Origin of the sequence: Mycobacterium sp. E2479 (assembly GCF_001667925.1) — a bacterium.
Taxonomy (GTDB): Bacteria; Actinomycetota; Actinomycetes; order Mycobacteriales; family Mycobacteriaceae; genus Mycobacterium.
This window is the reverse complement of record NZ_LZJR01000071.1, coordinates 57672-115342: the sequence shown is the minus strand read 5'-3', so window position 1 is coordinate 115342 and position 57671 is coordinate 57672. Positions and strand designations below refer to the sequence as shown.

Here is a 57671-nt window from a genome sequence, read left to right as displayed (position 1 = left end):
CGTTTGACCACCAAGAATTCACTACCGCTTAACAATGGCGCCAAGCGCAATGCCAATGAAATACCATCGCGGGGCCCGTGTAAGTTGACGGGGGCGTTCTCATTGGGAACACTCGTATAAGCGATCGGAAGCCGCCGTTGAGCGAGCGGCGGCACCCGAGGCGGTTCGTAGACTACGAACAACGAAGCCGAACTCGTTGCAGTCCGCGTCCGCCAGCTCTCGGATCGGCACGCAGCCAAGCCCGTTGGCATGTCACGAAACCGAGAGCTGTCGTTGCCAAACCCCTCGCAGCGCAGGGGTCAGAGCTGTGTCAGGCATCACCTTCGCTAGCACCAGGAACTTTGCCGAAACACCGGACAGGCCAGGTGGCCTCCAGTACCGTTTTCAAAGGAGTTTCGCCCACGTTGACTAGAGGTATGGAGAATCGTGAGTGTCAATCCGTTCGACGACGAAAGTGGCAGCTTTTTCGTCTTGGTTAACGACGAGGAGCAGCACAGCTTGTGGCCAACCTTCGCCGACGTCCCCGCCGGCTGGCGGGTGGTGTACGGCGAGGCCGACCGCGCTGCGTGTCTGGACTACATCGAACAGAACTGGCCCGATATACGGCCCAAGAGTCTGCGCGACAGGCTGGCGGCGGACCGGGCCTCTGACAACTAGACCGTGGGTTTTGGGGGAGTCGTATGGGACCTGATGACCAGTCACTTCCGCTGACAAGGGGTCAGCTGGACATCTGGCTTGCCGAGGAGACAGGTCGCTTCGGCGCCAGGTGGCAACTGGGTGTGTTTGTGCGGATCGCGGGTCCGATCGACACCGATTTGTTTGAGTCGGCGATTCGTCGTGTGGTGCGTGAGGCCGAGCCACTGCGAGCCGCCTTTTTCCAGGTCGATGGCCAGGTTATTCAGACGATCGTTCCTGACCCGCACGTTGAGCTCGCACGCTATGACCTCATGGGATCGCCGAATCCCGAACAGGACGCTTATCGGCTCGCATCGTCGATTCAGCGAACGGCGATGCCGCTCAGTGGCCCGCTGTTTAAATTCGCCTTATTGCAGACACGCGTAGATGAATTTTATTTCTTTGTGTGCTGCCATCACATAGTCACCGATGGAATTGGCCTCGCTCTAGTCCTCCACCGAATAGCTACCACCTATAGCGCTATTGCTTCTGGTGAGGCTATTGCTCCCACTTACTTCGGGTCGCTGCGTGATCTGATTGATTGCGAGTTGGAATACGAAGCGTCCCCCGATTACCTTGACGATCAGGAGTACTGGACCAGGAACCTGCCGCGGCAAGGTGAACCGCGCTATCGGCTCGCGGACACCGCGAATGGAAATCAGGGCGATGGATCGTCCGTGCCTGTTCAGTTGGACTCCCTCGCCGTCGCCGGGATCGACAAGTTGGCGAAGACGCTTGGCATGCGTCGATCGTCGGTGATCACGGCGGCGTGCGCGTTGCTGGTCGGTGGGTGTGACGTCGAGAGTTCGGAAGTCGTATTCGATTTTCCGGTGAGCAGGCGTGTGCGTCAGGAGTCAAAGACGGTGCCCGGGATGACTTCCGGGGTGGTGCCATTGGTGTTGAAAGCGGCGCCGGGTTCGACGGTCGCCAGCTTTTGTGAGCACGTCGACACGCGAATCCGGGAAGCGTTGCAACATCAGCGATTCCCGGTGCACTCTCTCGAGAATTCGGCCCATTTGCGCGGCTCCGGCGAGGGGCCGGACCGGGTCGCGGTCAACTTCATTCCCACAACGCACCTGGCGGATCTTGCTGGTTCTGCGGTGACGGCGACCCTCACCCATGATGGTCTCGGGGATCAGTTCAGGCTAACTTTCTTCCGCGACGATGATCACCTGTTCCTCAGCACTCCTGGTGCGGGGCAATTGCTTCCGAACTGCGATTTGCGCGATCTGGCGAAGCGGTTGGAGCGGGTGTTCGTGGCGATGGCTGCTGACGCGGGTCGGCTGCTGTCGTCAGTGGATCTGGTCGACGAGGTCGAACGGGCTCGCTTGGGCGCGTGGGGTAACGAGGCGGTCTTGACCGAGCCGGCGGTACCCGCGGTGTCGATTCCCGCGGTGTTCGGCGCGCAGGTGGCCCACGCGCCCGACGCGGTGGCGTTGGTCTGTGGGCAGCGATCATGGACCTACCACGAACTCGATGAAGCGGCTAATCGATTGGCCCATCTGCTCACCGCTCAGGGAGCAGGTCCGGGGCAGTGCGTGGCGTTGCTGTTTTTCCGCTCGGCCGAGGCAATCATCGCGATGTTGGCGGTGCTGAAGACAGGGGCGGCGTACCTGCCGATTGATCCGGCGCATCCGAGGTCCCGGGTGGAGTTCATGCTCGGCGACGCTGCACCGATCGCCGCGGTCACCACCACAGAGCTGGCCGATCGACTGAATGGGTGTGACCTCGCGGTCATCGATGTCAACGAAACCGCCGCGGACACCCACCCCTTGACCGCGTTGCCTGGGCCGACCGCGGATGATCTTGCCTACATCATCTTCACCTCGGGCACCACGGGTGTGCCCAAAGGGGTGGCCATTACTCATCGCAACGTCACCCAGTTGGCCTTCTCGCTCGATGACGCGGGCCTGCCGCCCGGGCCCGAGCGGGTGTGGTCGCAGTGGCATTCGTATAGCTTCGACATTTCGGGCTGGGAGATCTTCGGCGCGCTCCTGCGCGGCGGGCGGCTGGTGGTGGTACCTGAGGCGGTGGCCGCCTCGCCGGAGGATTTTCACGACTTGCTGGTGGCTGAGCGGGTCAACGTACTTAGCCAAACCCCGTCAGCGGTCGGGGCGCTGTCGCCCGAGGGTTTGGAGTCGGTGGCCCTGCTGGTCGGCGGCGAGGCGTGCCCTGCCGAGGTGATGGATCGGTGGGCGCCGCGGCGGGTGATGATCAATGAATATGGCCCGACCGAGACGACGATGTGGGTGGCTATCAGTGCGCCCTTGACACCCGGGTCGGGCGTGGTGCCGATCGGGTCCCCGTTGCCGACGGCGGCGTTGTTTGTGCTAGATGGGTGGCTGCGGCCGGTGCCGACCGGGGTCGTCGGCGAACTCTACGTTGCCGGTGCCGGGGTGGGCTGTGGCTACTGGCGTCGGGGCGGGTTGACCGCATCGCGGTTTGTCGCAAGCCCTTTCGGTGGCTCAGGTGCGCGGATGTATCGCACGGGAGATCTGGTGTGTTGGCGCCCCGACGGGCAGCTGCAATACCTCGGGCGCGCCGACGAGCAGGTCAAGATTCGTGGACATCGCATCGAGCTCGGTGAGGTGCAGGCAGCTCTTGCCGCGGTGGAGGGGGTCCAGCAGGCGGTGGTGATCGCCCGCGAGGACCGTCCCGGCGACAAGCGCCTGGTGGGCTACCTCACCGGCGCAGCGGACCCTGGTGCGGCGCGCGCCGTATTGGCTCAACGGCTGCCCGCGTATATGGTCCCGGCGGCTCTAGTCGCGGTGGAATCGCTGCCATTGACCGTCAACGGCAAACTCGATAAACGGGCGTTGCCCGCGCCCGAGTACCAAGACACCGGTGGGTACCGCGCTCCCGACAACCACACCGAAGAGATTCTGGCCGCTGTCTACGCTCAGACACTCGGTGTCGAGCGCATCGGCGTTGACGACTCGTTCTTCGACCTGGGTGGGGATTCGCTGCTGGCGATGAAGGTAGTGGCCCGGGCCCGTGCCGCTGGCGTCTTGTGCCGGCCGCGAGACATCTTCGTGGAGCAGACGGTGGCCCGGCTAGCTCGAGTTGCCGTGGTGGCCGTGGGCAGCGAGGACGGCGTAGCGGATGACGGCGTAGGCCCGGTATTGGCCACCCCGATCATGCGCTGGTTGCAGGACATTGATGGTCCAGTCGAGCAGTTCAATCAGACGATGGTGGTGCAGGCTCCCGCGCGAGTCACCGAAACCGACGTAGTGGTGGTGTTGCAAGCCCTGCTGGATAGCCATCCGATGTTGCGGCTGCGTGTCGACGACGATGGTTCCGGCGGCTGGTCTTTACAGGTGCCTGAGCCTGGGTCCGTGGATGCCGGCGAATGCGTGCAATCGGTGGATGTGCTGTCCCACGAGGCTATGGTGAAGGCGCGGTCGCGGCTGAATCCAGCCGCCGGGGCGATGCTCAGTGCGGTGTGGGAAGCGTCAACAGGTCAGTTGGCATTGATCATTCACCATCTCGCGGTCGACGCGGTGTCTTGGCGGATACTGCTGGAGGATCTCAATACCGCATGGGCGCAGCTTCACGGCGGCCAGCCGGTGGCGTTGCCGGCCGGAGGCACGTCGTTTGCGCGGTGGGCGTCGGTGCTGGTTGAGTATGCCGGCGCCGCGGAGGTATTGAATCAGGCCGAGGCGTGGCGTGAGGTGGCGGCCGTTTCAGCGGCGTTGCCGGCAGTGCAGCCTGGGGTGGATACGTTTGCCACCGCAGGCCACCTATCGATGGAGCTGGACGTTGACACGACCCGGACGTTGCTCGCCGAGGTGCCTGCGGCATTTCGCGCCGAGGTGGACGAAATTTTGTTGATCGCGTTCGGGTTGGCGTTGACGGAATTTTTGGGCACCCATGGCGCCCCTGTGGGCATCGACGTCGAGGGGCACGGGCGACATGGAGAGCTGGCCGCCGACGTTGACCTTTCCCGCACTGTGGGGTGGTTCACGGCGAAATACCCGGTGTCGTTGACGATCGGTGAGGTGAGCTGGGCGCAGGTGCGAGCCGGCGAAAACGCCCTCGGAGAGGCGATCAAAGCCGCCAAAGAACAGCTGCGCGCCCTCCCTGATCCGCTGACTTACGGCGTGCTGCGCTATCTGAATGCCGATGTTGACCTGACCGGGTTCGATTCTCCGATTGGGTTCAACTATTTGGGACGGCTGGGCGGGCCTGCTTTATCTTCGTCATCAGGCGATGTGTGGCGCATCAGCGAAGAAGGTTTGTCGTTGACCGCCGCATCCGCCGGGGTGCCGATGCCACTGCTGCACACTGTGGAGCTCAACGCGGGCACCGTGGACACCGATACCGGCCCGCATCTGCACGCCAGCTGGACCTGGGCGTCCTCGGCGCTGGAACGCGCGCAGGTCAGCCGGCTAAGCCGTTTGTGGTTCGACGCCTTGACCGGCATTTGTGCGCATGTCCGGCGGGGCGGGGGCGGGTTGACGCCCTCGGATATCGCTCTTGCCGGTCTCAGCCAGCAGCAGATCGACGAGCTCCAGCGACAATATGCGGATTGCTGACGTCCTGCCGCTGACACCGCTGCAGGAGGGGCTGCTTTTTCACACCAGCACAGCGGTGGGCAGCGACGACCTTTACGCGGTGCAGCTGGATATCACGGTGGTCGGGCCGCTTGATCGGCAACGCCTGTGCGACGCGGTGCACGTAATGCTGAACCGGCATCCCAATTTGATGGCCCGCTTCTCCGACCAGTTCGACAAGCCGATGCAGATCATTCCGGCGGACCCCGCAGTGCCCTGGCGGTATGTCGAACTGTCGGGCGACATCAACGTTGATGTCGAAGACCAGGCTCAGAAAGTCTGCCTTGCAGAGCGCGCCGCCGTCTGCGACCTCGCCAACCAGCCCGCCTTCCGGGCGGCCCTGATACGCGTCGCCGAAGATCGGCATCGGATTGTGTTGACAATCCACCACATCGTGGTGGACGGCTGGTCCCTCCCGATCCTGGTCGGGGAAATATTCGCGAGCTACTACGGGCAGTTTCTCCCCGCGGCGACCCCTTATCGAAGTTTTGTCAGCTGGCTGGCCGATCGGGACCTCGAGGCCGCCCGGGCAGCCTGGCATCAGGTTCTCGCAGGGTTCGAGCACCCGACGTTGGTCGGCCCGCCCGACCGATTGAAGGTTGGCGAGCGAGACGTCGCGTCGTTTCGGCTTTCCGCGGACACCACCCGGGCGCTCGGCGAACTCGCGCGCTCTTGCCATACCACGGTCAACACCGTGTTACAGGGCGCTTGGTCGCAGTTGCTGTGCTTGCTGACCGGCCAGGGAGATGTGGTGTTCGGCGTCACGGTCTCAGGTCGGCCTGCCGAGGTCGTCGGCGTGGACTCGATGGTGGGGTTGTTGATCAACACCGTCCCCGCACGGGCTCGCATCACGCCGACAACCACCACGGCGGACCTGCTCGATCAACTGCAAAGCGATCACCTCAACACGCTGGAGCACCAGCATTTGGCGCTGCGCGAGATTCACCGCATCACCGGCCACGACCAGTTGTTCGACACGCTGTTCGCATTCGAGAACTATCCGATCGACACCACCGCGTTGTCGGGCGCCGACGGGTTGGCCATCACCGAGTTCAGCAATCGCGAATACAACCACTATCCGCTGGCGATCCAAGTCCTGCCAGGGGCCGAGTTAGGCCTGCGGCTCGAATTCGACACAAATGTGTTTGACGCGGCCAGCATTGAGGTGTTGATCGAGCGGTTGCAGCGGATATTAGCTGCGATGGCCACCGATCCGGGTCGGCGGCTTTCATCGCTGGATGTGCTGGATGCCGGTGAGCTTGTCCGATTGGAGGGCTGGGGCAACCGGGCGGCGCTGAGGCGGCGCGCGGTGTCGGAGGTTTCGATTCCGGCGTTGTTTGCTGCGCAGGTGGCGCGGGCTCCGGAGGCGGTGGCGGTTAGTTTTGAGGGCCGATCGCTGACATACCGCGAGCTGGATGAGGCCGCGAACCGGTTGGCGCACCTGTTGGCCGGTCATGGTGCGGGGCCGGGTCAGCGGGTGGCGTTGTTGTTGTCACGGTCGGCCGAGTCGATCATGGCGATCCTGGCCGTGCTCAAGACCGGGGCGGCGTACGTGCCGATCGACCCGGCGGTGCCGCCGGCGCGGGCTGAGTTCGTGCTCGGTGATGCGAAGCCGATCGCTGCGGTCACGAGCAATGCACTTCTCGACCGGCTGGATGGGCATGACGTGCTGGTCATCGACGTCGACGATCCACGCATCGAGACGCAACCGAGCACCGCGCTGCCGGCGCCGGCCGCCGATGACGTCGCCTACCTGATCTACACCTCGGGCACCACCGGTGTGCCCAAGGGCGTGGCGATCAACCACCACAATGTCATCCAACTGCTGGACGCGGCGGGCAAAGATATGGAGCTCGCCGGTCAGGTGTGGTCCCAGTGGCATTCTCTGGCCTTCGACGTCTCGGTGTGGGAGATGTGGGGCGCGCTGCTGCATGGTGGGCGGCTGGTGGTAGTGCCTGAGTCGTTGGCGCGCTCGCCGGAGGAATTCCATGCGTTGCTGGTGCGTGAACAGGTCAGCGTGCTCAGCCAAACGCCCTCGGCGTTTTATGCGCTGCAATCCGTCGACGCTCAATCACGGGAACCCGAGCGAGGGCTCGCGCTGCAGAGTGTGGTATTCGCCGGTGAAGCGCTCGACCCCCAACGTGTTGGGAAGTGGCTGCAGCAACACCCGGGATTACCGCGACTGATCAATATGTACGGCACCACCGAGACGACGGTGCATGCCTCGTTTCGCGAGATCGTCGACAGCGACACCGTGAAAAGTGCGAGCCCGGTCGGGGCGCCGTTGGCGCACCTTTCCTTCTTCGTGCTGGACGGCTGGCTGCGTCCGGTGCCGCCCGGTGTGGTCGGCGAGTTGTATGTGGCCGGTTCGGGGGCGGGGTACGGCTACGTGCGCCGGGCCGGTTTGACGGCATCGCGGTTTGTGGCGTGTCCGTTCGGCGGCGCCGAGGCGCCCGGAGCACGGATGTATCGCACCGGGGATCTGGTGCGGTGGAGCGCTGACGGACAGCTGGAGTATCTGGGCCGCGCCGATGACCAGGTCAAGATCCGCGGCTATCGCATCGAGCTCGGTGAAGTCCAAGCCGCACTGTCCGGTTTGGACGGGGTGCAGCAGGCGGTAGTGATCGCGCGCGAGGATCGCCCCGGCGACAAACGTCTGGTGGGTTATGTGACCGGGACTATCGACCCAAGCACCGCGCGGACCGCACTGGCTCAGCAGCTGCCGCCGTATATGGTGCCCAGCGCGGTGGTCGTGTTGGAAGCCTTGCCCTTGACCGTCAACGGCAAGCTTGACAAGCGAAGCCTTCCGGCGCCGGAGTACCAGGATGGGGCTGGCTATCGGGCTCCGAGCACCCCCACCGAAGAGATCGTGGCCAGCATTTATGCGCAGGTGCTCGGTTTGGAGCGGGTGGGCGTCGAGGAGTCCTTCTTCGACCTCGGTGGAGATTCGTTGTTGGCGATGCGGGCGGTCGCCTCGATCAACAAGTCGCTGCGCGCCGGGGTTTCGGTCCGTGCTTTGTTCGAGGCGCCGACGGTCGCTCAATTGGTGCCCCATATCGGCGGAGGCGGGAACGGGCTGGAGCCGTTGGTGGCCGGCGAGCGGCCGGCGGTGGTTCCGCTGTCGTTTGCCCAATCCAGGTTGTGGTTCTTGGATCAGTTGCAGGGGCCGTCGGCCGTTTACAACATGGCGATGGCATTGCGGCTCGATGGGCCCTTGAATCCTGAGGCGTTGGGCTCGGCACTGGCCGATGTGGTGGCCCGCCATGAAAGTCTGCGGACGCTGTTTGTGGCGGCAGACGGCATCGCCCAGCAGGTCATACTGCCGGCTGAGCGGAGCGATTTCGGTTGGCAGGTCATTGATGCCAGCGGCTGGTCTACAGACCGGCTACGCGAGGCCGTCGGCGCCGTGGCCCGCCACAAGTTTGACTTGGCGACCGAAATCCCTTTGCAGGCAAGGCTTTTCCGAGTTGCCGACGACGAGCATGTGCTGGCGGCCGCGGTGCACCACATCGCCGCTGACGGCTGGTCGGTGGCCCCGCTGGTACGCCAGCTTGGTGTGGCGTATGCCAGCCGCAGCGTCGGGCAGGCTCCTGATTGGTCGCCATTGCCGGTCCAGTACGTCGACTACACGCTGTGGCAACGCGCGCAGCTAGGTGAGCTAGAAGACGTGGACAGCCGCGTCAGCATCCAGCTGGCCTACTGGAAAGACGCCCTGGCCGGAATGCCAGAACAGCTGCAGCTTCCCACCGACCGGCCCTACCCCCCGGTTGGGGGTTACAACGGCGCCACAGTGGCGGTGAACTGGCCCGCCGAGCTGCAATCGAGGGTGCGGGAATTGGCGCGTGAGCACAACGCGACCAGCTTCATGGTGGTCCAGGCCGGCCTGGCGGTGTTGCTGTCCACGCTCGCCGCCAGCACCGATGTAGCGGTCGGATTTCCCATTGCGGGACGCCGCGATGCCGCACTGGATGAGCTGGTCGGGTCTTTCGTCAACACCTTGGTCCTGCGGGTTGACCTGGCCGGTGATCCCACTGTTGCCGACTTGCTGGCCCAGGTGCGAGGGCGCAGTCTCGCCGCCTATGAGCATCAAGATGTGCCCTTCGAGGTGCTGGTGGAGCGCCTCAACCCGGCCCGGAGCCGCGCCCATCACCCACTGGTCCAGGTGTTGTTGGCCTGGCAGAACCAGCAGCCCGCGAAATTGAAACTGGGCGATTTGCAGGTCACTCCGCTGCCGGCGGAGACCCGCACTGCTCGCATGGATCTCGCGTTTTCGCTCGCCGAACGGTGGACCGATGCGGGTGAGCCGGCCGGGATCGGCGGGGAGGTGGAGTTCCGCACCGATATTTTCGATGCAGCGAGCATCGAGAGGCTGATCGAGCGGTTGCGGCGGGTGCTCGTCGCACTGACCACCGACTCGAAACGGCGATTGTCCTCGATCGATCTGCTCGATTTTGCCGAAGAGGCTCAGCTGTTTGACCTAGGCAATCGGGACGCGTTAGACCGGCCGGCAACGTCGCCGGTGTCGATCCCGGGGGCGTTTGCCGCGCAGGTTGCGCGCACCCCGGATGCGGTGGCGCTCACGTTCGACGGCCGCTCCATGACCTATCGCGAGCTCGATGAGGCCGCTAACCGGTTGGCGCATTTGCTGGCGGCTCAGGGTGCTGGACCCGATGAGTCGGTGGCCCTGCTGTTTTCCCGGTCGGCCGAGGCGATCGTTTCCATTGCCGCGGTGCTCAAGACCGGGGCGGCCTATGTGCCGATCGACCCTGGGCATCCCGACGAGCGGATCAGTTTCATGCTGGCCGATGCTGGCCCTGTCGTCGCCGTTACCGGCGCCGACCTACGCTCCCGGCTCGAGCGGCACGGGCTGCCGGTCATCGATGTGAACGACCCCGTCGTCGATGCTCAACCCAGCACGGCGTTGCCCGAGCCCGCTGTGGATGACATCGCCTACGTTATTTACACCTCGGGTACTACCGGCCTGCCCAAAGGGGTGGCCGTCACCCATGGCAACGTGACCCAGCTCCTGACTGAGACGGACGCTTATGTGCCGCCGGGGACCTGGACCCAGTGCAATTCCTATGGTTTTGACACCTCGGTCTGGGAGGTGTGGGGTCCGCTACTGCACGGCGGGCGGGTGCTGGTGGTGCCAGAATCGGTGGCGGCGGCCCCCGAAGACTTCCACTCCTTGTTGGTCGAGGAACGAACCAGTTTTCTTGCGTGGACCCCGTCTGCGGTGGCGACGTTGTCGCCGCAGGGTTTGGATCAGATGACATTGGCTGTCGCCGGTGAGGCGTGTCCGGCCGAGGTGGTGGACCGCTGGGCTCCGGGACGGGTGATGCTCAATGCCTACGGTCCTACCGAGACGACGATGGTTTTGACGTTCAGTGCCCCGTTGAGGGCGGGGTCGGGAGTGCCGCCGATTGGTTCGCCGGTGCCCGGGGCGGCCTTGTTTGTTTTGGACCAATGGTTGCGTCCGGTGCCCGTCGGTGTGGTCGGTGAGTTGTATGCGGCAGGTCGCGGCGTGAGCTATGGCTATGTGCGTCGGGCGGGGTTGACGGCGTCGCGGTTTGTGGCATGTCCGTTCGGCGGCGTCGGTGTGCGGATGTATCGCACCGGGGACTTGGTGCGCTGGAGCGCAGACGGGCAGTTGCAGTATCTGGGTCGCGCCGATGAGCAGGTCAAGATCCGCGGGTATCGCATCGAGCTTGGTGATGTGCGGACGGCGCTGGCCGGGCTGGACGGGGTGGATGACGCGGCGGTGATTGCGCGCGAGGACCGTCCCGGCGACAAGCGTCTGGTGGGTTACATCACCGGGACCGCGGACCCGAGCATGCTGCGCGAACAACTTTCGGATCGGTTACCGCCGTATATGGTGCCCGCCGCGGTGTTGACGATCGACGCTTTGCCGTTGACCGCCAATGGCAAACTCGACGTCCGTGCCTTGCCGGCGCCTGACTATCAGGACGGCCAGCACTACCGCGCGCCATCCGGCGCAGTCGAAGAAATTCTGGCCGGCATTTATGCCCAAGTGTTGGGGCTCGATCGGGTGGGCGTCGACGACTCATTCTTTGATCTGGGTGGGGACTCGCTGTCGGCCATGCGGGTCATCGCCGCAGCCAACAAGGCCTTGCGCGCCGGCCTGGCGGTACGCACCCTGTTCGAGGCGCCCACGGTCGCCCAATTGGCGCTCCGCGTCGGTGCTGGTGGTGGTGGGCTGGAGCCGTTGGTGGCCGGCGAGCGGCCGGCGGTAATTCCGCTGTCGTTTGCCCAGAACCGGTTGTGGTTCCTGGATCAGCTGCATGGCCCGTCACCGGTCTACAACATGGCGGTGGCGTTGCGGCTGCGCGGACCGCTGGACGCCGAGGCGTTGGGTTCAGCGCTGGCCGATGTGGTGGATCGACACGAGAGCCTGCGCACCCTGTTCGCCGCCTTGGAGGGAACGGCTCAGCAGGTAGTCATTCCGACTGACCGGGCCGATTTCGGTTGGCAGGTTGTGGATGCCGTCGGTTGGTCGGTTGACCGGTTGGAGGAGGCGATCGGCGCCGCGGCGCGTTATGCGTTCGATCTGGCCAGTGAGATCCCATTGCAAGCGCAGCTTTTCAGGCTTGCCGAGGACGAACACGTGCTGGTGGCAGTGGTGCACCACATCGCTGCCGATGGCGCCTCGGTAGGCCCGCTGATGCGGGATTTGGGCGTGGCGTATGCCGGCCGGTCGGTGGGGCAGGCTCCTGATTGGGCGCCGTTGGCGGTGCAGTATGTCGACTACACGCTGTGGCAGCGCGCGCAGTTCGGCGAGCTCGACGACAGCGACAGCCGTATCGCTGGGCAGTTGGCCTATTGGGAAGATGTGTTGGCCGGGATGCCCGAGCGGGTGCAGTTGCCGACCGATCGGCCCTATCCGCCGGTGGCGGATTATCGCGGCGCCACGGTGGCCGTGGAGTGGCCGGCTGAGTTGCAGGCTCGCGTGCGTCAGGTGGCCGGTGAGCACAATGCGACCAGTTTCATGGTGGTGCAGGCCGCGTTGGCGGTGTTGTTGTCGAAGCTCAGTAGCAGCGTTGATGTGGCGGTTGGATTCCCGATAGCTGGGCGGCGTGATCCTGCGCTGGATGAGTTGGTGGGATTTTTCGTCAACACGTTGGTGTTGCGGGTGGATTTGGCCGCCGATCCGACCGTTGCGGACTTGCTGGCTCAGGTGCGTCAGCGCAGTCTGGCTGCCTACGAGCATCAGGATGTGCCGTTTGAGGTGCTGGTGGAGCGGCTTAATCCGGCGCGGTCGTTGACGCATCATCCGTTGGTTCAGGTGATGTTGGCGTGGCAGAACTGGCAGGACGCCGATGCCGCCGGGACGATGTTGGGCGACATGCAAGTCACGCCGATGCGGGCCGATACCCACACTGCGCGTATGGATTTGACGTGGTCGTTGGCTGAGCGTTGGACCGATGCCGGTGAGCCCGCCGGGATTGGTGGGGAGGTGGAGTTTCGCACCGATGTGTTCGATGCGGCCACCATTGAGGTGTTGATCGAGCGGTTGCAGCGGCTGGTGCTGGCGATGACCGTCGATCCGGCGCGGCGGCTGTCCTCGGTCGATGTGTTGGGCGCTGGTGAACTTGCCCAGTTGGAGGGTTGGGGGAATCGGGCGGCGTTGGCTCATCCCGCGCCCTTGGGGCTGTCGATTCCGGCGGTGTTCGCCGCGCAGGTGGCCCGGGCGCCGGATGCGGTGGCGCTGACGTTCGACGGCGGCTCGATGAGTTATCGCGAGCTCGATGCGGCCGCCAACCGGTTGGCGCATCTGTTGGCCGGCCATGGTGCGGGACCGGGTCAGCGGGTGGCGTTGCTGTTGTCTCGCTCGACCGAGGCGATCGTGGCCATCCTCGCGGTGCTCAAGACCGGGGCGGCGTACGTGCCGATCGACCCGGCGGTACCGGCAGCGCGGGCTGAGTTCGTGCTCGGTGATGCGAAGCCGATCGCTGCGGTCACCACCAGTGCACTGGTCGACCGGCTGAATAGTCATGGCCTCCTGGTCATCGATGTCGACGACCCGCGGATCGAAAGCCAACCCAGCATTGCCTCGCCCGGACCGGCCGCCGACGATGTTGCCTACCTGATCTACACCTCGGGCACCACCGGCATCCCCAAGGGCGTCGCGATCACCCACCACAACGTGATCCAGCTGTTGGAGTCCATGGACGACAGCCTGGAGCTAGCCGGGCAGGTATGGTCCCAGTGGCATTCCCTGGCCTTCGACGTCTCGGTGTGTGAGATCTGGGGCGCGCTGCTGCATGGTGGGCGACTGGTGATAGTGCCCGAGTCGTTGGCTCGCTCGTCCGAAGATTTCCACGCGCTGCTGGTACGTGAACAGGTCAGCATGTTGAGCCAGACCCCCTCGGCGTTCTATGCGCTGCAAGCCGCCGACGTGCACGCACCTGAGTTGGGGGATCAGCTCAAGCTCGAGACCGTGATATTCGCTGGTGAAGCCCTGGAACCACAACGCCTTGCGCCGTGGCTGGACCGCCACCCGGGAGTACCCCGGTTGATCAATATGTACGGCACCACCGAGACGACGGTGCACGCCTCGTTTCGCGAGATCGTCGACAGCGACACCGTTAAGAGTGCGAGCCCGGTCGGGGCGCCGTTGGCGCACCTTTCCTTCTTCGTGCTGGACCGCTGGCTGCGTCCGGTACCGCCCGGTGTGGTCGGCGAGTTGTATGTGGCCGGTTCGGGGGCGGGGTACGGCTACGTGCGCCGGGCCGGTTTGACGGCATCGCGGTTTGTGGCGTGTCCGTTCGGCGGCCCCGGGGTGCCCGGAGCACGGATGTATCGCACCGGGGATCTCGTGTCATGGGGCCCCGACGGGCAGTTGCAGTACGTTGGGCGTTCCGATGACCAGGTTAAGATCCGCGGCTATCGCATCGAGCTCGGTGAAGTCCAAGCCGCGCTGACCGATTTGGACGGGGTGCAGCAGGCGGTAGTCATCGCGCGCGAGGATCGACCCGGCGACAAGCGGCTGGTGGGCTACGTCACCGGTACAGCAGACCCCGCCGGGCTACGGGTGCAGCTGGCGGAGCGGCTTCCGGCCTACATGGTCCCGGCCGCGATAGTCGCGGTCGACGCAATACCGCTGACGGTCAACGGCAAGCTCGACAAGCGGGCCCTGCCGGAACCGGAATATCAAGATGCGGGAGGTTATCGGGCCCCCGCCAGCGCTGTCGAGGACATTCTTGCGGGTATCTTTGCTCAGGTGCTCGGGTTGGAGCGCGTCGGCGTCGACGAATCGTTCTTCGACCTGGGTGGTGATTCGTTGTTGGCGATGCGGGTGATCGCCTCGGTGAACCAGTCGTTGGATGCCGGCGTCTCGGTGCGCGCGTTGTTCGAGGCGCCCACGGTCGCCCAGCTGGCACCCCGTATTGGTAGCGATGACGATGGGCTGGAGCCGTTGGTAGCCGGTGAGCGGCCCGCGGTGGTGCCGCTGTCGTTTGCCCAATCCCGGTTGTGGTTCCTGGAGCAGTTGCAGGGGCCGTCGCCGATCTACAACATGGCGGTGGCGTTGCGGCTCGGTGGGCGATTGGAAGCCGAGGCGTTGGGTGAGGCACTGGCCGACGTGGTGGGCCGTCACGAGAGTCTGCGGACGCTGTTTGTGGCGGCCGACGGGATCCCTCAGCAGGTGATACTGCCGGTTGAGCGGATCGATTTCGGTTGGCAGATCATAGATGCCAGCGAATGGTCGGCGGCGCGGCTTGAGGAGGCCGTCGGCGCGGCAGCCCGTCACACCTTTGATCTGACGACCGAAATCCCGTTGCGGGCAACCCTTTTCCGGGTCACCGACGATGAACATGTGCTGGTGGCCGTGCTGCACCATATCGCCTCCGACGGGTGGTCGGTGAACGTGCTGGTGCGTGATCTGGGTGTGGCCTACGCCGATCGGTGTGTGGATAGGGCTCCTGATTGGTCGCCGTTGCCGGTTCAGTACGTCGATTACACGCTGTGGCAGCGCGCGCGGCTGGGCGATCTGGCCGATAGGAACAGTCGCATCGCCGCACAGCTGAGCTACTGGCAGGATGCCCTGGCCGGGATGCCCGAGCAGCTGCAGCTACCCACCGATCGGCCCTACCCGGCGGTCGCCGATCAGCGGGGCGCCACTGTGCTCGTGGACTGGCCCGCCGACCTGCAGGCGCGGGTGCGCAGGGTGGCCCGAGAGCATAAGGCGACCAGTTTCATGGTTGTCCAGGCGGCCTTGGCGGTGCTGCTGTCCAGGATGAGCGGGAGTAGCGATGTGGCGATAGGTTTCCCCATCGCCGGACGCCCCGATCCCGCCCTCAACGAACTGGTCGGGTTCTTCGTCAATACCTTGGTGCTGCGGGTTGACGTCGCCGGTGACCCCACTGTCGCCGAGTTGCTCGACCAGGTGCGAGAGCGCAGCCTGGCCGCCTACGAGCATCAGGATGTGCCTTTCGATGTGCTTGTTGAGCGGCTCAATCCGTCGCGAAACCTCGCCCATCACCCGTTGGTACAAGTGGCGTTGACTTGGCAGAATCTCGTCGGGCAGGACAATAACCTCGCCGCCGCATTGACCCTGGGTGATCTGCGGGTCACCCATATGCCCCTCGAAACCCACACCGCCCGTATGGATCTGGTTTTCTCGCTCATTGAGCGCTGGACCGATGCTGGTGAGCCCGCCGGGATCGGCGGGGAAGTGGAATTTCGGACCGACATCTTCGACACGGAAACCGTGGAGGCGCTGACCGAGCGGTTGCGCCGGGTAGTGGTGGCAATTACGGCCGATCTGGAAGAGGAGTCGTGACCGGCCGTCCGAAGCAGCGATTGTCGTCAATCGATCTGCTCGACGAAGATGAGCAAGCTCAGTTGGCCCGGTGGGGCAACCGCTCGGTGCTCAGCCAACCCCCGACCGCCGCGTCGTCTATCCCGGAAATGTTTGCCGCACATGTGGACAGCGCCCCGGAGTCAGTCGCGCTGTCATTCCAGGGTGGGTCCATGACCTACCGCGAGCTTGACGAGGCCACTAACCGGTTGGCACATCTGCTGCTGGGTTTCGGCGTGGGTCCGGGACAGAATGTGGCGCTGCTGTTTTCCCGGTCGGCTGAAGCGGTCGTTTCGATTCTGGCGGTTTTGAAGACCGGCGCGGCGTATGTGCCCATTGACCCGATGGTGCCGGCGGCACGGGTTGAGTTCGTCATTCAAGACGCTGCTCCGATCGCCGCCATCACCACGACCGACCTACGGTCACGGCTGGACGGATTCGGCCTGCCGGTCATCGACATAAACGACGCACCGGCCGATCTTCAACCCAGCACCGCATTACCGGCGCCGGCGCCAGACGACATCGCTTACCTGATCTACACCTCGGGTACTACCGGTATCCCGAAAGGCGTCGCCATCACCCACCAGAACGTGACCAGCCTGCTGAGTTCTCTGGACGCGGGCCTGCCGGCGCAGGGGGTTTGGCCGTTGTGTCATTCGCTGGCGTTCGATGTTTCGGCGTGGGAGATATTGGGTGCGTTACTGCGCGGCGGGCGCTCAGTGGTGGTGCCTGAGTCTGTAGTGAGTTCACCGGAAGACTTTCAGGAGTTGTTGGCTGCGGAGCAGGTCAGCGTGTTCACGCAGACTCCGTCGGCCGTAGGAACGCTCTCCCCGGAGAGATTGAAGTCAACGGCGTTGGTGATGGCCGGCGAGGCATGTCCGCCCGAGGTGGTGGAGCGGTGGGCGCCGGGACGGGTGCTGATCAACGCTTACGGCCCGACCGAGACCACGATGTGTGTGGCGATCAGCGCCCCGCTGACTCCGGGGCCGGGAGTGGTGCCGATCGGCTCGCCGGTACCCGGGGCCGCGTTGTTCGTGCTTGATGGGTCGCTGCGGCCGGCGCCGATCGGCGTTGTCGGGGAGCTCTATGTGGCCGGTGCCGGTGTCGGATGTGGTTATGTCGGCCGGTCGGCTCTGACGGCGTCCCGGTTTGTGGCGTGTCCGTTCGGCGGAGCGGCAGCGCCGGGTATACGCATGTATCGCACCGGGGATCGAGTGCGGTGGCGCTCTGATGGGCAATTGCAGTATCTCGGTCGTGTCGATGAGCAGGTCAAGATCCGCGGGTATCGCATCGAAGTCGGGGAAGTGCGCGCGGCGCTGGCCGGGCTGGACGGCGTGCGCCAGGCGGCGGTGATCGCACGCGAAGACCGCCCGGGTGACAAGCGCCTGGTCGGTTATGTCACTGGAACCGCAGATTCGGACGAGATTCGCGCTGCGCTGGCAGAGCGCCTGCCCGCCTACATGGTCCCGGCCGCGGTGATCGTGATCGACGCGTTGCCGTTGACTTCCAACGGCAAGCTCGATACACGCGCCCTGCCGGCACCGGCTTACCAGGACTCGGATCACTACCGCGCCCCATCCAGCCCCGTCGAGGACATCCTGGCCGGCATCTATGCCCAAGTGCTCGGACTCGAGCGGGTTGGCGCGGATGAATCGTTCTTCGATCTGGGTGGGGATTCGTTAACGGCGATGCGCGTCATCGCCGCGGTCAACACCGCTTTGGATTCCGAACTCGCGGTGCGCGCTTTGTTCGAGGCGCCCACGGTCGCACGGTTGGCGACCCGTATCGGTGCTGGTGGTGGGGGGTTGGAGCCGTTGGTGGCCGGTGAGCGGCCGGCGGTGGTTCCACTCTCCTTTGCCCAGAACCGGTTGTGGTTCCTGGATCAGCTGCATGGGCCGTCACCGGTCTACAACATGGCGGTGGCGTTGCGGCTGCGCGGATCGCTGGACGACGAGGCGTTGGGTGCGGCACTGGCTGACGTGGTGGACCGCCATGAAAGCCTGCGCACCCTGTTCGTCGCGCTCGATGGCATTCCCCAACAGCTGGTGGTTACGGACCCTGAGCGAATCGATTTCGGTTGGCAGGTTGTGGATGCCACCGGCTGGTCGGCCGCCCGGTTGGAGGGGGCGATCGGCGCCGCGGCGTGCTATGCGTTCGATCTGGCCAGTGAGATCCCATTGCGGGCGCAGCTTTTCCGGGTTGCCGAGGATGAGCATGTGCTGGTGACTGTGGTGCACCATATCGCTGCGGATGGGTTGTCGGTGACTCCGCTGGTGCGGGATTTGGGTGTGGCGTATGCCGGCCGGTCGATGGGGCAGGCTCCTGACTGGGCGCCGTTGGCGGTGCAGTATGTCGATTACACGCTGTGGCAGCGTGCGCAGTTCGGCGAGCTCGACGACAGCGGCAGCCGCATCGGCGCACAGCTGGCCTACTGGGAAGACGTGCTGGCTGGGATGCCCGAGCGGCTGCAGTTGCCTACCGATCGGCCGTATCCGCCGGTCGCCGACTACCGCGGGGTCACCATGGCGGTGGAGTGGCCCGCGGAATTGCAGCATTTGATCCGCCAGATGGCCGGTGAGCACAATGCGACCAGTTTCATGGTGGTGCAGGCCGCGTTGGCGGTGTTGTTGGCGAAACTCAGCGCGAGCGCTGACGTGGCGGTGGGTTTCCCGATCGCTGGGCGGCGTGATGCCGCGCTAGACGAGTTGGTGGGTTTTTTCGTCAATACCTTGGTGCTGCGGGTCGATGTTGCGGGGGATCCCCCCGTTGCTGAGGTGCTGGCTCAGGTGCGTCAGCGCAGTCTGGCTGCCTACGAGCATCAGGATGTGCCGTTTGAGGTGCTGGTGGAGCGCCTGAATCCGGCGCGATCGTTGACGCATCATCCGCTGGTTCAGGTGATGTTGGCCTGGCAGAACTGGCAGGACCGCGATCCGGCCGGCGGGGTGACCTTGGGAGATTTGGCGGTTACGCCGTTAGCGGCGGATACCCACACCGCGCGTATGGATTTGACGTTGTCGTTGGCCGAGCGTTGGACCGAGGCCGGTGATCCTGCCGGGATCAGCGGGCAGGTGGAGTTTCGCACCGACGTGTTCGATGCGGCCAGCATTGAGGTGTTGATCAAGCGGTTGCAGCGGGTTGTGCTGGCAATGACCGCCGACCCGACCCGGCGACTTTCGACGGTGGATGTGCTCGATGCCGGTGAGCTTGCCCAACTGGCAGGGTGGGGTAATCGGGCTGCGCTGGGCCGGCGCGCGGTTTCGGCGGTGTCGATTCCGGCGTTGTTTGCTGCGCAGGTCGCGCGGGCTCCAGAGGCGGTGGCGGTTAGTTTTGAGGGCCAGTCGCTGACATACCGCGAGCTGGATGAGGCCGCGAACCGGTTGGCGCACCTGTTAGCCGGTCATGGTGCCGGGCCGGGTCAGCGGGTGGCGTTGCTGTTTTCCCGGTCGGCCGAGGCGATCGTGGCGATCTTGGCGGTGCTCAAGACCGGAGCGGCCTACCTACCGATCGATGCGGCGATGCCGAACACCAGAGCCGAGTTCATGCTCGGAGATGCGAAGCCGGTCGTGGCGGTCACCACCAGCGGGTTGGCCGAGCGGCTGCACAAACATGACCTGCCGGTCATCGACGTTAATGACGCGCGGATCGATACCCAGCCCAGCACCGCGTTGCCGGCGCCGGCCGCCGATGATGTTGCCTACCTGATCTACACCTCGGGCACAACCGGCGTCCCCAAAGGGGTGGCGGTCACCCATCGGAACGTGACTCAACTATTGGAGTCGCTGAACGCTGACCTCGAATTGACCGGGCAGGTGTGGTCCCAGTGCCATTCATTGGCCTTCGATTTCTCGGTGTGGGAGATGTGGGGTGCGCTACTGCATGGTGGCCGGCTGGTGATAGTGCCCGAATCCGTCGTCCGGTCCTCGGAGGAGTTGCACGCGTTGCTGGTCCGTGAACAGGTCAGCGTGTTAAGCCAGACGCCTTCGGCGTTTTATGCGCTGCAAGCGGCCGACGCGCACGCACCGGAGTTGGGGGATCAGCTCAAGCTCGAGACGGTGGTATTCGGCGGTGAGGCGCTGGAACCCCCGCGGCTTGGGCCCTGGTTGGACCGCCATCCGGGATCGCCCCGCCTGATCAACATGTACGGCATAACCGAGACGACGGTGCATGCGTCATTTCGGGAGATCGTCGACACCGACGCGGCCAGCGCCGCCAGTCCTATCGGAATACCGCTGGCCCACCTCGGTTTTTTTGTGTTAGACGATTGGCTGCGACCGGTGCCGGCCGGTGTGGTCGGCGAGTTGTATGTTGCCGGCGCGGGGCTCGCCCAGGGGTACGTCGGCCGGGCGGGACTGACCGCGTCGCGATTCGTGGCGTGTCCGTTCGGCGGCGCGGGAGCGCCCGGAATCCGGATGTACCGCACCGGGGATGTCGTGTCGTGGGGGACCGACGGCCAGTTGCGATACCTGGGGCGTTCCGATGATCAGGTCAAGATCCGCGGCTATCGCATCGAGTTGGGTGACATAACGGCGGCAATGTCCGGGCTGGACGGCGTGCAGCAGGCGGTAGTCATCGCGCGCGAGGATCGACCCGGCGACAAGCGGCTGGTGGGCTACGCCACCGGTACCGTAGATCCCGCCGGGCTGCGCGCACAGCTGGCCGAGCGGCTCCCGGCGTACATGGTCCCGGCCGCGGTAGTCGCGGTCGACGCCCTACCTTTGACTTCGAACGGCAAACTGGATATCCGGGCCCTCCCAGAGCCGGAGTACCAAGATGGGGACCATTACCGGGCGCCGGCGACCGCCATAGAAGAAATCCTGGCCGACATCTACGCCGAAATCCTGGGGCTGGAACGGGTCGGCGTCGACGACTCGTTCTTCGGGCTGGGCGGAGACAGCATTTTGTCGATGCAGGTGGTGGCGCGGGCCCGGGCAGCCGGTGTGTTGTGCCGACCGCGCGACATTTTCGTCGAGCAGACCGTGGCTGGTCTGGCGCGGGTGGCCACGGTGGTCGACGACGTTGACAGGACGGTCGATGAGGGCCTCGGGCCCGTGATAGCCACCCCGATCATGCACTGGCTGCAGCGACTGGACGGCGCTGTCGATCAGTTCAACCAGACCGTGGTGGTGCAGGCTCCATCGCGTGTGACCGAAGCCGACGTGTTGGTGGTGTTGCAGGCCTTGCTCGATAGGCACGCCATGTTGCGGCTGCGTGTCGACGACGGCGCAGGCGTATGGTCGCAAAAGGTGCCCGACCCCAGTTCGGTCGATGCCCGTAGGTGCCTGCAATCAGTGGACGAGTTGTCGGAGGAGGCGTTGCTCGCGGCGCGCTCCCGGTTGGACCCCGGAGCCGGAGCGATGCTCAGCGCGCTATGGGCGACGCGCACCGGCCAGCTGGCGTTGATCATTCACCATTTGGCCGTCGATGGGGTGTCGTGGCGGATATTGCTGGAGGACCTCAATATCGCTTGGGCACAGCATCACAGCGGGCAGCCGATAGATCTCCCGGCGACCGGGACGTCGTTTGCCCGGTGGTCGGCAATGCTCGCCGCGCACTCGCGCCACCCTCGCACAGTCGACGCGGCCGGGGCGTGGCAGCAAGTATTGGCGACCCCGGCCGCGTTGCCGTCTTCCCAACCTACGGTCGATACCTTCGTCACCGCTGGACACCTATCGATGGAACTCGATGTACAGACTTCCGGCATGCTGCTTGGCGAAGTGCCCAAGGCATTTCATGCCGGGGTGCAAGACATTTTGTTGATTGCGTTCGCGTTGGCATTGGCGGAGTTTGTGGGAACCCGAGCCGCGCCGATCGGCATCGACGTGGAAGGCCACGGTCGTCACGAAGAACTGATGCCGGATGTGGACCTGTCGCGGACCGTCGGGTGGTTCACGGCCATCTACCCGGTGTCCCTCGCAGTCGACGACTTGTCGTGGGCGCAGGTGGTGGCGGGCGAGGCTGCACTGGGAGCGGTGATCAAGAGTGCCAAGGAACAGTTGCGCGCCCTCCCCGACCCCCTGAGCTACGGGCTGCTGCGTTACCTGAACACCGATGTCGGCCTGGTCGGGTCCGACCCGCCGATCGGCTTCAATTATCTGGGGCGCCTAGGCGGTGCCGTGGGTGGGGATTCGACTGATCTGTGGCAAATCAGTCACGACGGTCTGTCATTGACTCGGGCGGCTGTGGCGGTGCCCATGGCGTTGCCGCACGCGCTGGAGCTCAATGCCGCCACCGAAGAAACCGACGTTGGCCCGCGCCTGCACGCGAATTGGACGTGGGCACCCTCCGCATTGGATCGCGAACAAATCAGCCGCCTCGGCCAGTTGTGGTTCGACGCTTTGACCGGTATCTGCGCCCATGTGAGCCGCGGCGGGGGCGGGCTGACACCTTCCGACATCCCGTCTGCCCGACTGACTCAGCAGCAGATCGACACGCTGCAGGCGCAATACCGTATCGCTGACGTTCTGCCCCTGACGCCGCTGCAACGCGGACTGCTCTTTCATGCCAGAGCGGCTCAGGACAGCGACGACGATGTGTACGCAGTGCAACTCGACGTCTCGGTGACCGGCCCGCTCGACCGCAGCCGGTTACGCCAGGCGGTACACGCGGTCGTCACCCGGCATCCGAACCTAGCGGCCCGATTCAGCGAACAGTTCGACCAACCCGTCCAGATCATCCCGGCTGATCCCGTCGTGCCGTGGCGCTACGTCGAGCTCGAGGGCGATGCCGACGTCGATGAGCACGTCCAGCGAGTGTGTGCGACCGAGCGCGCCGCGGTATGCGACTTGGCTGACCAGCCGGCCGTGCGCGCCGCTCTGGTCCGCACCGGGGCAGACCAACACCGGTTTGTGCTGACCAACCACCACATCGTGCTGGATGGCTGGTCGATGCCGATCCTGCTGGGAGAGATCTTCGCCAGCTATCACGGCCAGCGCCTACCGGCGCCGGTTGCGTTTAGCAGGTTTTGTACGTGGCTGGCCGATCGGGACAGTGCCGCCGCGCAGGAGGCCTGGCGTGAGGTCCTCGCCGGTTTCAAGGAACCCACACTTGTGGGCCCGCCCGATCGATTGGGTTTGGGACCGCGAGGCGTTGCGTCGTTCAAGGTCCCCGAGGAGACCACGCAGGCGCTCAACGAGCTCGCGCGTTCGCACCACACAACTGTCGGCTCGTTGCTGCAAGGCGCGTGGGCGCAGCTGCTGATGTGGATGACCGGCCAGCGCGACGTGGTGTTCGGCACGGTGGTTTCGGGTCGTCCGGCGGAAGTGGCCGGCGCGGAGTCGATAGTGGGCCTGTTGGTCAACACGGTGCCGGTGCGGGTCCACATCACGGCGGAGACCACCACCGCAAACCTGCTGGATCAGCTGCAGAGCGCGCACAACAACACCCTCGATCACCAGCACCTGGGGCTTAGCGACATTCACCGGATCACCGGTCACCAACAACTCTTCGACACCGTTTTCGTGTACGAGAACTACCCGAACGCCACCACGGCATCATGGGGCGAGCAGCAGTTGACCGTCGCCGATTTCCGCGATTACTATCACTATCCGCTGACGGTCCAGGCCGGCCCGGGCCGCGAACTGGACCTGCGCGTTCAATTCCGCAGCGACGTGTTCGGCATTGCCGGCATCGAGGCGCTAATCGAACGACTGCAGCGAATTCTGGTGGCCATGGCCTCCGATCCGGTGCGGCCGTTGGTGTCGACGGGTCTACTGGAGGACGGCCGGGGCCACCATGTAGCGGGTGCCCGGTCGGCGAGCGCGACGGTGGCCGAACCCGACAGGCGCGACAACGGTGATGGTCATCGCGCGCCGGCGACCGTGGTCGAGCAGATGCTGGCCGACATTTACACCGCGGTGCTGCGGGTAGACGGCTTCGGGGCCGACGAGTCGTTCTTCGACCTGGGTGGTGATTCGCTGTCGGCTTTGAAGGTGGTTGCTGCAATCAACGCGGTATTCGACGGCGGCGTTTCGCTGCGTACCTTGTTCGAGGCGCCGTCGGTGCGAGCTTTGAGCCGGCGCTTGGGCAGTCATGCCGGTTCGGTAAACGAAGTCCGCGACGGTAGCCATACTGGCGACCGCTAAGACGTCGGCCCAATCTGGCCCCGGACGGCGGCTACCACATGAGTGGCACTACGCGATAGCGAACTTTCTGCCTGTACTCGCGGTATCCATCCAACTGTTCCTCGAGAAGTCTTTCCTCGTCGCGGATTCGCACGGCGAGCACGATCAGGTGCGGTATGACGAAGATGAGGCCCCAGTAGGAACCGAGCGCGAGGGGGACGCCGACCATCATGATCACATTGCCGGTGTACATCGGATGGCGCACGAGCCCATACAGACCAGTCGAGGTGAGCTTCTGGCCTTCTTCCACTCGCACGGTCGCGGCCGCATAGCTGTTTTGAATCACCACCAACATCACCACGCCAAGTCCGGCGGCGACCAGCACATCACCGACCAAGCAGACCGCCGTGGGTACCGCCGACCACCCAAAGCGATGGTCGAGGGCGCTGACCACAAGCGTCGCCGTCAGCGACATCCATATGCCACCCATCACGAACTTCTGGACCGTTCGCGACTCCGCTGCTGGCCCCCCACGCATTCGCCGCTGCAGCGCAACGGGATTCGTTCGCAACACGTAGATGCTGGGAATCCATGCCGAAACGGCATACACCGCGAGAAACACCCACGCTTGCCAGTAATGCAGCGTGAATGCCGACAAAAAGAGGATCAAGCCAAACATGCCCGGCTCAATCAGGCCGAATACCAACATCTTAGGAATGGTCTTCAAAAATTTTCCCTACCCTCCGTCCGGTGCACCACGCTAACAGCGCGCACACCGCGGCGCCGAAAAGCCGCCGCTCCCAGCGCACCGCCGATTGTCAGCGGCCACAACAACAGCGCAGGGCTGACACTACAGTCGGCTATCCAAAGGTTGTGCGCGATTGGGCAAAGGGTGAGTGGCCGGGCCAAGCCGCAAAGCCGTCTCGTCCGGCTTCGCGATTGGCCCGCCAGTTGCCTGGCCTCACCAGCAAAGGCGTTGAGCGCGGCGATTTACCGAACGGTGTCTGCGCGTTGCGCGTTTGCTGTACCCTAGCCCGCTATGGCGGGGGGTTCCCATCGGCCCAGAGCCGGCACGATCTCGCTAGACGACATAACTCGCAGGATCAGCGGCCTCGACGCCGCCCATAGTTGCCACGCTATTGCGCAGGAAGCGTATCCGCCGGCCGGACTGTCTCGGGGACGATTCATCGCCGCGATCATCGCGCTCGGCAGCGCGGAGCTGATGGCGTCGATAGAGCTCACGATCGGGATTGTGGCGCTGCCCAGGATCCAGAATGAGCTGAACCTGTCGAGCGCTGGGCGAAATTGGGTAGTGTTCGCCACCCTGTTGGCCTGCAACGGATTGATATTGGTGGGCGGTCGTCTCGGTGACACGATCGGCCGCAAACGCGCCTTCGTCATCGGCACGGTGCTCTCCACCGTCGCGTCGGTGATGTCCGCGATCGCCTGGGATGAAGGCAGCCTCGTTGTGGCGCGGATGCTCAAAGGCGTATCTATCGCGATCCTCGCGCCGACGTGTTTGGCCCTGGTAGCGACGACATTCCCGAAGGGCCGCCTACGCAATGGCGCGATGGCGGTATTCACCGCGATGGGGAGCGTCGGCTCGGTGCTGGGCCTGGTAGTGGGCGGAATAATCACCGAAGTGTCTTGGCGGCTGGCGGTTTTCGTGACCGCTCCGATCGGGCTGCTGGCGCTCTACCTGGCCCACATTGCGCTTCGGGAAACCCAGAAGGAGCGGATGAAGCTCGACGCCACCGGGGCTGTGCTGGCCACGTTGGGCGTCACCGCGGTGGTCCTCGGCTTCTCGATGCAGTCGGGTGAGGGAGTGCTGTCGGGCTCCACCATCGGGGCAGGTGTGGTGGCTCTGGCGGCTTTCACCGCATTCGTCGTGGTCGAGCGCAGGGCGGAGAACCCGGTCCTGCCATTCAGCTTGTTCGCCGACCGCAATCGGCTGGCGACGTTCGCTGCCTTGTTTTTGACCGGTGGGGTGATCATGTCGCTGATGCTCGTGGTCACCGTGTACGTGCAGGACATCATGGGCTACAGCACGCTTCAATCCGGCCTGGCCTTCATCCCGTTCGTCGTGGCGGCGGCCGTCGGGCTGGGTGCGGCCTCGCGGCTGGTGGCGTCGTTCCCGCCGCGGCTGGTGGTGATCGCCGGGAGCATCTTGATGTTCGGCAGCGCGGTGTACGCGTCGAAGCTGCACCGCGGCGTCCCATACTTTCCCGACCTGGCGCTGCCGATCGTCGTCGCCGGTGTGGGCGTCGCCCTGATCGTCGTGCCGCTTTCGCTATCGGTGATAGCCAGCGTAGGCGCCGACCGCATCGGGCCCACCTCGGCGATCGCTGTGGTGTTGCAGGGCCTGGGCGGTCCGGTGGTGCTGTCCGTGATCCAGGCCGCCATCACCTCCCACACGCTGTCCCTGGGCGGCGTCAGCGGCCCGGCGAAGTCCATGACCGCCGCCCAGCTGTATGCGCTCGACCGTGGCTATACCTATGGCTTGCTGTGGCTTGCCGGGGTGGTCGTCCTGCTGGCCGCGGTGGCGCTGCTCATCGGTTACAACGCGCAGGAGGTGGCGCGCGCGCAAGAAGCGAAAATGGCCGCTGAGCTCTAGCTGCCGCTGCGCATCGCCTATGCCTGCGAACCCGAGCGGGTGGCGGGTGAGCCACAGCTAACCCAATCTGCCCTATTCGAACATCCAGCGGCGAGGGCCCCGGTAATCTCAGGCACGTGTTTGAGACGTCCATTCCGGATGTGCTGCGTGAGCGTGCAAGTTTGCAGCCCAACGACCCAGCGTTCACGTTCATCGATTACGAGCAGGATTGGGCCGGAGTCCCCGAAACCCTGACCTGGTCGCAGCTGTATCGCAGAACTTCGAATGTCGCACACGAACTCAGCCGCAGCGCATCCAGCGGTGACCGGGCGGTGATCTTGGCACCCCAGGGGCTCGACTACATCGCCGCATTTATCGGCGCATTACAGGCCGGGCTCATCGCTGTGCCGCTTTCGGCTCCCACGGGCGGCGTCCACGACGAACGGGTCGACTCGGTCCTGCAGGACACGTCGCCGTCGGTCATCCTCACCACGTCCTCCGTCGTCGGCAATGTCGGCGAGTATGTCCAGTCGCGCAACGGTGATTCCCGTCCGTCGGTCATCGAGATCGACGCCCTGGACCTGGACTCGCACGCAGCCTCGGACGGCGGCAGCGCTCGGTCCGATACCGCCTACCTGCAATACACGTCCGGATCGACGCGCCGGCCCGCCGGCGTCATGATCTCGTATGAAAACGTGCTGGCCAACTTCCAACAGTGGGTGCAGGCCTACTTCGCCGATACCGGCATGGACATGACCGTCGTGTCGTGGCTGCCGTTCTATCACGACATGGGCCTGATGGCCGGAATCTGCAAGCCGATCCTCGGCGGGGTGCACGCCGTTCTCATGAGCCCGGTGGCTTTCCTCCAACGCCCCGCACGCTGGATGCAACTGATGGCAACCCATAGGCGCGCCGCCACGGCAGGACCGAACTTTGCCTACGAACTGGCGGTACGAAAAACCACGGACGACGACATGGCCGGGCTTGATCTCGGCGACGTTCTGGCGTTCATCAGTGGCAGCGAACGCATCCATGCGGCGACGGTGCGGCGTTTCACCGAGCGGTTCGCCGAGTTCAATCTGGACCACAGGGCCATTCGTCCCTCGTATGGGCTGGCCGAGGCAACCGTGTACGTGGCGACCAGCGCGTCGGGTCAGCCCCCACGGATCGCTCGCTTTGACTCCGATGCGTTGTCCGCCGGCCGTGCGGAGCGTTGTGCCAGCGCCGGCACCCCGCTGGTCGGCTATGAGCTGCCGCAGTCGCCGACGGTGCGGATCGTCGATCCCGAGACCAGCACCGAGTGCTCGGACGGAACGACCGGGGAGATCTGGGTGCACGGCGACAACGTCGCGACTGGTTACTGGGGCAAACCCGATGAAACGCAGAAAACGTTCCGCGCGAAACTTGTCAGTCCATCGGTGGGCACCCCCGAGGGGCCGTGGCTGCGGACCGGTGATCTGGGTTTCATTTCGGATGGCGAGATGTTCGTCATGGGCCGCATCAAGGATCTTTTGATCGTCTACGGGCGCAACCACTCTCCCGACGACATCGAGGCGACCATCCAGGAGATCACGCGGGGCCGCTGCGTGGCGATCGCGGTCCCCGACAAGGAGACCGAAAAGCTCGTCGCGATAATCGAGTTCAAGAAGAACGGCGATAGCGCAGAGGTCGCGGCGGAAAAGCTGTTGGCCGTCAAACGCGAAGTCGCCTCGGCGATCTCCAATTCACATGGTTTGGGTGTGGCCGACCTCGTTGTGGTAGCTCCCGGTTCGATCCCCATCACCACCAGCGGCAAGGTCAGGCGAGCGGCCTGCGTCGAGCAGTACCGGCAGAATCAGTTCGCCCGCTTAGACGCTTAGGCATCGGCCCAGCGTCTGGGAGCGTCGGCGGCGTTTGCGCCGAACGCGTGGGATGCTCAGACCATGACCACAGCCCGTGTCCCGGGACTGCCGCCCGGTGAGGCCAAAGCCGCCGCCGACGAAGCTGCCGTGCCCAACTACATGGCCGAACTCCATATCTTCCAAGTGCTTCTCAACCATCCGCCGCTGGCGCGCGCGATCAACGATCTGCTCGCCACCATGCTGTGGCACGGTGCGCTCGACCCGCGGTTGCGCGAGTTGGTGATCATGCGAATCGGCTGGCTCACCGCGTGCGACTACGAATGGACACAGCACTGGCGGGTCGCGTCGGGGCTGGGCGTGGCCCCCGCCGACCTGCTCGGGGTCCGCGACTGGCAAACCCACGCCGGGTTCGGTCCCACCGAGCGCGCTGTGCTGGCCGCGACCGACGACGTGGTGCGCGACGGTGCGGTGAGCGCCGAGAGCTGGGCGGCCTGCGAGCGTGAATTGGAGGGCGACACAACGGTTCTCATCGAGCTCGTCACCGCCATCGGCGCGTGGCGAATGGTTGCGTCGATTTTGGATAGCCTCCGGGTCCCGCTCGAAGAGGGCGTGTCCAGTTGGCCGCCGGACGGTCGACAGCCCGCGTAGGCGCAATCGATTGACAGATCAATCCGTAGCTCCTTAGCGTCGGGCAATGAGAACCAGGGTCGCCGAGATGCTCGGAGTGGAATTCCCGATCTGTGCCTTCAGCCACTGCCGCGACGTGGTGGCGGCTGTGACCAACGCCGGCGGCTTCGGGGTCCTGGGCGCGACCGCGCACAGTCCCCGACGGCTGCAGAGCGAGCTGACCTGGATCGAGGAACAGACCGGGGGCAAACCCTATGGGGTCGACCTACTGCTGCCGCCCAAATACGTCGGTGCCGAGCAGGGCGGCATCGACACCACAAAGGCCCGCACCCTGCTGCCCGACGAGCATCGCGCGTTCGTCGAGGACCTCCTGGCCCGCTACGGCGTCACGGCGACCGCCGAGGAGCCGCGCGGCTCCTTGGGCGGTCTGAGCGTCTCGCCCAAGGCGTACGAGCCGCTGCTCGACGTGGCCTTCTCCCACAACATCCGGCTGATCGCCAGCGCGCTCGGGCCGCCCCCGGCGGACCTCGTCCGTCGGGCGCACGACCAGAACGTGGTGGTGGCCGCGCTGGCCGGTACCACCCGGCACGCGCAACGCCACGCCGCCGCCGGCGTCGACCTGATCGTCGCGCAGGGCACCGAGGCGGGCGGTCATACCGGCGAGGTGGCAACCATGGTTTTGGTGCCCGAGGTCGTCGATGCCGTGGCGCCGGTGCCCGTCCTCGCCGCCGGCGGCATCGCCCGCGGCCGCCAGATCGCCGCGGCGTTGGCTCTGGGCGCCGAGGGCGTGTGGTGCGGCTCGGTGTGGCTGACCACCGAAGAGGCCGAGACGGTGCCCGTGGTCAAGGAGAAGTTCCTGGCCGCCACCTCGTCGGACACTGTGCGGTCGCGCTCGATGACGGGCAAGCCGGCGCGGATGCTGCGCACGGCCTGGACCGACGAGTGGGAGCGGCCGGAAAACCCGGATCCGCTGGGCATGCCGTTGCAGACCGCGCTGATCACCGAGCCGCAGGTGCGCATCAACCAAGCCGCCGCCCATCAGGGCGCCAAGGCGCGTGAGCTGGCTACCTACTTTGTCGGACAGGTGGTGGGCTCGCTGGATCGGGTCCGCCCGACGCGCTCTGTCGTGCTCGACATGGTCGACGAGTTCATCGACACCATCGGCCGCCTCGACGGCCTGGTCGAGACGTGATGCCCCGCGGACCAGCCGCGCCGCACTGACGTTTCCCTGCCCACTGGTACGGCAAACGCCCAGGTCAACCCGGTGGGCCTGGCCGAATGCTGTGGGCACCCCTGGCGAATGCGTACAGATCTTCCGACACGCTATCGGGGGATTTGACCGCGTCATACCCGTCGTGCATTATCGGTCCGGTAAGCACCTCGTTAGGTGAGGCGTCTACACGAATACAGGCCACTGACCCCGAACGTCGAAAGACGCCCCGGGTCAGGACAGCTCCTCCCGGCTTAAGGGTTGAGCCCAGGTGGCTTCCGGCTCGGATTGTGTTTCTGGGCCAGGACACGTCGTGTGGTGCCGAAGCTCTGACGAGAGGGGTGCGGATCTCCGACGGTCGTCGGATTCTGTTCCTCTGCTGCGCATAGATTGCATGCGACCCGCGCATGCGTCGTGACCGCGAGGAGGTGAGGGACACATGAGTTCTAGCGATAGTCCGGACCGAAGTCCGAACGGTGTCTCGTCCCGATCCGGTCTCCGGCGCGACCTTCTCGGTTGAGTCGTTCGCAACGCTGAGTCGTTCTCGGCCAAGCGTTTTGAGATCGGAACCGCCACGGGACGGGACACATACGTCTGTCCAATGAGTCCCCGTCGGATCTCCCTCTAGGAGCGAAAATGACCGCAGCTTTCTACGACGAAGTAACGACCGTAGCGCCCGCCCGCATGCTGACCGTGGTGCGCGACACCGATACGTTTCCGGCTCCCGCTCCGGTGGCCAAGGACCGCCGCCGTGGCGACACCCCCCGATTCGGCGCCGGTGGCGACCCGCTGGTGGACGGCGCGGCTCGCCTGCTGAGCGTTCCGCTGCGTCACGTGTACGCCGCGCTGTGGCGAGCTGGTGTCCTCGAAGTGCGGGCCTGACGGCCCAACCGTGAGAGGCGTCGAGAAACGTATTTGCGGGTCTTCGTAGAATCGTCTTACTGGCGTCGATCCGGCCATCACCGGGGAGCCTTCGGAAGAACAGCCGTCGGCGGCTCAGTAGAACCGAACGGGTAGGCCCGTCACAGCCGCGATCGAGTGGCCACGCGAGAGCGCGGCAAGCGGGGTGGTACCGCGGCGCTCGCGCAGCCAGCGCGTCGTCGTCCCCGGTTTGCACCGTGGCACAGGAGACAACGCGCACAGTGACCGATACATCCGGCCCCGAAGCCGACCTAAAGGCTCAGCTCGCGGATTCCGTCCAGGCGTACCCGAAGCCAGGGGCGCCCGACTTCCCGGCGCTCGAGCTCCAGGTGCTGGACTATTGGGCTCGCGACGACACCTTCCGCGCCAGCATCGCGCGTCGTGACAGCGCACCGGAATACGTGTTCTACGACGGGCCGCCGTTCGCCAACGGGCTGCCGCACTACGGGCACCTGCTCACCGGCTACGTCAAGGACATCGTCCCGCGCTACCGCACCATGCGCGGCTACAAGGTGGAGCGCCGCTTCGGCTGGGACACCCACGGCCTGCCGGCCGAACTCGAGGTCGAGCGCCAACTGGGCATCACCGACAAATCGCAGATCGACGACATGGGCATCGCCGCGTTCAACGAGGCTTGCCGCGCCTCGGTGCTGCGCTACACCGACGAGTGGCAGGCCTACGTCACCCGCCAGGCGCGCTGGGTCGACTTCGACAATGACTACAAGACGCTGGATTTGCCCTACATGGAGTCGGTGATCTGGGCGTTCAAACAGCTGTGGGACAAGGGGCTGGTCTACGAGGGCTACCGGGTGCTGCCGTACTGCTGGCGCGACGAAACGCCGTTGTCCAACCACGAATTGCGGATGGACGACGACGTGTACCAGAGCCGGCAGGACCCCGCCCTTACGGTGGGGTTCAAGGTGGTCGGCGGACCGTTGGACGGGGCCCACCTGCTGGTGTGGACGACGACACCGTGGACCCTGCCGTCCAACCTCGCCGTCGCCGTCAACCCCGACGTGACCTACGTCGAGGTAAAAGCCGACGGGCGTCGTTTCGTCCTCGCGCAACCGAGGCTGGCCGCTTACGCCCGGGAGTTGGGTGAAGAACCGGAGATCCTCGCCAGTTATCTCGGCGCGGACCTGCTCGGCACCCGCTACCTCCCGCCGTTCGCGTATTTCATGGATACGGCGAACGCATTTCAGGTGCTGCCCGGCGACTTCGTCACCACCGAGGACGGCACCGGCATCGTGCACATGGCGCCGGCCTACGGCGAGGACGACATGGCAACCACCGACAAGGCCGGCATCGCCCCGGTCACGCCGGTCGATTCCAAGGGCCGGTTTGACGCAGCGGTCCCGGATTACCAGGGACAGCACGTTTTCGACGCCAACCCGCACATCATCCGCGACCTGAAAAACGGTAGCGGTCCCGTCGCGGCCAACGGTGCGGTACTGCTTCGCCACGAAACCTACGAGCACCCCTACCCGCATTGCTGGCGCTGCCGCAATCCGCTGATCTATCGGGCGGTGTCGTCGTGGTTCGTCGCGGTCACCGAATTCCGGGACCGCATGGTCGAACTCAACCAGCAGATCACCTGGTACCCCGAGCATGTCAAGGACGGTCAGTTCGGCAAATGGCTGCAGGGCGCCCGCGACTGGTCGATCTCACGAAACCGCTACTGGGGCAGCCCGATTCCGGTATGGAAGTCCGACGACCCCGCATACCCGCGGATCGACGTCTACGGCAGCCTCGACGAACTCGAACGCGACTTCGGGGTGCGGCCCACCAACCTGCACCGGCCCTTCGTCGACGAGCTGACCCGGCCCAACCCCGACGATCCGACGGGTGCCAGCACGATGCGGCGCATCCCCGACGTGCTCGATGTCTGGTTCGACTCGGGGTCCATGCCGTACGCCCAGGTGCACTTCCCGTTCGAGAACGAGGAGTGGTTCGACGGTCATTACCCGGGCGACTTCATCGTCGAGTACATCGGGCAGACCCGCGGCTGGTTTTACACGCTGCACGTGCTGGCCACCGCGCTGTTCGACCGTCCCGCCTTCAAAACCTGCGTGGCACACGGCATTGTGCTGGGCTCTGATGGCCAGAAGATGAGCAAGTCGCTGCGCAACTATCCCGATGTCAGCGAGGTGTTCGACCGCGACGGATCCGACGCCATGCGCTGGTTCCTGATGGCCTCGCCGATTCTGCGCGGGGGCAATCTCATCGTCACCGAGCAGGGCATCCGCGAGGGCGTGCGCCAGGTGCTCCTGCCGTTCTGGAACGCCTATAGCTTCCTGGCCCTCTATGCGCCCAAAGTCGGTACCTGGCGCACCGATTCGACGCAGGTGCTGGACCGCTACATCCTGGCCAAGCTCGCCGAACTGCGCGACGACCTGACCCACGAGATGGACACCTGCGATATCTCGCGGGCCTGCGAGCAGCTGCGCCAGTTCACCGAGGCGCTGACGAACTGGTATGTGCGACGGTCGCGTTCGCGGTTTTGGGAGGAGGATGTCGACGCCATCGACACCCTGCACACGGTGCTGGAGGTGACCGCGCGGCTGGCCGCGCCGCTGCTTCCCTCGGTGACCGAGATCGTCTGGCGCGGCCTGACCGGGGGACGGTCGGTGCACCTGACCGATTGGCCGCACGCCGGCGAGCTGCCCGCCGACCCCGACCTGGTCGCTGCGATGGATCAGGTGCGCGAGGTCTGCTCGGCGGCGTCCTCGTTGCGGAAGGCCAAGAAGCTGCGGGTGCGGCTGCCGCTGCCGAAACTGACGGTGGCGGTGGATAATCCAGGGCGCCTCGAGCCGTTCGTCGACCTCATCGCCGACGAACTCAACGTCAAGAGCGTCGAGCTGACCGATGCGATCGACGCCTACGGGCGCTTCGAGCTCACCGTCAACGCTCGGGTGGCCGGGCCGCGGCTGGGCAAGGATGTGCAGGCGGCTATCAAGGCCGTCAAGGCGGGACAGGGCGTCGTCAATCCGGACGGCACCCTGACCGCCGGACCCGCGGTGCTGCAACCCGAGGAATACAGCTCACGGCTGGTCGCGGCCGACCCGGAATTCACCGCGGCACTACCCGACGGGGCGGGCTTGGTGGTGCTGGACGGTACGGTGACCCCCGAGCTCGAGGCCGAGGGCTGGGCCAAGGACCGGATCCGCGAGCTGCAGGAGCTGCGCAAATCGACGGGTCTGGATGTCTCCGACCGGATTTCGGTGGTGATGGCGGTGCCCGGGGAGCGCGCCGACTGGGCGCGCGCCCACCGCGACCTCATCGCGGGTGAAATCCTGGCCACCAGTTTCGAGTTCGGCGATCCGGTCGACGGTGCCGAGATCGGTGACGGCGTGCGGGTGAGCATCGCCAAGGCCTAACTACCCGCGAAACTGTATTCCACGACGTATTTCCCAAGTGGAGCTGTCGGCAGTTGCAGTCTCGTGACATGTCAGGGGCGTCTGGCACCCTGCTGTCGTGAGCGCAGAACCCTTCATCGGTACCGAGGCCGTCCGCGCAGGAGCGTATACGGAACGTGAGCTTCGTGGCTCGTGCACCCGCATCTACCGGAACGTGTACCAACTGCGCGGCAGGGAGCTGACTGCCCGGGATCGCGCGATCGCCGCGTGGCTATGGTCCGGGAAAGAAGCCGTCGTGGCAGGTTGCTCCGCAGCAGCGCTTCTCGGCGCTGAGTGGATCGATCCCCACACACCTGCTGAATTGGTATGTGACCGCACCCGTCCGCCGTCGTTGATCATCACCCGCAACGAAACTTTGACCGAGGGTGAGATTGTAGCGGTCAACGGCGTGCCGGTCACCTCGCCCGCCCGTACGGCGTTTGACCTTGGGCGGCGGCCAGGCTTGACGGTCGCGGTGATCCGGATCGATGCCCTGGCACGAGCCACCGGAGTTACCGCCAAAGACGTGTACCCACTGGTGCACTCCCGCCGTGGCGCCCGCGGCATGAAGCAGTTGCGGCGCGTGCTGCCCTTGATCGACGCGGGTGCCGAATCGCCGCAGGAGACGAGGACCAGGCTCGTCCTGATGCGCGGCGGCCTGCCCAGGCCGCAGACCCAAATCGAGGTGCGCAACGTCTGGGGCGCGGTGTTGGCGAGGATCGACATGGGCTGGAAGGAGTGGCTCGTCGGGGTGGAATACGACGGCGCGCAGCATTGGATGGATCCGCGCATTCGCGCCGACGATATCGATCGCACCGCCGAACTGGAGCGACGGGGATGGCGCTTGGTCCGGGTCAGCGCCGACCTACTACGCCATCGGCCCCAGGTCGTCGTGGACCGGACGCGACGTGCTTTGGCCGCCGCCGGCTGTCCAGTGTGACAGCGAGATTGCAACTGGCGACACGTTTCTCGAGAAGACCGGTCGCCACTTACAGTGTCGCGGAGGAATTCCGAGACCGCAGCGCCCGGTGGGCATGCGGCCAGAACGGCATGCCCGCCACCACCGTCGCCCCGGTGGCGATCAGCCCTACCGCCACATCGACGCTCTTACGACCATCCGATGCCCAGTAGACGTCCTTGAGGTCTAATAGCAGCGCCAGTTCGTCGACGATCATGGCGTTCGCGGCGCCATACGCCACCGCCGCTGCGGGATGCCGCCGTTGCTTCTCGCTTCCACGCAGCCCCACACCGGCCACCGTCGCCAGCATTCCGATGCCGATGTTGTAGTGGTGGAAGTGCGTGCCGCCCAAGGATATACCACCACCCGAGGGTCCATGGCCGGCGCGAATCCAGTGGGTGAGGCCGCGCAGGCCGGCGAAGGTGAGGGTGAACGACGCCCACGCCAGCACCGTCGTTTGCTCCCCGGGTTGCAGTCGCTCGTCCCATTGATGACGCAGCCGCGCCCGTCGCGTCGAGGGCGGCGAACCCCCGGGCGGGACGGCCGCGTCGCCGGGCTCGGCGCCCATCATTTGACCGCGCGCCAGCGCAGCCGACCTCCACGAACGTCCACCTCGACGCGATCAAACCCGGCCGCGCGCAATCGATCCGGCAGGGTATCCGGGGACACCGTGTTGCAGGTGTCACGGAAATGCAGGATCCGGAACCGCAGCGAGTTCACGCTGTCGCTGCCGGCGAACACGCCGCCGGGGCGAAGGACCCGGAACGCCTCGGCGAACAACCGGTCCTGCAGCTCGGCGGTCGGGACGTGATGCAGCATGGTGAACGACACCACCGAGCTGAACTCGTCGGCCGGCAAGCCGGTGGCGGTGGCGTCGCCGTTGATGATGCGCGCCCGGTCGCCGTAGCGGCGCTGCAGTCGTTCGGCCATCGGCGTGTCGATCTCCACCGAGGTAAGCCGTGGCGTCTTGTCGACCAAGACCCGCAGGATCGCGCCGTAACCGGGCCCGATCTCGAGCGTGTTGTCGCCCAGGTCCACATCGGCGAGCGCCCACGGGAGCAGATTCTTTTCGACAGCCTTCGCCCAGCGCTTCGAGCTGCAGATCCGGCGGTGCGCCAGGTTCATGGCCACGGCGAAAACGTTAGTCCAACTGGCCCGTCATGTGAGCCCTAGCATCGAGCCTGTGGAGTCGCGGTGGGTGCTGCACCTGGACATGGATGCGTTCTTCGCCTCCGTCGAGCAACTCACCCGCCCGACGTTGCGCGGGCGCCCGGTGCTCGTCGGCGGTGTGGGCGGGCGCGGGGTGGTGGCCGGGGCCAGCTACGAGGCGCGCGTGTTCGGGGCTCGCTCTGCCATGCCCATGCATCAGGCAAGACGGCTCGTCGGTGTCAGCGCGGTGGTGCTGCCGCCGCGTGGCGTGGTGTACGGGCTGGCCAGCCGGCGCGTTTTCGACACCATTCGCGCCGTGGTGCCCGTCGTCGAGCAGTTGTCCTTCGACGAGGGTTTCGCCGAGCCCGCCCAACTCGCCGGTGCCCCCGTCGAGGACGTGGCGGCGTTCTGCGAAGGCCTGCGGCGACGGGTCCGCGACGACACCGGCCTGATCGCCTCGGTGGGCGCCGGTTCGGGCAAGCAGATCGCCAAGATCGCCTCCGGACTGGCCAAGCCGGATGGGATCCGGGTGGTGCGCCGTGACGAAGAACGACCGCTGCTGGGCGGGTTGCCGGTGCGCCGGTTGTGGGGGATCGGCCCGGTCGCCGAGGAGAGGCTGCATCGTCTCGGCATCGAGACCATCGGCGAGCTGGCCGCGCTGACCGAGCCCGAGGCGGCCAACATTCTGGGCGCCACGATCGGGCCGGCGCTGCACCGGCTGGCCCGCGGTATCGACGACCGCCCGGTTGCCGAGCGTGCCGAGGCCAAACAGATCAGCTCGGAATCGACCTTCGCCGTAGACCTGACCAGTCTGGAGCAGTTGCGTGAGGCCATCGAGCCGATCGCCGAGCACGCCCATCACCGGTTGATGCGCGACGGCCGCGGCGCGCGCACCGTCACCGTCAAGCTGAAGAAATCCGACATGAGCACGCTGACCCGGTCCGCGACGCTGCCCTATGCCACCACCGAGGTCGCCACGCTGGCGGGCATGGCCCGCCGGCTGCTGCTGGATCCACGCGAGATCGGGCCCATTCGCCTTCTCGGCGTGGGCTTTTCGGGGCTGAGCGACGTGCGTCAGGAATCGCTGTTTCCGGACCTGGAACTGCCGGAGCCGCAACCGGATTCATCGTCGGTCGAAACCGCGACCGAGGCAATGTTTGGACCCGGCGCCCAGGCCGGAGAGGACGCCGGCTGGCGGATCGGCGACGACGTGGCCCACCGCGAGCTCGGGCACGGCTGGGTCCAGGGAGCGGGCCACGGTGTGGTCACCGCGCGGTTCGAGACCCGCAGCTCCGGTCCCGGCCCGGCCCGGACGTTTCCCGCCGACGGCGGCGACCTGGTGCGCGCCAACCCGGTGGATTCACTGGATTGGCCCGATTACACCGGCGGGCTGCAGGCCGAGGCGCTGTCAGCCCCACCGGGCGACGACGTCGGCGACCGGTAGCTCCGCGGCCAGCGCGGCGATCAGCAAGACGCGCGCCTGAGCCGGTCGCAGCCGCGGCACCATCACCGCCCCGGCGGCGGCCATGTCGTGCCCGGGGCCGTAGCTGGCGCCGACCCGCCCGCCGGGGACGCGGGTGGACACCGCGACGACGATGCCGTCGCCGCAGTGCCGGCGCACCCCGTCGACCACGGCGGGCCCGGCGTTTCCCGAGCCCAACGCCTCGAGCACCACGCCCCGCGCCCCGGCGGCCACGCACGCATCGAGGGCCACCGTGTCGCTGCCCAGGTACGCCGCGACGATGTCGACGCGCGGCGCGGCGGCGGCCCGCAGGTCGCCGACGTACGGGCGTGTCTTCGGGCTGGTCAGCGCCACGCCGTCGGCCACGGTGCCGAGCAGCTGACCGGTGAAGCCACTCAGGTCCTCGGTGGCCACCTTGCTCATGCCCAGCGGTTGCAGCACCCGTCCGGCGAAGCACAGCACCACGCCCAGGTCCCTGGCGGCGGGACTGGCCGCCACCGCCATGGCGTCGCGCACATTCGCCGGACCGTCCGCGTCGGGGGAGTCGGCGCTGCGCATCGCGCCGGTCAGCACGACCGGGGCCCGGCCCGCATAGGTGAGATCGAGCCACAGGACGCTCTCCTCCATGGTGTCGGTGCCATGAAGCACCACCACACCGTCGGCGCCGCCGTCGACCGCGGCCCTCACCGCATCGCCGATGCGGTCCCAGTCGGCCAGCGTCAGCTCCGAACTGTCGACCGCCAGCAGGTCAACGACGTCCACCTCGTGCTGGTCACGGAAGGACGCCGTCAGATCCGCCCCGCTGTAGGACGGCCGGTGCACGCCGTCGGGGCCGGTGCCGGTCGATATCGTGCCTCCGGTGGCGATCACGGTGAGGCGGGCCATGCTGGCATCATTGCGCATCGGCGCTGCGCGAACATGGCTAGCCTGCGTGGGCAGTAGGGGATGATGGGGAAGTGCCTGAAGAACCAACGAAGTCGACTGAGCCGGTGACCTCAGCCCAAGAGGCTGGTGCGGCCGCCCCGGTCGAGCGGGACGCGGTGCCGGAAACCGACGCGGCACCCGAACGTGCGCCACGGCGGTTGCGGCTGCTGCTGTCGATCGCGGCGATAGTCCTGATCCTCGACGTCGTCACCAAGGTCCTCGCCGTCAAACTGCTGCCGCCCGGCCAGCCGGTGCCGATCATCGGCGACACGGTGACCTGGACCCTGGTGCGCAATTCGGGCGCGGCCTTCTCGATGGCTACCGGCTACACCTGGGTGCTCACGCTGATCGCGACCGGTGTGGTGGTCGGCATCTTCTGGATGGGGCGGCGGCTGGTGTCGCCCTGGTGGGCGGTGGGCCTGGGCATGATCCTCGGCGGCGCGATGGGCAATCTGGTCGATCGCTTCTTCCGCGCCCCCGGACCGCTACGCGGGCATGTCGTGGATTTCCTGTCGGTCGGCTGGTGGCCGGTGTTCAACGTCGCCGACCCCTCGGTGGTCGGCGGCGCCATCCTGCTGGTGGTGCTCTCGATCTTCGGGTTCGACTTCGACTCCGTTGGCCGGCGCAAGGGCGACGGCGGAGACCGCGCGGGTGAGTGACCGCTCGATGCCCGTCCCGGAGGGGTTGGCGGGCATGCGCGTGGACGCCGGGCTGGCGCGGCTGTTGGGGTTGTCGCGGAGCGCGGCGGCCGCCTTGGCAGAAGACGGCGGCGTGGAACTCGACGGCGTGCAGGCCGGCAAGTCCGACCGGCTGACCGGCGGCGCCTGGCTGCAGGTGCGCCTGCCCGAGCCGCCCGCGCCGCTGCAGAACACGCCCGTTGACATCGAGGGCATGACGATCCTGTACTCCGACGACGACCTCGTCGCGGTGGACAAGCCGGCGGCGGTCGCCGCGCACGCCTCGGTGGGGTGGACCGGGCCCACGGTGCTCGGTGGCCTGGCCGCCGCCGGTTACCGGATCACCACCTCGGGGGTGCCCGAGCGGCAGGGGATTGTGCATCGGCTCGACGTCGGCACGTCCGGGGTGATGGTGGTGGCGCTGTCCGAACGGGCTTACACCGTGCTCAAGCGGGCGTTCAAACAACGCACCGTCGACAAGCGCTATCACGCGCTGGTGCAAGGACATCCGGATCCGTCCAGCGGGACCATCGACGCCCCGATCGGACGTCACCGCGACGGCCAGTGGAAGTTCGCGGTCACCAAGGACGGCCGGCACAGCCTCACCCACTACGACACCGTGGAGGCGTTCGTCGCCGCCAGTCTGCTCGACGTGCACCTGGAAACCGGTCGCACCCACCAAATCCGGGTGCACTTCTCCGCACTGCACCACCCGTGCTGCGGTGACCTCGTCTACGGCGCCGATCCCAAGCTCGCGAAAAGGCTTGGGCTGGAACGCCAATGGCTGCATGCCCGCTCGCTGTCATTCGCCCATCCGGCCGACGGCAGGCGGATCGAGATCGTCAGCCCCTACCCGCCCGACCTGCAACACGCGCTGGACGTGTTGCGCGAGGAGGGCTGACTCACCCGGGCTTGCGGGCCTCGACGAGCAGCCGCACGGAGTGGGCGACGAACGGACCGCCGGATTCGATGCGCTCGTGCAGTTCGGCCAGCCGCTCGCGGTAGCGCTGCACGGTGAAATCGGGCACCGTCCAGATCACCTTGCGCAGGAAGTACACGACGGCGCCGACGTCGAAGAACTCGGCCCGCATCCGCTCCATCCGCAGATCCACGATCTGCAGGCCGGCCGCCTCGGCCTGTGCGCGCACGGCATCCGGATGAAACTCGGCCCATTTCTGTGGCTGTGGTCCGATGAAGTACTCGACCAGCTCGCCCATGGTGGCCGGTCCGATGTGCTGTGCGAAGTACGTGCCGCCCGGCCGGAGCACCCGCAGGATCTCGGTCCACCAGACGGAGATCGGATGGCGCGTGGTCACCAGGTCGAAGGCGGCATCGGCGAACGGCAGCGGCGGTTCGTCGCGCGTTGCGACGACCACCACGCCGAGCGGATGCAGGCGCTGGGTGGCCAGCGCGGCGTTCGGCGGCCACGTCTCGACCGCCGCCATGGTGGGCGGGAACGGCGCCGCGCCGGACAACACCTCCCCACCGCCGGTGTGGATGTCCAGCGCGGCCGACACCGTCGCCAACCGGCTCTTGAGCAGGCGCTGGTAACCCCACGACGGGCGTTCCTCGGTGGCCCGCCCGTCCAGCCAGGAAAACTCCCAGCCATCGACCGGGGCGGCCTGCGCCTCGGCGATCAGGTCGTCGAATGTGCGCCGCATGTCAGGCATGCTAGGCACTGTTGCACGCCCGTAGGCCGCGATTGCCGCCATGGCCGTCGCCGGCGCGCCGACGCCGGTGCGATGGCGATCCGGGCGGACCCGTTTAGACCTTGACCTTGCCGGCGTCGGCGGTCGCGATCTCGGGGGCCAACGGTGCGATCGCGCCGAGTATCTCGGACACCGTCTCGGACGGCACCCCGGCGGCGGCCAGCGCGTCGGCCAAATGCCCGGCCACCAAACTGAAGTGGTGCATGGTGATGCCGCGGCCTTGGTGCACCTGCTTCATCGGGGCGCCCGTGTAGGGCTCCGGGCCGCCCAGGGCGGCGGCGAAGAACTCGACCTGTTTGCCCTTGAGGCGGTTCATATTCGTGCCGGTGAAGAAGCCGGACAGCTGTTCGTCGGCAAGCACCCGGACGTAGAAGTCCTCGACCACGACTTCGATCGCCTCGTGTCCACCGATCCGGTCATAGATGGGAGCCGGTGCCGACTTGCGGAAGCGAGCCAGAATTTTCATGAGCACGATTGGAACATCTCGACGTTGCTCGTCAGTAAGTGCGCGATCACACTCGAATTGCCCTGTGTAACAAGCAGATTGCCCACAGGTGGCAATTGTTCTCGGCGAGCTGTGAGAGCGGGCGTCCTGTCACATGACGGCAATTTGCATCGAGGTGAGCCGCTGATGCCCTAGGTTGGCTTAATGATGCACGTCACATCACTCGCCCGGCCCAGTGTCATGGTCTACGGGCAGGCCAGTTGGGTTCGGGGGGCTCTGATCATCAGGAGCGAAAGCCGATGAATCTTGGTGACTTAACGAACTTGGTGGAGAACTCGATCGGGAACCTGGTGGAAAAGCCACTGGCTGCGGTGTCTCAGATCGTCAACACCCCGAACTCGGCCGGACGGTATCGGCCGTTCTATCTGAGGAATCTGCTCGACGCGGTGCAGGGCCGCACGCTCGCGGAGGCCGTCAAGGGCAAGACCATCCTGATTACCGGCGGATCCTCGGGCATCGGTGAGGCCGCGGCGAAGAAGATCGCGGAGGCCGGCGGCGCGGTGGCGTTGGTGGCTCGCACCCGAGAAAACCTCGAGAAGGTCGCCGACGAGATCCGCGGCGACGGCGGCACCGCCAACGTGTACCCCTGCGACCTGTCCGACATGGACGCGATCGCCGCGATGGCCGATCAGGTGCTCAGCGACCTCGGCGGCGTCGACATCCTGATCAACAACGCCGGGAGGTCGATCCGGCGCTCGCTGGAGCTGTCCTACGACCGGATCCACGACTACCAGCGCACCATGCAGCTCAACTATCTGGGCGCGGTCCAGCTCATCCTCAAATTCATCCCCGGGATGCGGGAACGCGGCTTCGGCCACATCGTCAACGTCTCCTCGGTGGGCGTGCAGACCCGCGCGCCGCGGTTCGGGGCCTACATCGCCAGCAAGGCCGCGCTGGACAGCCTGTGTGACTCGCTGCAGGCCGAGACCGTGAACGACAACGTGCGGTTCACCACGGTGCACATGGCGCTGGTCCGCACCCCGATGATCAGCCCGACCACGCTCTACGACAAGTTCCCGGCACTGACGCCGGACCAGGCGGCCGGCGTGATCGCGGACGCGATCGTGCACCGCCCCCGCCGCGCCAGCTCCCCGTTCGGACAGTTCGCCGCCGTCGCCGATGCGGTCAACCCGGCGGTGATGGATCGGGTACGCAACCGGGCGTTCGCCATGTTCGGCGACTCCAGCGCCGCAAAGGGCGGTGAAACTTCAACCGACACAACAGAATTCGATAAACGCAGCGAGAACTTCGTGCGGGCGACCCGAGGGATACATTGGTGACACCATGAGCCTGCCAAAACCTGACATCCAGACCACCGTTGTCATCACCGGCGCCTCGTCCGGCATCGGGGCCGAACTGGCTCGCGGGCTGGCCCGTCGCGGCTTCCCGCTGTTGCTGGTCGCGCGTCGTCGCGAGCGCCTCGACGAGTTGGCCAACGAGGTGGGCCGGGAGTACTCGGTCGCCGTCGAGGTGCTGCCGCTGGATCTCGGCGACAGCAAGGCCCGCGCCCAACTGGCTGATCGGCTGCGCAGCGAGTCGATCGCCGGCCTGTGCAACAGCGCCGGTTTCGGGACCAGCGGCGTGTTTCACGAGCTGCCGCTGGACCGCGAGAGTGAAGAGGTCACCCTCAACGCGCTGGCATTGATGGAGCTGACCCACGCGACGTTGCCCGGCATGGTCGAGCGCGGTGCCGGCGCGGTGATGAACATCGCGTCGATCGCGGGGTTTCAGCCGGTTCCCTTCATGGCGGTGTATTCGGCCACCAAGGCTTTCGTGCAGACGTTCTCCGAAGCGGTGCACGAGGAGTTGCACGGCACGGGGGTGTCGGTCACCTGCCTGTGCCCTGGACCGGTGCCAACGGAGTGGGCCGAGATCGCCAACGCCGAGCGGTTCAGCATTCCCATCGCGCAGGTCTCGCCGCGCGACGTGGCCGAGGCGGCGATCGGCGGCATGCTGTCCGGCCGGCGCACGGTGGTGCCCGGCGTGGTACCCAAGGTGGTCAGCACCGGCGGCCGCTTCGCGCCGCGCAGCCTGCTGCTGCCCGGCATCCGGATCGGCAATCGATTCCGCGGCGGCCCCAAGAACTGACGGTGCTACGGGGAGCCGCTCGACTCGCGATAATCGCGCCGCGCAGAATCGTGGCCGCGGCTTTCCTGGTCATGGTCGCAGCCGGAATTTTCGGGTTCGCCGCCCTCGAAGTGCTGTCGGCGGGGGGCTATCAGGATCCGTCATCGCAGTCGTCACAAGCTCAGCGGGTGCTCGCGGAGAAGTTTGACCTCGGCGACCAACAGATGGTTTTCGAGGTGACCACCGCGGCGGGCGCCCAAAGCGACTTCGCCCGAAACGTGGCAACCGACATCGTCGCGCAGCTTGAATCGTCGCCGGATGTTGCCCAAGTCAGCTCGGCCTGGACCCTTCCGCCCCCGGCCGCGGCCGGCCTGATCAGCAAAGACGGTAAGACCGGACTGATCGTCGCCGGCGTTCGCGGTGGCGAAACCGGCGCCCAGAAGAACGCCGCGGCATTGGCGAAGAAACTCGCGCACGATCGTGACGGCGTCACGGTGCAGGCGGGGGGCGAGGCCCTGACGTACGCACAGATCAACAAGCAAAGCGAAAAGGACCTGTTGGTCATGGAATCCATCGCGTTTCCATTGAGCTTCGTTGTCTTGGTCTGGGTGTTCGGCGGAATGCTCGCCGCGGCGATTCCGATGGCGGTCGGCGGCTTCGCCATCGTTTCCACCTTGGCGACGCTGCGAGCGATCACACTCTTCGCCGACGTCTCGATATTCGCGCTCAACCTGACGGTGGCCATGGGTTTGGCGTTGGCGATCGACTACACCCTGTTGATCGTCAGCCGATACCGCGACGAGCTCGCCGCCGGCATGCAGCGCGACGATGCACTGGTTCGCACCATGTGCACGGCCGGGCGAACCGTGCTGTTCTCGGCGACGACCGTCGCACTGTCCATGGTCACGATGGTGCTGTTCCCGATGTACTTCCTGAAGTCGTTCGCCTACGCGGGCGTCGCGGTGGTCGCTTTGGCGGCCGTCGCTGCGGTGGTGATCACTCCTGCCCTGATCGTGCTGCTCGGCGACCGGTTGGACTCGTTCAACGTGCGGCGGCTGATTCGCCGAGTGACCGGGCGTCCAGAGCCGGTGTCAGGCCCGATCCACGAGACCTTCTTGTACCGCTCGACGAAAGCCGTGATGCGACGGCCTATTTCGATCGGCGTAGCCGTCATCACGTTCTTGTTGGTGCTGGGGGCGCCCTTTCTGGGGGCGAATTGGGGCTTCTCCGACGAACGAGTGCTGCCGAGATCGGCATCGGCGCGTCAGGTCGGCGACGACATGCGCTCAGATTTCATGGTCGACACTGGTAGGGACGTGACCGTCGTGATCCCTGATGCGACCGGATTGGCGCCCGGCGAAATCGAGCGCTATGCCGTCCAACTCTCGCAGGTATCCGACGTCGTGTCGGTGTCAGCGCCTGGTGGGACCTTCCAGAACGGCGGGCCGATCGGGCCGCCGTCCGCACCCACCGGCGCGAAAGACGGCAGTGCCTTCCTCACCGTGCGCAGTGCGGCCGCGTTGTACTCCGTCGCATCCGAAAGACAACTGGATCGTCTGCGAGCCATCGCCGGACCTGGCGGCCGAGACGTGAAATTCACCGGCAGAGCGGGGATTAACCGCGACAGCGCGGGGGCCGTGACGTCGCGGCTGCCACTTGTCTTGTCGGTCATCGCAGTGATCACCTTCGCGCTGTTGTTCTTGTTGACCGGCAGTGTGGTGATGCCGCTGAAAGCTTTGGTGCTCAACGTCTTATCGCTGACCGCTGCATTCGGCGCGCTGGTATGGATCTTCCAGGAAGGCCATCTGCATGGCCTGGGCACCACCGCCAACGGCACCCTGATGGTCCACATGCCGGTGCTGCTGTTCTGCATCGCGTTTGGTCTTTCCATGGATTACGAGGTCTTTTTGGTGTCCCGGATCCGCGAGCACTGGTTGGCGTCGGACAGAACGCCGGAGGATAACGACGAGGCCGTCGCGCAAGGCGTGGCTCGCTCCGGTCGGGTCGTGACAGCAGCGGCGCTCTTGATGGCGATCTCGTTCGCCGCGTTGATAGCCGCGCGGGTGTCGTTCATGAGGATGTTCGGCCTGGGACTCACTCTGGCGGTGGTGGTCGATGCGACGCTCGTTCGGATGCTGCTGCTTCCGGCGTTCATGCGCTTGATGGGCCGCGCCAACTGGTGGGCGCCTAAACCGTTGGTCAAGCTGCACGAGCGCATCGGCATCAACGAGGAAGTAGGCGACGTTCGGCCTCGGGCCCTCAGCCCCGAACAGTGATGTTGCGCGGTTGCCCGATTCGAGCAACACAGCGATGCGTGCGCGCCGGAGCACACCCGTCGCAGCCGTCTTAGAGCGGCGTGTGTGGTGAATTGCCCGCCTTGAAGCGACAACTGGGCTGGCGTGGGTGGCCATGGCCGGCTTTCCCGCCCGTCCCTCTCGCGTTGTCGCTCAAACGCGGGCAACTGACCACATGCGTCGGCGGTGAGGCCGCAGTGGCGGATGTGACGAAGCGCTACGCTCAGGCGGTGGCTGCTGTGGACCTGACCGCCGACGTCCCGATGACCCCGCAGGACATGTGGGACCGCGTCTCCGACCTGTCAGATTTGGGCGAGTGGCTGATCCTGCACGAGGGATGGCGCGGCGAACTGCCCGACGAGATCGCGGAGGGCACCCAGATCGTCGGCGTGGCACGGGCTAAAGGCCTGCGCAACCGGGTGACCTGGACGGTGACCACATGGGACCCGCCGCACGAGGTGGCGATGTCGGGATCCGGCAAAGGTGGGGCGAAATACGCCGTCACGCTGACGGTGCGGCCCACCGACGAGGGATCGATGCTGGGTCTGCGCCTCGAACTGGGCGGACGTGCGCTGTTCGGGCCGGTGGGCTCGGCGGCGGCACGCGCCGTCAAAGGCGACGTCCAGAAGTCCCTGCAGAACTTCGTCGAGTTGTACGGATAGGACGTCGTGGCGATCGCAAGCGCGGCGAAGCCGAGCGCGGCGGGCGCCACCAATAAACACAGACACACGCCGCGACACGCCGAACTCGTGTCGGTCCGCGGTCATAGACTGGCGTCCCTATGAACCACTCGTCCTTCGTGCACTTGCATAACCACACCGAGTATTCGATGTTGGACGGTGCCGCGAAGATCGCGCCGATGCTGGCCGAGGTGGACCGGCTGCAGATGCCCGCGGTCGGGATGACCGACCACGGAAACATGTTCGGCGCCAGCGAGTTCTACAACGCGGCGACCAAGGCCGGGATCAAACCGATCATCGGCGTCGAGGCCTACATCGCGCCGGCCTCGCGCTTCGACACCCGGCGGATCCTGTGGGGTGACCCGGGCCAGAAGTCCGACGACGTATCGGGTAGTGGTTCCTACACGCACATGACGATGGTGGCCGAGAACGCCACCGGCCTGCGCAACCTGTTCAAGCTGTCGTCGCTGGCGTCATTCGAGGGTCAGCTCGGCAAGTGGTCGCGGATGGATGCCGAGATCATCGCCGAACACGCCGACGGGATCATCGCCACCACCGGTTGCCCGTCGGGTGAGGTGCAGACCCGACTGCGGCTGGGGCATGAGCGCGAGGCGCTGGAGTCGGCCGCCAAGTGGCGCGAGATCTTCGGCGCCGACAACTACTTCTTGGAGCTGATGGACCACGGGCTGTCCATCGAGCAACGGGTCCGGGACGGTTTGCTGGAGATCGGCCGCAAACTGGGCATCCCGCCGCTGGCCACCAACGACTGCCACTACGTCACCCGCGACGCCGCCCACAACCACGAGGCGCTGCTGTGCGTGCAGACCGGCAAGACGCTATCGGACCCCAACCGGTTCAAGTTCGACGGCGACGGCTACTACCTGAAGTCGGCCGCCGAAATGCGACAGATCTGGGACGGGGTGGTTCCCGGTGCCTGCGACTCGACCCTGCTGATCGCCGAGCGGGTGCAGTCCTACGACGAGGTGTGGTCGCCGCGCGACCGGATGCCGATCTTCCCGGTCCCCGAGGGGCACGACCAGGCCACCTGGCTGCACCACGAGGTGATGGCCGGGCTGCAGCGCCGCTGCCCGTCCGGTGTCAGGCAGGACTACGTCGACCGCGCCGAGTACGAGATCAAGGTCATCTGCGACAAGGGCTTCCCGTCCTACTTCCTGATCGTCGCGGACCTGATCAACTACGCACGGTCGGTCGACATCCGGGTGGGGCCGGGGCGTGGCTCGGCGGCGGGCTCGCTGGTGGCGTACGCGTTGGGTATCACCAACATCGACCCGATCCCGCACGGGCTGTTGTTCGAGCGCTTCCTCAACCCGGAGCGTCCGTCGGCACCGGACATCGATATCGACTTCGACGACCGTCGTCGCGGCGAGATGGTGCGCTACGCCGCCGAGAAGTGGGGCTCCGACCGCGTCGCCCAGGTGATCACCTTCGGCACCATCAAAACCAAAGCAGCGCTTAAGGATTCGGCGCGTATCCACTACGGCCAGCCCGGGTTCGCGATCGCCGACCGGATCACCAAGGCGCTGCCGCCGCCGATCATGGCCAAAGACATTTCGCTGTCGGGCATCACCGACCCGGGCCATGAGCGGTTCAAGGAGGCCGCCGAGGTGCGCGGTCTGATCGAGACCGATCCGGACGTGCGAACCATCTACCAGACCGCGCGCGGCCTGGAAGGCTTGATCCGCAACGCCGGTGTGCACGCGTGTGCGGTCATCATGAGCAGCGAGCCGCTGACCGAGGCCATCCCGCTGTGGAAGAGGCCCCAGGACGGGGCCATCATCACCGGCTGGGACTACCCCTCGTGTGAGGCGATCGGCCTGCTGAAGATGGACTTCCTGGGTCTGCGGAACCTGACGATCATCGGCGACGCGCTGGAGAACATCAAGAGCAACAGGGGAATCGACCTCGACCTGGAATCGGTGCCGCTGGACGACCGGTCCACCTACGAGCTGCTCGGCCGCGGCGACACTCTGGGTGTGTTCCAGCTCGACGGCGGGCCGATGCGAGACCTGTTGCGCCGCATGCAGCCCACCGAGTTCAACGACATCGTCGCGGTGTTGGCCCTGTACCGGCCCGGGCCGATGGGCATGAACGCCCACAACGACTATGCCGACCGCAAGAACGGTCGTCAGGCGGTCAAGCCGATCCACCCGGAGCTCGAGGAGCCGCTGCGCGAGATCCTGGCCGAGACGCACGGCCTGATCGTCTACCAAGAGCAGATCATGTTGATCGCCCAGAAGGTCGCCTCCTACACGATGGGTAAGGCCGACGCGCTGCGCAAGGCGATGGGTAAGAAGAAGCTCGAGGTGCTCGAGGCCGAGTACAAGGGCTTCTATGAGGGCATGACCGCCAACGGCTTCTCGGAAAAAGCGGTGAAAGCGTTGTGGGACACCATCCTTCCGTTCGCCGGCTATGCGTTCAACAAGTCGCACGCGGCGGGCTACGGTCTGGTCTCCTATTGGACCGCCTACCTGAAGGCCAACTATCCGGCCGAGTACATGGCCGGCCTGCTGACGTCGGTGGGCGACGACAAGGACAAGGCCGCGGTCTACCTGGCCGATTGCCGCAAGCTCGGCATCACGGTGCTACCGCCGGACGTCAACGAGTCGCTGGTGAACTTCGCCTCGGTCGGACGGGACATCCGGTTCGGGCTGGGCGCGGTGCGCAACGTCGGCGCCAACGTGGTCGGCTCGCTGATCGGCACCCGCAACGGAAAAGGAAAGTTCACCGACTTCTCGGACTACCTGAACAAGATCGATGTCGCGGCCTGCAACAAGAAGGTCACCGAATCGTTGATCAAGGCGGGCGCCTTCGACTCGCTGGGCCACGCCCGCAAGGGCCTGTTCCTGGTGCACACCGACGCCGTCGACTCGGTGCTGGGCACCAAGAAGGCCGAGGCGATGGGCCAGTTCGACCTGTTCGGCGGCGACGACGGGTGCACCGAGTCGGTGTTCAACATCAAGGTGCCCGACGACGAGTGGGAGGACAAGCACAAGCTAGCCCTGGAGCGAGAAATGCTGGGCCTGTACGTGTCCGGTCACCCGCTCAATCAGGTGGCGCACCTGCTGAGCGCCCAGGTCGACACCCAGATTCCGGCCATCCTCGACGGTGAGGTCCCCAACGACGCCCAGGTGCGGGTGGGCGGCATCCTCGCGTCGGTCAACCGGCGGGTCAACAAGAACGGAATGCCCTGGGCATCAGCCCAATTGGAAGACCTCACCGGTGGCATCGAGGTGATGTTCTTCCCGCAGGCGTACTCGGTGCACGGTGCCGACATCGCCGATGACGCCGTGGTGCTGATCAAGGCGAAGGTGTCGCTGCGCGACGACCGCGTTGCACTGATCGCCAATGAACTTGTGGTGCCCGACTTTTCCAATGCGCAGCCGAACCGGCCGCTGGCGGTCAGCCTGCCGACGCGGCAGTGCACCATCGACAAGGTCACCGCGCTCAAGCAAGTGCTGGCCCGGCACCCCGGCACGTCGCAGGTGCATCTGCGGCTGATCAGCGGGGACCGGATCACCACGCTGGAACTGGATGCCTCCCTTCGCGTTACGCCGTCGCCGGCGCTGATGGGAGATCTCAAGGCGCTGCTCGGGCCTGGCTGCCTGGGCGGCTAGGCGGATCGCCAATTCTCCGCGAGTGTGAACCTAGCCGCACCCTCGCGCTCGAACGTGAAGCTAGCCGCACACTCGATCGGGCGGAGGCCCTACAGCTCCACCCGCACGATGACGCTGTCCGGCCACACCCCGCGGTCGCGGGCGCGCCGCAACTTCTCACGCGCACAGAGATCTCGGTGCACGTTGGTCACGCCGGGAACCTTGATCAGCGGGACGATATTCCACTGCCAGCCGTAGCGCCGGTGCAGCACGCGGTTGGCGCGGGTGGCCTCGGCACCGGACAGCACCGTGGCGCGACCCGCGAGCGTCGCCGCGCCGGGGCGAACCTGGCCCCGGTAGTCGCAGGCGACGAGTTCGACATCACGGCGCGCAGCCAATCGCCTGGTCTTGGGGCCCACCTTGGTCCGGAACAACAAGCCGCCGTCGTCGATCGCGAACCAGATCGGGGTGTCGACGGGCGTGCCGTCGCGGCGAAACGATCGCAGCAGGGCGTAGCGAGAACCGCTCAGTTCGGCGTATCGGGGGATGGTCATAACCACAGTCAAGGACTTAGAGTTGACTCGAAGTCAAGCATTGAATCCTCAGGAGGCTGCGGTGGCGCCGAGCCTGACCATCGGGGACGTGGCGCGCCAGACCGGGGTGGCCGCGACTGCGCTGCGCTACTACGAGCAGATCGGCCTGGTGCCGGAGCCGGCGCGCCGGGGCGGTCAGCGCCGCTATGACGACTCCATTCTGGCCCGCCTCGAGGTGATCGCGCTCTGCAAGACCGCCGGGTTCTCGTTGGAAGAGATCCAGCTGTTGTTCGCCGACGATGCTCCCGGGCGGCCGGCCAGCCGCGCGCTGGCCGAAGCCAAACTGGCCGAGATCGACGCGCAGATGGACTCGCTCGCCCGCGCCCGGGCCGTCATCGAGTGGGGGATGCGCTGCACGTGTCCCTCAATTGACGCCTGTACCTGTGGCATTCATCCACCCGGCAAGGAGCGCTCATGACACGACAGCACCCCGTCGCGGTGCAGAACTTCTCCCACATCTGCATCGGCGTCTCCGACATTGAGGCGTCGCTGGCCTTCTATACCGCGGTGCTGGGCATGGACGTGGTGTTCGACGTCGAACTCGAAGGCGCCGGACTGGATGCGGTCACCGGGGGAGCCGCCCAGCGGGGCCGCATGGTCGGCGGGCTGATCGGCGCGGCGATGGTGGAGCTACTGTCCTTGGGCGCCGTGCCCGAGTGCCCGAGCGGCCCGCACCTGGGCTACACCAACATGTCGTTTCGCGTCGACGACCTCGACGCCGCCCACGAGACGGTGACGCGCGACCATCCCGGCGTCCGGGCCGACCCGCCTGTCGACATCGGCGGAGTGCGGATGTTCTTCATCTACGATCCCGATGGCACGCCGATAGAGCTGGTCGAACTGCCCGGAGGAGTGACGAGCACGGTGCAGCTCTGGCGTCCCGCGTCATGACCCGATATGCTCCCTGCCCCCGTGCTCGGACGTAGGCTCACCAAGGCAGTGCTGATGTGGCGCCGAGGAGGACGGACATGACGACGACGCAGGACCCGGCCACCTTTTGCGAGGCTTTCCAGCGCACCGCATCGATCGACCCGGAGGCCGTCGCGCTCCGGACGCCCGGCGGCACCCAGGTATTGACATGGCGGGAGCTTGCGGCGCAGGTGCGCAAGGTGGCCGCCGGCCTGGCGGGCCTGGGGGTCCGGCGCGGTGACACGGTGTCGCTGATGATGGCCAATCGGATCGAGTTCTATCCATTCGAGATCGGCGCCCAACACCTTGGGGCCACATCGTTTTCGGTGTACAACACGTTGCCCGCCGAGCAGCTGACCTACCTGTTCGACAACGCCGGCACCACGGTCGTGATCTGCGAGGAGCAGTACGTGGACCGCATCCGCGCCAGCGGCGTGCCCATCGAGCACATCGTCTGCATCGACGGTTCGCCGCCCGGCACCATCTCGGTGGACGACCTGTACGCCGCCGCGCAATCCGACTTCGACTTCGAGGCGACGTGGCGAGCGGTGCGACCCGAGGACGTCATCACCCTCATCTACACCTCCGGGACCACCGGAAATCCCAAGGGCGTGGAGATGACGCACGCGAGTCTGCTCTTCGAGGCGCGGGGACTCGACGCCGTGCTCGGCAGCCGGTTCGGCGATCGGACCACGTCGTACTTGCCGTCGGCGCACATCGCCGACCGGATGATGGCCCTGTATCCCCTGGAGGTCTTCGGCACTCAGGTGACCCCCGTGGCCGACGCCCGCGCCATTGCGACGGCGCTACCAGACGTGCGGCCCACAGTTTGGGCGGCGGTGCCCCGAGTGTGGGAGAAGCTCAAGGCCGCAATCGAATTCGTCGTCGCCAGCGAAACCGACGAAGCGAGGCGCCAGGCGCTGCAGTGGGGCTTGGCGGTGGCCGCCAAGCGGGCCGCCGCCCTGGTGTCCGGCGAGCCGGAGCTCGCTGAGGTGACGGCTGAGTGGGCCAAGGCCGACGAGCTGGTGCTGTCCAAGCTGCGCGAGCGGCTCGGGTTTGCCGAGCTGCGCTGGGCCGTGTCCGGTGCCGCGCCGATCCCCAAGGAGACACTGGCGTTCTTCGCGGGGATCGGGATCCCCATCTGCGAGGTGTGGGGCATGTCGGAGCTGAGTTGCGCTGCCAGCGTGGCACATCCGGACGAGACCCGGCTGGGCACCGTCGGCAAGCTGCTTCCCGGCCTCGAGGGCAAGGTCGCCGAGGACGGCGAATATCTGGTCCGCGGTCCGCTGGTGATGAAGGGTTATCGCAAGGAACCGGAGAAGACCGCCGAGGCGATCGATCCCGACGGCTGGCTGCACACGGGCGACATCATCGACGTCGACGCCGACGGTTACCTGCGAATCGTCGACCGAAAGAAAGAGCTGATCATCAACGCGGCCGGAAAGAACATGTCCCCGGCCAACATTGAGAACGCCATCCTGGCCGCGTGCCCCATGGTCGGAGTGGTGATCACCATCGGTGAGGGGCGGCCGTACAACACCGCGTTGATGGTCTTCGATGCCGACTCGGTCGGCCCGTATGCGGCACAGCGCGGATTGGCCGACGCCTCGCCCGCCGCCTTGGCGTCCGACCCCGAGGTCGTCGCCCAGATCGCCGCGGGGGTGGCCGCGGGCAACAACAAACTCTCCCGGGTGGAACAGATCAAGCGGTTCCGCATCCTGCCCACCTTGTGGGAGCCCGGCGGTGACGAGATCACGCAAACAATGAAGCTCAAGCGCAAGCCGATCATGGCGAAATACGCCGACGAGATCGAGCAGCTCTACACACCCGAACCGCAGCCGGACGTGCACGAGCCTGCCGAAGCCGCCACGGTGCAGCCGGCATGAGCGCGGGACCGGCGGGGACCGCCCGGGAAATCGGCCGGGTAGGAATGCGAAAGCTGTTGCAGCGCACCGGTATCGTGGAGGAATCGACGTCACCGCTGTCGACCGACCCGGCCGAGGTCGTCGAATTGCTGGGCGCCCCCTGGTATGACGACCGGCTGGGCAAGCTGGCCAACGAGCTCGGGCGCGAGCCGGACAGCGTGCGCGCCGAGGCCGCCTGCTACCTGCGCGAGATGGCGCCCTCGCTCGACGAGTCGGCCATGGCGGCCTGGCGCGGCTTCAGTCGCTGGTTGATGCGCGCCTACGACGTGCTGACCGACGAGGACCAGATCACCCAGCTGCGCAAGCTGGATCGCAAAGCCACACTGGCGTTTGCCTTTTCGCATCGCTCCTACCTGGATGGCCTGTTGCTGCCCGAGGTGATCCAGGCCAGCCGGCTCTCACCCGCGCTCACCTTCGGCGGCGCCAACCTGAACTTCTTCCCGATGGGGGCCTGGGCCAAGCGCACCGGAACCATCTTCATTCGGCGACAGACCAAGGACATCCCGGTCTACCGCTTCGTGCTGCGCGCCTACGCCGCCCAGCTGGTGCAAAACCACGCCAACCTGACCTGGTCCATCGAAGGGGGCCGGACCAGGACCGGCAAACTGCGGCCCCCGGTGTTCGGCATCCTGCGGTACCTCGCCGACGCTGTCGACGAAATCGACGGCCCTGAAGTCTATTTGGTGCCCACTTCGATCGTGTACGACCAGCTACACGAGGTGGAAGCCATGACCACCGAGGCCTACGGTGCCGTCAAACGGCCTGAGGACTTTCGCTTCCTGATCCGGCTCGCCCGCCAGCAGGGCACCCGGCTGGGGCGGGCGTACCTGGACTTCGGCGAGCCGCTGCCGTTGCGTAAGCGCCTCGAGGAGTTGCGGTCCGACGATTCGGGCGTCGGGACCGAGATCGAGCGCATCGCGTTGGACGTCGAGCACCGCATCAATCGCGCGACGGCAGTCACCCCCACCGCGGTCGTCAGCCTGGCACTGCTGGGCGCGGACCGCTCGCTGTCCATCAGCGAGGTGCTGGCCACGGTGCAACCGCTGGCGAGTTACATCGCGGCGCGGAACTGGGCGGTGGCCGGGGCGGCCGACCTGACCAATCGCTCTACCATCCGCTGGACCCTGCACCAGCTCGTGGCCTCCGGGGTGGTGAGCGTTTACGACGCCGGAACCGAGGCGGTGTGGGGCATCGGCACCGACCAGCACCTGGTCGCGGCGTTCTACCGCAACACCGCGATCCACATCCTGGTCGACCGCGCCATCGCCGAGACGGCGTTGCTGGCCGCGGCGGAGGACGCCGAACAGTCCGCGGACGGATCGGTGCTGCCGGCGACCGTGCGCGACGAGGCGCTGAAACTGCGCGAACTGCTGAAATTCGAGTTCTTGTTCTCCGCCCGCGCGCAATTCGAGAAGGACCTCGCCGACGAAGTCCAACTGATCGGTCCGGCGGAGAACCCCGTGGACACCAGCAAAGCCGCCAGGCCCGTCTTCGTGCGCGGGCTGCTGGAACGGGCCGATCTGCTGCTGGCGCATCTGGTGTTGCGCCCCTTCCTGGACGCCTATCACATCGTTGCGAACCGGCTGGCCGCGTACGAGGACGAATCGTTCGACGAGGACGCCTTTCTCGCCGAGTGCCTGCAGGTCGGCAAGCAGTGGGAGCTGCAGCGCAAGATCGCCAGCGCCGAGTCGCGGTCGATGGAGCTGTTCAAGACCGCGCTGCGGCTGGCCCGGCACCGCGAGCTGGTGGACGGCTTCGAGGACCCGGAGCTCGCCCGGCGGCGACGTGAGTTCGCCGACGAGATCGCGGTGGCTGTCCGGCGGGTGAACGCCATTGCGGAGCTGGCCCGACTGCGCTGATCGCCGGTTCGCGGCCGGAGGCCGGGTTCACGGACCGTTAACGTGTGGTCGCGATAGTGCAGAGGCGACGTCGGTGATGGTCGACGGTGTTCGATAGGGGCCGGTGAAGAGAGGATTCGATGAGCGAGCAATCCGGTGGGCAGTCCCGCCCACTGATCGGATACGTCACCCACGAGATCGCGCCGCCGATTCGCCCCGCGCCGATAGGCCGGACGTGGATGTCGGAGATACGGCAAGGGTGGCCGCATCGTTGTCTGCCGATGCTGATCGCCAACCAGAGCGGTTGGGAGGTGCGCAACCGCAGCGCGTTCACCGCTACGTGGATGGGCGGAAACGACCGCACGAACCTGATGATCGCGCCCGATACCCGTGAAAGCGGTCAGTTTCTGCCCTCGAGCCACTTCGGCTACGGCATCCTGACCTGGCATCTGCCCATGCTGTTCCGCACCCCGCCGGGCTACAACCTGCTGGTTCGCGGCCCGGCCAACCATCCGAAGGATGCCATCTGTGCTCTGGAAGGCATCGTCGAAACCGACTGGTCCAGTTCGAGTTTCAGCATGAACTGGAAATTCACCCGTGAGTTCATGCCGGTGCGATTCGAGGTCGACGAACCGATCTGCATGATCGTGCCGCAACGCCGGGGCGAGTTGGAGGAGTTCGCCCCCGAGCTCAGGCCCATCGAATCCGACGAAGAGGTGCACCGCAAGCACGAGCACTTCCTCGGTTCACGCGGCGCGCTGGGCCGCGAGCAACAAGCCGCGGGGGGCGCGGAGAACGAGAAGGTGCCGTGGCAAGGCGATTACACGCGGGGCCGGCACAGCGACGGCGAGCCCGGCGCGCACGATCACCAAACCCGCCGCCGGCTGCGGTCGTTCGTCACGCCCGAGAACACGGACTAGGACGAAATCACCGTGCGGGCAAGGCAACTGCCGTTCCCGCCGCGATCTTCGTGACCGCGTCGGGCGCCTGTGCCGACGCGCCGGCCCAGGCGATGTACCCGTCTGGGCGCACCAGCACCGCCGGCCCGCGGTCGGCCCGCTCGGCCTGCAGCGTTCCGGGTGTCTCGACCGGGGCGGCGCCGTATTCGCGGATGAAGACGTAGCCGCCGCCGCGCTGCAGGTGCGTCAGCCGTCCCTCGACGAGGGGAATCGTGGCCGCGCGGGTGCCGACCAGGCCGCGCCGGCCGTAACGCAACGTCGTGCCCGCGAAGCTGCCCGCGACGAAGTCCTGCACCGCGGATATCCGAAGGAGGTTGGGAGCCAGCAGATTACGTAACCAGATCGCGGGTCGCCGATGCAGCGTCGCGCCACGCGCGATCATCCCGGACTGCAACAGCACCCGCTTGCCGATCGGTGGCGTTCGTCCTGGTAGGTGTCCAGCAGTCCGTCGTCGGCGCCGTCGAGCACGGCGTCGAGCTTCCAGGCGAGGTTTGCGGCGTCCTGGATCCCGGTGTTCATGCCCTGGCCGCCCATGGGGGAGTGCACGTGCGCGGCGTCGCCGGCCAAAAACACCCGTCTGTGCCGGTACTGCGCGACTTGCCTTTCGTCGCAATGGAATCGCGATTTCCAGCCGATCTCGATCACACCGTAGTCGGTCCGCATGGCGCGACCCAGCACGTCGATGATCTCGTCGTCGTCGACGGGCGCGCTGTC

The 57671-nt window shown here is 66.0% G+C and carries 30 protein-coding genes, 1 pseudogene and 1 riboswitch (1 of these 32 only partly in view); of the genes and pseudogenes, 22 read left to right on the top strand and 9 right to left on the bottom strand.

The window, feature by feature from the left end; genetic code table 11:
• Positions 1-426 precede the first annotated feature (426 nt).
• Complete coding sequence (locus tag A5686_RS09215; protein WP_067933312.1) at positions 427-657, top strand: MbtH family protein; 231 nt, start codon at positions 427-429, stop codon at positions 655-657.
• A 23-nt stretch (positions 658-680) separates the two neighbouring features.
• A pseudogene (locus A5686_RS28400) lies at positions 681-24128 on the top strand (non-ribosomal peptide synthase/polyketide synthase).
• Positions 24129-24159: 31 nt separating this feature from the next.
• Here A5686_RS28400 and A5686_RS09195 read toward each other — a convergent pair.
• Positions 24160-24834 carry an isoprenylcysteine carboxylmethyltransferase family protein gene (locus A5686_RS09195; protein ID WP_067933302.1) on the bottom strand — a complete coding sequence of 225 codons (675 nt, stop codon included), beginning with the start codon at positions 24832-24834 and terminating at the stop codon, positions 24160-24162.
• Positions 24835-25146: 312 nt separating this feature from the next.
• Between A5686_RS09195 and A5686_RS09190 the strand changes: the two genes are divergently transcribed.
• From A5686_RS09190 to A5686_RS09160, 7 genes are all read left to right on the top strand, one after another.
• Positions 25147-26721, top strand: coding sequence for an MFS transporter (locus tag A5686_RS09190; protein WP_082947546.1), 1575 nt, complete (start codon positions 25147-25149; stop codon positions 26719-26721).
• 116 nt (positions 26722-26837) lie between these two features.
• Positions 26838-28559 (top strand): AMP-binding protein, encoded by a 1722-nt coding sequence (locus A5686_RS09185; RefSeq protein ID WP_067933298.1) that lies wholly within the window; start codon positions 26838-26840, stop codon positions 28557-28559.
• 63 nt (positions 28560-28622) lie between these two features.
• Positions 28623-29189 carry a carboxymuconolactone decarboxylase family protein gene (locus A5686_RS09180; RefSeq protein WP_067933291.1) on the top strand — a complete coding sequence of 189 codons (567 nt, stop codon included), beginning with the start codon at positions 28623-28625 and terminating at the stop codon, positions 29187-29189.
• A 46-nt stretch (positions 29190-29235) separates the two neighbouring features.
• Positions 29236-30360: a nitronate monooxygenase family protein gene (locus A5686_RS09175; protein WP_067933290.1), complete on the top strand. Its 1125-nt coding sequence runs from the start codon at positions 29236-29238 to the stop codon at positions 30358-30360.
• Between the two features lie 180 nt (positions 30361-30540).
• Positions 30541-30726: riboswitch (M-box (ykoK) riboswitch) on the top strand.
• Between the two features lie 288 nt (positions 30727-31014).
• Positions 31015-31260 (top strand): Rv1535 family protein, encoded by a 246-nt coding sequence (locus A5686_RS09170; RefSeq protein ID WP_067933288.1) that lies wholly within the window; start codon positions 31015-31017, stop codon positions 31258-31260.
• 260 nt (positions 31261-31520) lie between these two features.
• Positions 31521-34676: an isoleucine--tRNA ligase gene (ileS, locus tag A5686_RS09165; RefSeq protein WP_067933286.1), complete on the top strand. Its 3156-nt coding sequence runs from the start codon at positions 31521-31523 to the stop codon at positions 34674-34676.
• 97 nt (positions 34677-34773) lie between these two features.
• Positions 34774-35634 carry a DUF559 domain-containing protein gene (locus tag A5686_RS09160; protein ID WP_067933284.1) on the top strand — a complete coding sequence of 287 codons (861 nt, stop codon included), beginning with the start codon at positions 34774-34776 and terminating at the stop codon, positions 35632-35634.
• Between the two features lie 49 nt (positions 35635-35683).
• Here A5686_RS09160 and A5686_RS09155 read toward each other — a convergent pair whose 3' ends face one another.
• Positions 35684-36220: a hypothetical protein gene (locus A5686_RS09155; RefSeq protein WP_197520525.1), complete on the bottom strand. Its 537-nt coding sequence runs from the start codon at positions 36218-36220 to the stop codon at positions 35684-35686.
• On the bottom strand, positions 36220-36783 hold the full coding sequence (locus A5686_RS09150; RefSeq protein WP_369829690.1) for a class I SAM-dependent methyltransferase: 564 nt from the start codon (positions 36781-36783) through the stop codon (positions 36220-36222). The genes A5686_RS09155 and A5686_RS09150 overlap by 1 nt, the downstream gene beginning before the upstream one ends.
• Positions 36784-36850: 67 nt before the next feature.
• Here A5686_RS09150 and A5686_RS09145 point away from each other — a divergent pair, with 67 nt between their 5' ends.
• Entirely contained in the window at positions 36851-38245 is a 1395-nt protein-coding gene (locus A5686_RS09145) for a DNA polymerase IV (RefSeq protein WP_197520530.1), read from the top strand.
• On the opposite strand, the gene A5686_RS09140 is transcribed toward A5686_RS09145, so the two are convergent.
• Positions 38210-39166 (bottom strand): asparaginase, encoded by a 957-nt coding sequence (locus tag A5686_RS09140; protein WP_067933281.1) that lies wholly within the window; start codon positions 39164-39166, stop codon positions 38210-38212. The genes A5686_RS09145 and A5686_RS09140 overlap by 36 nt on opposite strands.
• Positions 39167-39219: 53 nt before the next feature.
• Here A5686_RS09140 and lspA point away from each other — a divergent pair, with 53 nt between their 5' ends.
• The gene (lspA, locus tag A5686_RS09135; protein WP_082947545.1) at positions 39220-39846 is read left to right on the top strand and encodes a signal peptidase II; all 627 of its coding nucleotides are present in this window, start codon (positions 39220-39222) and stop codon (positions 39844-39846) included.
• Positions 39839-40765, top strand: a complete 927-nt coding sequence (locus A5686_RS09130) for an RluA family pseudouridine synthase (protein WP_067933409.1) — start codon at positions 39839-39841, stop codon at positions 40763-40765. Before lspA ends, A5686_RS09130 begins: the two co-directional genes overlap by 8 nt.
• Before the next feature lies 1 nt (position 40766).
• Here A5686_RS09130 and A5686_RS09125 read toward each other — a convergent pair whose 3' ends face one another.
• Together A5686_RS09125 and A5686_RS09120 are read right to left on the bottom strand one after the other, a co-directional pair.
• On the bottom strand, positions 40767-41525 hold the full coding sequence (locus tag A5686_RS09125) for a class I SAM-dependent methyltransferase (protein WP_067933413.1): 759 nt from the start codon (positions 41523-41525) through the stop codon (positions 40767-40769).
• A gap of 103 nt (positions 41526-41628) precedes the next feature.
• Positions 41629-42039, bottom strand: a complete 411-nt coding sequence (locus A5686_RS09120; RefSeq protein ID WP_067933280.1) for a group 1 truncated hemoglobin — start codon at positions 42037-42039, stop codon at positions 41629-41631.
• Between the two features lie 278 nt (positions 42040-42317).
• On the opposite strand from A5686_RS09120, the gene A5686_RS09115 reads away from it, so the two are divergent.
• The 5 genes from A5686_RS09115 (at position 42318) to dnaE (ending at position 50754) form a co-directional block, all read left to right on the top strand.
• Positions 42318-43358: an SDR family NAD(P)-dependent oxidoreductase gene (locus A5686_RS09115; RefSeq protein WP_067933279.1), complete on the top strand. Its 1041-nt coding sequence runs from the start codon at positions 42318-42320 to the stop codon at positions 43356-43358.
• 4 nt (positions 43359-43362) lie between these two features.
• On the top strand, positions 43363-44166 hold the full coding sequence (locus A5686_RS09110; RefSeq protein WP_067933278.1) for an SDR family oxidoreductase: 804 nt from the start codon (positions 43363-43365) through the stop codon (positions 44164-44166).
• Between the two features lie 2 nt (positions 44167-44168).
• A complete protein-coding gene (locus A5686_RS09105) occupies positions 44169-46421 on the top strand; it encodes an MMPL family transporter (protein WP_067933276.1) in 2253 nt (750 codons plus the stop codon).
• A gap of 248 nt (positions 46422-46669) precedes the next feature.
• On the top strand, positions 46670-47101 hold the full coding sequence (locus tag A5686_RS09100; RefSeq protein WP_067933407.1) for an SRPBCC family protein: 432 nt from the start codon (positions 46670-46672) through the stop codon (positions 47099-47101).
• Positions 47102-47220: 119 nt separating this feature from the next.
• Positions 47221-50754: a DNA polymerase III subunit alpha gene (gene dnaE, locus A5686_RS09095; protein WP_067933274.1), complete on the top strand. Its 3534-nt coding sequence runs from the start codon at positions 47221-47223 to the stop codon at positions 50752-50754.
• Positions 50755-50843: 89 nt separating this feature from the next.
• On the opposite strand, the gene A5686_RS09090 is transcribed toward dnaE, so the two are convergent.
• On the bottom strand, positions 50844-51287 hold the full coding sequence (locus tag A5686_RS09090) for a PPOX class F420-dependent oxidoreductase (RefSeq protein ID WP_067933272.1): 444 nt from the start codon (positions 51285-51287) through the stop codon (positions 50844-50846).
• Positions 51288-51348: 61 nt separating this feature from the next.
• Between A5686_RS09090 and A5686_RS09085 the strand changes: the two genes are divergently transcribed.
• The 5 genes from A5686_RS09085 (at position 51349) to A5686_RS09065 (ending at position 56918) form a co-directional block, all read left to right on the top strand.
• Complete coding sequence (locus A5686_RS09085) at positions 51349-51744, top strand: helix-turn-helix domain-containing protein (RefSeq protein WP_067933270.1); 396 nt, start codon at positions 51349-51351, stop codon at positions 51742-51744.
• Positions 51741-52217 carry a VOC family protein gene (locus A5686_RS09080; RefSeq protein WP_067933268.1) on the top strand — a complete coding sequence of 159 codons (477 nt, stop codon included), beginning with the start codon at positions 51741-51743 and terminating at the stop codon, positions 52215-52217. Before A5686_RS09085 ends, A5686_RS09080 begins: the two co-directional genes overlap by 4 nt.
• Before the next feature lie 77 nt (positions 52218-52294).
• Complete coding sequence (gene fadD11, locus A5686_RS09075) at positions 52295-54121, top strand: fatty acid--CoA ligase FadD11 (RefSeq protein ID WP_067933267.1); 1827 nt, start codon at positions 52295-52297, stop codon at positions 54119-54121.
• Positions 54118-56019 (top strand): lysophospholipid acyltransferase, encoded by a 1902-nt coding sequence (locus A5686_RS09070; RefSeq protein WP_067933265.1) that lies wholly within the window; start codon positions 54118-54120, stop codon positions 56017-56019. Before fadD11 ends, A5686_RS09070 begins: the two co-directional genes overlap by 4 nt.
• 119 nt (positions 56020-56138) lie before the next feature.
• Positions 56139-56918, top strand: coding sequence for a DUF6065 family protein (locus A5686_RS09065; protein ID WP_067933263.1), 780 nt, complete (start codon positions 56139-56141; stop codon positions 56916-56918).
• A gap of 7 nt (positions 56919-56925) precedes the next feature.
• On the opposite strand, the gene A5686_RS27895 is transcribed toward A5686_RS09065, so the two are convergent.
• Together A5686_RS27895 and A5686_RS09060 are read right to left on the bottom strand one after the other, a co-directional pair.
• A complete protein-coding gene (locus tag A5686_RS27895) occupies positions 56926-57339 on the bottom strand; it encodes a hypothetical protein (protein ID WP_231986328.1) in 414 nt (137 codons plus the stop codon).
• Positions 57336-57671: the 3' end of an FAD-dependent oxidoreductase gene (locus A5686_RS09060; RefSeq protein ID WP_231986327.1), read on the bottom strand. The gene runs 723 nt beyond the window's last position; 336 of the gene's 1059 nt are visible here — the last part of the coding sequence; its start codon lies off the right edge, out of view; the stop codon is at positions 57336-57338. The genes A5686_RS27895 and A5686_RS09060 overlap by 4 nt, the downstream gene beginning before the upstream one ends.

Excerpts from the sequence above, each read along its gene's own strand:
- A5686_RS09190 (WP_082947546.1), top strand. The coding sequence starts at position 25,147 with ATGGCGGGGGGTTCCCATCGGCCCAGAGCCGGCACGATCTCGCTAGAC.
- A5686_RS09180 (WP_067933291.1), top strand. The coding sequence starts at position 28,623 with ATGACCACAGCCCGTGTCCCGGGACTGCCGCCCGGTGAGGCCAAAGCC.
- A5686_RS09175 (WP_067933290.1), top strand. The coding sequence starts at position 29,236 with ATGAGAACCAGGGTCGCCGAGATGCTCGGAGTGGAATTCCCGATCTGT.
- A5686_RS09170 (WP_067933288.1), top strand. The coding sequence starts at position 31,015 with ATGACCGCAGCTTTCTACGACGAAGTAACGACCGTAGCGCCCGCCCGC.
- A5686_RS09155 (WP_197520525.1), bottom strand. The coding sequence starts at position 36,220 with ATGGGCGCCGAGCCCGGCGACGCGGCCGTCCCGCCCGGGGGTTCGCCG.
- A5686_RS09140 (WP_067933281.1), bottom strand. The coding sequence starts at position 39,166 with ATGCGCAATGATGCCAGCATGGCCCGCCTCACCGTGATCGCCACCGGA.
- A5686_RS09125 (WP_067933413.1), bottom strand. The coding sequence starts at position 41,525 with ATGCGGCGCACATTCGACGACCTGATCGCCGAGGCGCAGGCCGCCCCG.
- A5686_RS09120 (WP_067933280.1), bottom strand. The coding sequence starts at position 42,039 with ATGAAAATTCTGGCTCGCTTCCGCAAGTCGGCACCGGCTCCCATCTAT.
- A5686_RS09115 (WP_067933279.1), top strand. The coding sequence starts at position 42,318 with ATGAATCTTGGTGACTTAACGAACTTGGTGGAGAACTCGATCGGGAAC.
- A5686_RS09110 (WP_067933278.1), top strand. The coding sequence starts at position 43,363 with ATGAGCCTGCCAAAACCTGACATCCAGACCACCGTTGTCATCACCGGC.
- dnaE (WP_067933274.1), top strand. The coding sequence starts at position 47,221 with ATGAACCACTCGTCCTTCGTGCACTTGCATAACCACACCGAGTATTCG.
- A5686_RS09090 (WP_067933272.1), bottom strand. The coding sequence starts at position 51,287 with ATGACCATCCCCCGATACGCCGAACTGAGCGGTTCTCGCTACGCCCTG.
- A5686_RS09080 (WP_067933268.1), top strand. The coding sequence starts at position 51,741 with ATGACACGACAGCACCCCGTCGCGGTGCAGAACTTCTCCCACATCTGC.
- fadD11 (WP_067933267.1), top strand. The coding sequence starts at position 52,295 with ATGACGACGACGCAGGACCCGGCCACCTTTTGCGAGGCTTTCCAGCGC.
- A5686_RS09070 (WP_067933265.1), top strand. The coding sequence starts at position 54,118 with ATGAGCGCGGGACCGGCGGGGACCGCCCGGGAAATCGGCCGGGTAGGA.
- A5686_RS09065 (WP_067933263.1), top strand. The coding sequence starts at position 56,139 with ATGAGCGAGCAATCCGGTGGGCAGTCCCGCCCACTGATCGGATACGTC.
- A5686_RS27895 (WP_231986328.1), bottom strand. The coding sequence starts at position 57,339 with ATGATCGCGCGTGGCGCGACGCTGCATCGGCGACCCGCGATCTGGTTA.